The sequence below is a fragment of the Altererythrobacter epoxidivorans genome, from assembly GCF_001281485.1.
Lineage (GTDB): Bacteria > Pseudomonadota > Alphaproteobacteria > Sphingomonadales > Sphingomonadaceae > Erythrobacter > Erythrobacter epoxidivorans.
This window is the reverse complement of sequence record NZ_CP012669.1, coordinates 2,361,515-2,418,922: the sequence shown is the minus strand read 5'-3', so window position 1 is coordinate 2,418,922 and position 57,408 is coordinate 2,361,515. Positions and strand designations below refer to the sequence as shown.

The following is a 57,408-nucleotide window of genomic DNA, read 5'->3' as shown; positions in this document are numbered from 1 at the left end:
GGGCAATGCCGCGACCGCCAATTACAAGGCGACGAGCAGCGGCGTGACCGAGCATGCGGAGGCAGTGCGGATCGTCTACGACCCCATGGTCGTGCGCTATGACGAATTGCTGCGCATCTTCTTCTCGGTCGTGGCCGACCCGACGCTCCGCAACCGGCAAGGCCCAGACGTGGGCGCGCAATACCGTGCTGCGCTGGTGCCGATGAACGCGGAACAGCGCGCGGTCGCTACAGCCTACCTCAAGCAGATGCAGGTTTCCGGCGTGTGGGACAAACCCATCGTCACCGGGATAGAGAAGTACCGCAAATTCTATCCGGCAGAGCGGTATCACCAGGACTTCATGGCGAAGAACCCGCGCCACGGATACATCCTGCGCTGGGACGCGCCGAAGGTCGTCGGGCTGAAGAAGCTCTACCCCGACAATTACCGCGCCACCTACCTGCGCGACGCGAAGTAACGCGCGAGTAGCGTATCTTGCGCAGTCGGCCTATATGGTGCCGATGGCCCACGCACACGCAGTCACGCACGACCACGCCCACCACGAACATTCCGGCCGCAAGCTGATCGACGCCGCACGCGAATCGCTGGTCAAATCCGGCGAACAATGGACCGCGATGCGCGAATCCGTCTTTGCCGAGCTGGCCAAGCACGATCGCCCGACCTCCGCCTATGACATTGCCGACAATTTGTCGCGCAGCCGGGGCAAGCGGGTCGCGCCCAACAGCGTCTACCGCATCCTCGACCTGTTCGTGGCGAACAACCTCGCCCTGCGCGTCGAAAGCGCCAACGCCTATCTCGCCAACACTCATCCGGGCTGCGAGCACGATTGCATCTTCCTGGTTTGCGACGAATGTGGCGAGGCGACCCATATCGACGATGACGAGGTCAGCCGCACGGTGCGCGGCATCGCCCAGCAGCACGGTTTCAAGCCGGAACGCCCGGTGATCGAGATCCGCGGCCTGTGCAAGGCATGCGCGGGTTGATGTCAGCGCCAGACCGTGCATTTCTGTCGGTGAAGCGTTCATCGACAGTTACAGATTTCGTGTGTAGAGCCTTTTTCCCATGAGTAATCCTCCCCTTACACCCATGCTCGACAAGGTGGTGACACCCGACGACCTGCGCAAACTCGAAAAGAGCGATCTGCGCCAGCTGTCGGACGAACTTCGCGCCGAAATGATCGACGCGGTCAGCACCTCGGGCGGGCATCTCGGTTCCGGCCTCGGCGTCGTCGAACTGACGGTCGCGATCCACTATGTCTTCAACACGCCGCAGGACAAGCTGGTGTGGGACGTCGGGCACCAGTGCTATCCGCACAAGATCATCACCGGGCGCCGCGACCGCATCCGCACCCTGCGCCAGGGCGGCGGCCTGTCGGGCTTCACCAAGCGCAGCGAGAGCGAATACGATCCCTTCGGTGCCGCGCACAGCTCGACCTCGATCAGCGCCGCGCTCGGCTTTGCCATGGCCAACAAGATGCAGGACCGTCCGGGTCGCGGCATCGCCGTGATCGGCGACGGCGCGATGAGCGCCGGCATGGCCTACGAGGCGATGAACAATGCCGAACAGGCGGGTAATCGCCTGGTCGTGATCCTCAACGACAACGACATGTCGATCGCGCCCCCGGTGGGCGGCCTGTCGGCCTATCTCGCGCGCATGGTGTCGAGCAGCGAATACCTCGGCCTGAGGTCGATGGCGTCCAAGATCGCCAAAAAGCTCGGCCGCCGCGTATGGGGCGGGCTGGAAAAGGCGGAGGAATACGCCCGCGGCATGGCGACCGGCGGCACGCTGTTCGAAGAGCTGGGCTTCTATTACGTCGGCCCGATCGACGGCCACAATCTCGACCACCTGATCCCGGTGCTGGAAAACGTCCGCGACAGCGAACAGGGCCCGGTCCTGATCCATGTCGTAACGCAGAAGGGCAAGGGCTATGCCCCGGCCGAAAACAGTGCCGACAAGTATCACGGCGTCGCCAAGTTCGACGTCATCACCGGCGAACAGAAGAAATCGTCGGGCGGCCCGCCCGCCTACCAGAACGTCTTCGGCGAAACGCTGGCGAAACTGGCCGACAGCGATCCGCGCATCTGCGCCATCACCGCCGCCATGCCGAGCGGTACTGGCGTCGACAAGTTTGCCAAGGCGCATCCGGATCGCAGTTTCGACGTCGGCATTGCCGAACAGCACGGCGTTACTTTTGCCGCCGGCCTGGCAGCAGAGGGCATGCGTCCCTTCGCCGCGATCTATTCGACTTTCCTCCAGCGCGCCTATGACCAGGTGGTGCACGACGTGGCGATCCAGAACCTGCCCGTCCGCTTCGCCATCGACCGCGCCGGTCTGGTGGGCGCCGACGGCTGCACCCATGCAGGGTCTTTCGACATCACCTATCTCGCCACCCTGCCCAACATGGTCGTGATGGCCGCCGCCGACGAGGCGGAGCTGGCGCATATGACCTACACCGCGGCAGAGTATGACGATGGCCCCATCGCCTTCCGCTATCCGCGCGGCAGCGGCGTCGGCGTCGCAATTCCGGAAAAGCTGGAGAAGCTCGAGATCGGCAAAGGCCGCGTGATCCGTGAAGGCACGAAGGTCGCCATCCTGTCGCTCGGTACGCGGCTTGAAGAAGCGAAGAAGGCTGCCGACCAGCTGGAGGCCAAGGGGCTTTCGACCACGGTCGCCGACATGCGCTTTGCCAAGCCGCTCGACACCGAACTGATCGAGAAACTGATGCGCAGCCACGAAGTGGTGGTGACGGTCGAGGAAGGCGCCGTTGGCGGCCTCGGCGCGCATGTGCTGACCTTTGCCAGCGATACCGGCCTGACCGATGCCGGGCTGAAAGTGCGCACCATGCGCCTGCCCGATATCTACCAGGACCAGGACGATCCGATGAAGCAGTATGACGAGGCGGGCCTCAACGCGCCGCATATCGTCGATACGGTGCTCAAGGCATTGCGGCACAATTCGGCAGGCGTCGAAGAGGCGCGGGCCTAAGTTGCTTTCGACACTGCGAGCAGCAGCGTACGGCACAGTCGTTTTTGGCCTGAGTGCTTGCGGTTCGATAGTGGATCGCGGCCCCGAAATTGGCGCACCTATTTCCTCGCAAGATTTGATTGTTGTAGGGCGTCTCGCGCATCAATCCGCCGAACCGCCTGATTTAGACTCTGGCGACCTGCTAGGCCACGGCTGGTTCTTCGCCGACTTCATCATCAGAAAAATCGAAGTTGGGGACATCCCCAAAGGGACGGTTCGGGTTCGATACTTCGGGCACACCTATTTGCGTGACGACGTGAACTTCCGGTTTCATCTCCGTCCGACCGGCGAGGGTGACTATTTCGTCTGTCGTCCACTGGACAGTGCCGGCTACGATTGCGATTGAAGATTCTCCTCAACCGACTGGGAGCCTAGATTTGAACCTCCTCCAGATCGACACTGCCGAACACGTCACAACGCTGACGCTCAACCGACCCGACACGATGAATCCCCTGGGGGCCAAGGGTGACGGCGATGCCTTTGCGGCGGCGTGCGATGCGATCAACGCAGACATGGATGTACGCTGCGTGATCCTGACCGGGGCGGGGCGGGCCTTCAGCGCAGGCGGCGATATCAAGGCAATGAAGGAGCGGACCGGCACCTTCGGCGGGACCGCGCCCGAAATCTCCGATGGATACCGCAACAACATCCACAAGGTGCTGCGCGCGCTCTATGGCCTGCGCGTGCCGCTGATCGCGGCGGTCAACGGGCCGGCGATCGGGCTGGGCTGCGACCTAGCCTGCCTTGCCGACATGCGCATCGCCAGCGAGAAAGCCAAGTTCGGCGTCACCTTCCTCAAGCTCGGTATCATTCCCGGCGACGGCGGCACATGGATCCTGCCGCGCATCATCGGCGAGGCGCGCGCTGCAGAGCTGTTCTACACCGGCGACGTGATCGACGCCGCGACCGCGCAGGACTGGGGGCTCGTCAGCCGGGTCGTCGATGGCGACGCGCTGATGGCGGAGGCTCAGGCGCTCGCCACCAAGATCGCCGCCATGCCGCCGCATGCACTTCGCCACGCGAAGAACCTGATGCGGCAGGGACGCTCCATGTCCTATGACGGCGCGCTCGAACTGGCTGCGAATACGCAGGCGCTGATGCACCTGACCAACGACCACATGGAAGGGATCGATGCGCTGCTCGAAAAGCGCGCACCGCAGTTCAGGGGCGAATAGGACGTTCTTGTCGCCCTACCGCTAAGCTGCTTGAGGGCGGGTCTGTCCTACAGCGCGGCGTCGGGCTAGATTGGCTGCCGCTCTTTCAAACCGTCGGGATCCGCGGAAAGCAGGCGTTTTTGGCCGCATGGACTGTGTTCCATGTGTTCCATCGCGTAGGATTTGGTTACCCTACCGCGTCGCTACCTTAGGGCGGTCAGACCCCGACCCAGCGCCAGATGCCTGCCGGAATGCCGCCTGCATGGATGTGGCCATAGGTGAAGCCGAGCCACAGCACCGTTCCGGCAATCCACCAGATCGCGCCGACGCCAAACAGCTTGCCCCAGCGCGGCCAGTAGCTGGTCTTCGCCTCCCACTGTCCCCACGCCTCGCCCATCAGGACCTCTTTCTTGCGGTCCTGCATATGCGCACCGACTAGCGCGAGAAAGCCCATCGCAATCGCGGTGATCATGGTGCGCCAGCTCCAGAACAGGACGATGTGCGACAGCGCCCACAGGCCGAACGCCCACATCATGGGGTGCCGTGTGACCTTGAATACGCCGTTCGGTTCCTTCGACGCCAGCTTCTCGGCCCCCGGGGCGGGGAGCGCCGGATTGCCCGCGAAAGAGCCTGCAAACAGCACCATCGCCGGAAGCATGATCACCGTGGCGACGATCCAGCCGATCTCGCCGCTGCCCGGCAGGTCGAACGATGGCGTCGCCGTGAACGCGAAATAGACCCAGGCCAGCGTCGCGAAGCTGACGAGCGAATAGACGGCCGGAAACAGCTTCTCGCCGAAAATGCGCACCATTGTCGCCCGCAGGGGATGCGACATGACGAAATGCATGCCGACAAAGGTCACATTCGCCGCGACCAGTTCAACCAGTGTATCGTCCATCACTATCCTCCCTCAGCAAAGAAGAGAGCACAGCACGCCGCGATTTGCACGACAAATGGAGGCGGTTACCAGTCGTAAGCCTTGGGCAGGTCGCTCTCGTCGAGATCGCGGTAACGCTCGCGCAGGCGCGTCTGGTGGTTGTCGAGCGGTTGCCTGACCCCGTCGATATAGACCTGCACCGGCGCGCTCGACACTTCCAGCGGATCGCCGTCCCAGATCACCAGGTCGCCCACCGCACCGGGGCGCAGCACGCCCGCATCATTCAGGCCGATGATCTCTGCCGGTTTCGACGTGATCGCCGCCAGCGCCTCTCCCCAGCTCAGGCCGGCGGCACCGGGTATCTTCTGCAGGCCCACCAGATTGCCGGCGAACTGCGCGAGATAGCGCGGTTGTTCCATCGCATCGGCGTTGATCGCCAGCTTGACGCCTGCCGCAGCCATGCGCCCGATATTGCTCTGCGTTGCGGCCAGCTGGTCGAAACTCGACGGCAGATCGACTAGGGCATTGGCGATCACGGGGATGCCCGATGCGGCGATCTCGCGCGCTACCAGCCAGCCTTCGTTCGCGCCGAGGAGCACGATGTCGAGCTTCGGAAACTCGCGCTTCAGCGCGATGACTTCGCGGATGTCGGATGCGCGATCGGCCGCCACCAGCAGTTTCTGCCTGCCGCTGATGACCTTGCCCAGCGCCTCGGCATCGGCCCGCGTCAGCAGGGCATCGGCACCGTCCCAGCGGCCATTGGCATAGGCCTGCGCCTCGATCATGGCATTGCGCAGAGCGACATGGGTCGCCGTACGGCTGCCGCCCGAAATCTGCGCGCCCGCTTCACCGAGGACGACCTTCTGGAACGCGCGGGGGACGCGCACCGCGTCCGTATCTGCACCAAGGTCGATGATCGCGCCCTGCCCTGCGAAGATCGCACCGGCGGAACCGCCCTGGACGAGCGCGCGGGTGATGCCGCCCGCCCGGCTGATCGCGATGTGCTGCGACGACGGGTTGATCGCCGGCGTCACGTCGAGCGCGGCGTTGAACGGCGATTTACCGGCAGAGGTGTCGTTGCTCTCGGTCACTGCGCCGACGTCCCACAGGCCGAGCGAGGTGACTGCCGCGACGAGACCGGGCGTGACCCATGTATCAGGCGGTGCCTGGACTAGCTGCATCGGGACTGCCGGCATCTGGTCGGCCGGTCCGGCGTAAACAACCTTGCCCGAACGGATGACGACCGCGCCGTTGGCGATCGGTTCCGATCCGTCACCCTTGGCAACGGTGACACCGCTGATCGCGACGTCCTGCGCGGCGAGCGGCGTTGCAGCGAGCGCCAGTGCGCTGGCGGCGAGTGTCAGGAGGCGCTTCATTTCACGTCTCCTTCACCGGGCTGGCCGAGCTCGAAATCGCTCACCGGACGGCGCTTCCGATCCATCGCATCGAACAGTAGCGCGCCGTCGACCCAGACTTTCTCCGGCCGCGAATAGACCGACAACGGATCGCCGTTCCACAGCACGACGTCGGCCATCTTGCCGGGTTCGAGGCTGCCGGTCATCGCTTCGATGCCCATTGCCTTTGCAGGGTTGTAGGTGATCCAGGAGATCACCTCGGCATCGGGAATGTCGATGCCCATGCGGCGACCCGAGGCCTGGGCCTTCGCCGCTTCCTGGTTGAGACGCTGGATCCCGTTCGCATCATCCGAATGGATGACGACGCAGGCGCCCGCGTTGTGGATCAGGGCCGCATTTTCGGGAATGCCGTCGTAAGCTTCCATCTTGAAGCCGTACCAGTCGGCCCAGACTGCGCTGCAAACGTCGTTTTCGCGCAGCAGGTCGCCGATCTTGTAGCTTTCGACAGCATGGTGGAAGGCGGTGACCTTGTAGCCCATTTCCTTGGCCATATCGATCACCAGCGCCATCTCGTCGGCGCGGTAGCAGTGGTTGTGAACAAGGATTTCGCCGTCGAGCACGCCTTTCAGCGTCTCCTTGCCGAGGTCGCGCTTCTTGCCGTCATAGCTCTTTGCGTCGAGCCAGGTCTGGCGATTGACCGCAAAGTTGCCCATGCGGGTCGAAGGCTGGCGCCCCTTGCCACCGTAAACCCGCTTGGGATTTTCGCCGCATGCCATCTTGAAACCGTAGGGGGCGCCCGGGAACTTCATCCCCTGCACCGTGCGGCTGGGCACGTTCTTGAGCGTCGCCGAACGACCGCCCATCAGGTTTGCCGAACCGGGGAGCACCTGCAGCGCGGTCACACCGCCATTGGCGAGTGCGCGGGTAAATCCTGGGTCCTGCGGCCAGACCGAATGTTCGGCCCAGACGTCGGGTGTCGTCGGGCTGGTCGCTTCGTTGCCGTCGGAATGTGCGGCCACGCCGGGCGATGGGTAATCGCCGAGGTGCGAGTGAATATCGATGATGCCCGGCGTGACCACCTTTCCTGTGCCATCGACGACGCGTTCGACATCGGGCGGCATGGAGGTCGGACCGCCTACCTCGACGATCTTGCCGTCCTTCATGTGGACCCAGCCATTGTCCCAGCCGCCGCCACGTCCGTCATAGACGGTCACGGGAATGATCAGGGTCTCGACCGAGGGATAGGGCTTGTAGGTCGATGGGAAAGGCGCCGCAGTGTCTGTCGCTGCCGTCGAAGCGCTGGCAACCGTGTCGCCCGAAGCGCTGCTGTCGGTCGCGCAACCTGCCAGCACGAATGCCGCCCCTGCCGCCAGGGTTATACTCTTCAATGCCCCCATCGAATCCATCCGTTCCTTCGTTTGTGCAAAAGAAAAGGGCGCGAGGATCGATCCCCGCGCCCCTTCGTGATCGGGCTTAACCCTTGGTCGCCGGGTGGACGCCTGCGCCCTGTGCTTCCCCGGGCCCTTCGGTCTGGCCGAGCAGGTCGTCGCCGACGCTGTCGTCCTTGAGCGTGTCGAGGTGCATCCACTTCTTTACCAGCGGGCTCAGTGCCAGCACGACCGCGCCGACGCCGATCGCGACCCAGCCGATCTGGTTGTAGATGTCGAGCACCGCGCCCTTGGTCATCTCGCCGCTTTCGCCGCCGGTTGCTTCACCGATCTTGCCGGCGACGAAGTTGCCGACTGCCGACATGTAGAACCATGCGCCCATGATGAGCGAGGCCATGAAACCCGGTGCCAGGCGGTTCATCGCCGAAAGGCCGACCGGGCTGAGGCAGAGCTCGCCAGTGGTGTGCAGCAGGTAGATCAGGAATACGAACAGGACCGGCGTTGCCACTTCCGGACCGACCGAATTGGCGCCCCATACGAAGATGAGGAAGCCGAGGCCGACCTGGAACAGCGCCAGTGCGAACTTGGCAGGCGCGGAAGGCTCCAGCCCCTTGCGGCCCAGATAGGCCCAGACCGCCGCGAAGACCGGTGCGAACAGGATGATGTAGATCGAGTTGATCGACTGGAACACCGATGCCGGGACGTCGCCGATGGAGACGTAACGGTCGGTGTAGAGGTTGAGGCTGCCGCCTGCCTGCTCGAACAGGCCCCAGAACAGCGGGTTCAGGGCGACGAGGAACAGGATTGCGAAGATGCGCTCGCGCGGCTCCTTGGGCAGCTTGAATGCCTGGAACAGCACGTAACCCAGCAATGCAAGGCCCGAGACGATCAGCAGCGACTGGATGACGTCGACATACTGGACCAGTGCCCACATGACCGCGACCGATGCCACGCCTGCGCCATAAACTGCCAGTTCCTTCGAACGGGCGAGCGGTGCGGGCGGTTCGCCTGCGCCGAGCAGGACCTTCTTGCCGAGCACGAAAACCACGAGGCCGGCGAGCATGCCGATGCCGGCGAGGCCGAAGCCGTAGGCCCAGCCCAGCGTCTGGCCGAGATAACCGGCGAGGATCACGCCGAATGCGGCACCTGCGTTAATGCCCATGTAGAAGATGGTATAGGCACCGTCGCGGCGCAGGTCGGTCAGGCTGTAGAGCTGACCCACCATCACCGAGATGTTCGCCTTCAGGAAGCCGGAGCCGACGATGATCAGCGCGAGCGCGAACCAGAAGACGTTGATCGTCGGGTCGCTCTGCCCGCCGACACCTTCGACGGCCATGAAGCCGTGGCCGAGCGCCAGCAGGATGCCGCCGAACAGCACGGCCTTGCGCTGGCCGAGGTAACGGTCGGCCGCCCATCCGCCGAGGACCGGCGTGATGTAAACAAGGCTGGTGTAGGCGCCGTAGATCAGCGTCGACTGCCCGTCGCTGAAAAGCCAGTGCTGGGTCAGGTAGAAAATCAGCAGTGCGCGCATGCCGTAATATGAGAAACGCTCCCACATTTCGGCGAAGAAGAGCATGTAGAGGCCCTTGGGGTGGCCTGCGAACTCAGGTTCCTTCTGGACGGCGATCTTGGCGCCGGTTGCGAGGAACAGTCCGAGGACGACAACCGCGATGGCGGCGATCCAATCCCCTTCGTTCCACAAAGCCATATCTTTCATGCAATGCTATCCCGTTGTTCTGGCCGGTTTACGGCGTTCAAGCGGCGCAACCTAACGTCTGTTTCGCCTGTGTGAAGCCTTAGTTTCAGGCGTAACCGTTCTGGGGGACGGCTAACGGGAACTTGACGCGCACTGGTGTATTATGGCACTGATGCACCTTGGCGGGGGCCAGACACTAGGGACAGACATGAGCAGACCGGTATACCTGAAATTGCGCGACCAGATCGCAGCCTCGATCATCGAAGGCGTCTATCCCGAAGGGGCAATGCTGCCTTCTGTCCGCGCGCTGGCCGCCGAACAGGGTGCCAATCCACTGACTGTCGCCAAAGCTTACCAGCAATTTCAAAACGATGGCCTGGTAGAGGTGCAGCGCGGAGTCGGCATGTATGTCGTCAAAGGAGCTGCCGAACGCCTGCGGGCGCGCGAACGTGAGCAATTTCTAATGGAAGAATGGCCGGAAATTGCGGAACGGATGCAGCGGCTGGGCATCGATCCAGCCGATCTCCTTGAAAACGCTGGCTAATAGCCGACTGACAGCCTCATAATTAAAGTTGCGTTTTTTCCGCTCGCGCAGTTGCGAAGAGCGGTCGGCTCTGGCACCATGCATTCACGCGTTTAGGCCGACCATCGGGATCTGGCGGCTTGATAAACATGCGCAAATCTTGGTGTGGCGATCGCAATTGGGTCTTTGCGGTCGGGAGAGTGTCATGATCAGATCCGAATTGCTGCAAGCGCTGCACAAGGATAATCCCGAACTTCGTTCCGAAGAGATCGAGCAGGTTGTCGATATTTTCTTCGAGGAAATATCGCAGCGGCTGGAAGAGGGCGGCCGTGTCGAGCTGCGCGGCTTCGGCGCGTTTTCGACCCGCGAGCGTGAAGCGCGCACGGGCCGCAACCCGCGGACCGGCGAAACTGTCGAAGTGCCTTCGAAGCGGGTGCCCTATTTCAAGGCCGGCAAGGAAATGCGTCATCGTCTCAACAACGACTGATTGCGCCTTCCCGAACCGACTTCTTTCATTGCCGAGATTGCCCCGCCCGTAGCGCGCAGCTATTGGCGCTATCGCGTGTGCGGGTGTGGCGGAATGGTAGACGCCGGGGACTTAAAATCCCCTGTCCTTTGGGCGTGTGGGTTCGAGTCCCACCACCCGCACCACGCTAATAACGGTTCTGGCTTCGCCATTAGGCCCGTTTTAACCCTTAGCCCCTTAGTGAACTCGACTTAAGCAAAGCCAGCTTAGGGCAATTCGGGTCGGCTGATTGTGGCCGCGCTAACGGGGACCAGCGCGAATGGATTTTACGGCTTCCAGGCCTGTCGAGGCTGAAGAGGACGACAACGTAGCCGCCGAAGAGCGCGGCGCACCGCGCTATACGCTGTTGATCCGGGCCGCGAAGCTGGTGTGCCCGCAGGGCGAATTCATCTGCGTCATCCGCGACGTTTCTTCGACCGGGGCGAGCCTGCGCCTGTTCCACGACATGCCCGATGGCGAAGAGGTCGTGCTCGAACTGCAGTGCGGTCAGACCTATGCGATGAAGCAGGTCTGGTCGCGCGTTCGCGAGGCGGGCTTCGAATTTACCGAGACTGTCGATGTCGAGAAGCTGGTTTCGGAAGTCGGCCAGTTTCCTAAGCGCCCGATCAGGCTGTCGATCGAATTTCCCGTTACCTTGACCGCAGGCCTCACGCGCCAGGTCGGGACGGTATCGAATATCTCGCAACAGGGCGCCCGGGTTACCTGCGATGGCCTGTTTTCCATCGACCAGACCGTAAGGCTCGGCGGTGACAAGCTTCCGGAAGTGCGCGCCAAGGTACGCTGGCGCGGGATGGGCGAATACGGACTGGTGTTCGACGATACCTTTACCCTCGCGGACCTCGCACGCCTGGCAGCCCGCCTGCAAAGGCCGGAGCTCCTCGCTGAGAAACCCGAGGCGCGCCAGGGCTGAAGCGCGTGATTTTACGCGATTCATTGCAGTTGTTTACGCTTCGCTAACCAATTTCCTTCACTCCCCGAAAGGTAAATCCAGACGGGGGGCCGAATGGCACAGGGTTCGAGCGACAATCAGGGTATCATCGACGTCGACGTGGCGATCATCGGGGCCGGTCCGGCAGGGCTGACCGCGGGCTATCTGCTGACGAAGCAGGGCAAGTCGGTCGCGATTATCGAGAAGGATGCGACCTATGTCGGCGGCATCAGCCGCACGGTCGAACACGAAGGCTATCGCTTCGATATCGGCGGACACCGCTTCTTTTCGAAATCGCAAGCCGTCGTCGACCTGTGGAACGAGATCCTGCCCGACGACTTCATCCAGCGCCCGCGCATGAGCCGCATCTACTACGAGGGCAAGTTCTACAGCTATCCGCTGCGCGCCTTCGAAGCCCTGTGGAACCTCGGCATCCTGCGCTCGACCGTCTGCATGGCGAGCTACCTCCAGTACAAGCTGTTCCCGAAGAAAGACGTGAAAAGCTTCGAGGACTGGACCACCAACCAGTTCGGCCACAAGCTCTATTCGATCTTCTTCAAGACCTATACCGAGAAGGTGTGGGGCATGCCTTGCAACGAGATGAGCGCCGACTGGGCCGCCCAGCGCATCAAGGGTCTTTCGCTCTGGGGTGCGGTGGTCGATGGCCTGAAGCGCAGCCTCGGCCTCAACAAGAAGCCCAACGACGGGCAGGCGGTGAAGACACTGCTCGAAACCTTCCGCTACCCGCGCCTTGGCCCGGGCATGATGTGGGAAGCTGCGCGCGACAAGATCCTTGCCAGCGGCAAAGGGCAGGTCCTGATGGGTCACGGCCTCAAGCAGCTCGCCAGCGATGGCCAGGGCGGTTGGCGCATGAGCGCGAGCGGTCCGGATGGCGATGTGGTGATCAGCGCGCGCCACGCGATCAGCTCTGCGCCGATGCGCGAACTGTCGAAGCGGCTGCATCCGCTGCCCGAAAGCACGCTGCAGGCCAATGAACTCAAATATCGCGACTTCCTGACCGTCGCCCTGATGGTCGAAGGCGAAGACCTGTTCCCCGACAACTGGATCTATATCCACGACAGCAAGGTGAAGGTCGGCCGCGTCCAGAACTTCCGCAGCTGGTCGCCGGAGATGATCCCTGACGAGGATATGGCCTGCGTCGGCCTCGAATATTTCTGTTTCGAAGGCGATGGCCTGTGGTCGATGGCGGATGACGATCTCGTCAGCCTTGCCACCGGCGAGATGGAAATCCTCGGCCTTGTGGACCGCAAGAAAGTGAAGTCGGGCGCCGTCGTGCGGCAGGAAAAGGCCTATCCGGTCTATGACGAAGATTATGCCGCCAATGTCGATGCCATGCGCCGCGAGCTTGAAGCCAAGCATCCGTCGCTGCACCTCGTCGGCCGCAACGGCATGCACCGCTACAACAATCAGGATCACGCGATGATGACGGCCATGCTGACGGTCGAGAACATCCTTGCCGAAGAGCGGATCTACGACACCTGGTGCGTCAACGAGGACGCAGAATATCACGAAGCGGGCGACGAAGGCGCAGAAGCGAGCCTGCCGCAGCGCGAAAGCGCTGTTCCGGCCGCCGAAGAGCCCCGTGCACTGACTCAGGATCAGAAAGCGGCGCTCGAATCCGTTCGGGAAGTGCCGGAACGTGTCAGGCGCTCGGCCTGAGCGGACGAGCATTGGTAAGCATGTCCTTAACCCGGATATGCGAATGAAGGGACAGACCGCATGCGGTCCTTTGCCCGATTGGGTTTTGGGGGAATTGACGTGATCCAGATCTTGGCACGGCTGCGCGACATACGCTTCCTGCGCTATGTTCTGGCGAGCGTCGGCGCACTGGCGGTCGACGTCGGTATGTTCCTGGCGCTGATGGCCGTGGGGATCGCTGCCGCGCCTGCTTCTGCCGCTGGCTATTCGCTCGGTATCGTGACGCACTGGCTCCTTTCAAGTCGCACCGTCTTCCAGGACACGGTTGCCGCACGCGGGCAGGGGCGTAACCGCCAGAAAGCCATGTTCGTGCTTTCGGCGCTGGTCGGCCTAGGCCTGACGACGGCTATTGTGGCCGCCGGCGTTGCACTGGGCGTGGATGCGCGGCTGGCGAAGCTTGTCGCCATTGCCGCCAGCTTCATGGCGACGTGGTTGCTGCGCAGCCGCCTCATCTTCCGGACACAAGAGAGCGCCTGAGCCGTGCTGGTCGAACGCCGCCGTTCCGCATTCACCGGCGAATTGCTGGTCCGCGTGGCGCTGGCGTGGCTTGCGGTTTCCGCCCTCCTCCTGCTCACCAATCTCGGCAACATCAGGGGGCTTCGCTTCCCCGATCCCGACGATGTCATGCGGCTGGTCCAAGTGCGCGACCTCCTCGGCGGGCAGGCATGGTTCGATGTCGCGCAGCACCGTGTCGACGCCGTGAATGGCGGCGTAGGGATGCACTGGTCGCGGCTCGTGGACATTCCGATCGCGCTAGTGATCGCCGTACTGACGCCATTTCTCGGCGCGGCAGATGCCGAGATCGCAGCATTGGTAGCGGTTCCCCTGATTACTCTCGGCACAGCCATGCTGCTCGCCGGACGCATAGCTTGGCGCCTGCTCGGCGCGGAAGAAACGACCATGACCGCGGTGGTCATGGCGCTGTCGGTGCCGTTGTTGTTCCAGATGTCGCCGCTGCGGATCGACCATCATGGCTGGCAGATCGTGCTGGCGCTTTCCGCGATGAACGGCCTGATGGCCCGCGAAGCGCGGACCGGCGGCTGGATTGCAGGCCTGTCCATTGCGGCCTGGCTGTCGATTTCTATCGAGGGATTGCCCGTCGCCGCTGCGATCTGCGGTGTCGCTGCTCTGCGCTGGCTGCGCAATCGCAACGACCGCAAATGGCTCATCCACACGATGCAGGCGTTGGCGACAGGGTCGATCCTCTTCTTCGCCCTTACCCGGGGAATCGGCGATCTTGCCACCTATTGCGACGCGATAGGTCCGGTGCACATCGCCATGTTCTGCTGGGGCGCACTCGTGCTGAGCGCGGTCTCGGCTGCCGAACCCATGCCAAAGGCCGGACTGCTTGCAGGTTTCGCGATTGCAGGTGGTGGAGCCGTCGGATTCTATATTCTTTCCGTCCCGCAATGCGCAGCAGGCGGCGGATTTGCGGAACTCGACCCGATTCTTCGCGAATACTGGCACTCGCAGATCGCCGAAGGAATGCCGCTGTGGCGCCAGGATCTCGACACCGCGCTCCAGATCATCGCGCTGCCCCTGCTGGGGCTGTTCGCATCGACGCGGCTGGCGCTGCGCTCGCATGACTGGCTCCGCCGTTGGTGGACCGAATATTCGCTGATCCTCGCGGCCGCCATACTGGTCGCGGTCATGGTCGCCCGCGCAGGCGCGCTCGCTGCGACGCTGGCTGCCGTGCCGCTGGGCTGGCAGCTGCGCGACTGGCTGCGCACGATCCGCGGCATGCGGCGACCGGGAATGCGCGTACTCGCGCTCGCCGGTGTCGCCTGTGCCCTCCTTCCCGCGCTTCCCATCATGTTGATGACGATTGCCATGCCGGTGAGTGCGTCCAACGCACCCGTCACCGGCCAGCCCGCGGTTTCCCAATTGTCCCGCTCATCCCAATGCGACGTCGCGGCGGCGCGACCGGCGCTCGCGTCACTGGAGCGCGGCGAGATCTACGCGCCGCTCGATATCGGTCCGCAATTGCTGCTGTGGAGCGGACATGACGTCATCGCGACAGGCCATCATCGCGGCCAGAAGGGCATGAAGTTCGTGATCGAGACAGCGCTTGGTTCCAGCGAAGCGGCAAAGGCTGCCCTGGCCGCACGTGGTACCCGTTATGTCGCGCTCTGTCCCGGTCTGCTCGAGGCCGGTCTCTATGCTGCGAAGGCCCCGCAAGGGTTCGCAGCACGGCTGGTCAGCGATGATGTCCCCGAATGGCTGGAGCCTGTCGCGGTGGAAGATGCTTCCGGCCTCAAACTCTATCGGATCGCCGCGCGCTGATCAGCCCGGCTTGAAATCCATCGCCAGGCCGTTGATGCAATGGCGCTGGCCCGTGGGTTTCGGCCCATCCTTGAAAATGTGACCCAGGTGCCCGCCGCAATCGGCGCAATGCACTTCGGTACGAGGATATCCGATCTTGTAGTCGGTCGACGTCCCGACAGCGCCCTTGTCGATGGCAGCCCAGAAACTCGGCCAGCCCGTGCCGCTGTCATATTTGGTGCGCGAGGAATAGAGCGCGTTGCCGCAACCGGCACAGACGAATGTGCCCTTGCGCTTCTCGTCGTTGAGCGGCGAGGAGTACGGCTTCTCCGTCGAAGCTTCACGCAGAATGCGAAACTCGCCAGCGGTCAGGCGCTTGCGCCATTCGGCCTCGCTGAAAGAAACCGGAAAATCTTTCGCCTCGGCACGGCCTGAGCCGCAAGCGGTCAGGGCAACAAAGCTCGCCGACGCGCCGATCCAGTTCAGCACTCCGCGGCGATTGGTCTGGTGGTCGGTCATGGATCGTCCTTTCATGAGGCGGCACCGTGCCGCCTCATGCCTGAACCTACGCTTGAAACCGGCATGTGTGCCGCAAGGTCACTTCAGAAGCTGGTGATCTCGACCTCGAGCTTGCGGAATCCGTGCACGAAGTTCGCCTTCACCCGTTCGACATCGCCGGCGAGGTGCACGCGCATCCGGCGCTTGTGCATTTCTTCCAGCAGGACGCGAAGCTGAAGTTCGGCAAGACGCGCGCCAACGCAGCGGTGGATGCCATAGCCGAAGGCGATGTGGCGGCGGGCATTCTCGCGCGTGAGGTCGAGCTTGTCGGGGTTCTCGAACACTTCCTCGTCGCGATTGGCCGAAAGATACCACAGCACGACCTTGTCGCCGGCCTTGATCGTCTGGCCAAAGACCTCGGTATCCTCGACACAGGTGCGGCGCATATGCGCGAGCGGGGTCTGCATGCGCAGCATTTCCTGCACGGCATTGGGAATGACCGAAGGGTCCTGTTCGAACAGCTTGCGCTGGTCCGGGTTCTTGTCGAGCTGGTAGACGAAGCCGCTCATCGAATTGCGGGTGGTGTCGTTGCCGCCGACGATCAGCAGGATCAGGTTACCCATGAATTCCTGCGGGCTCATCTGGTTCATCGCTTCGGAGTGGATCATCATGCTGATGAGATCGTCGCCCGGCTCCTTGTCGTGCGTACGCTCGATCCACAGCGACTGGAAATAGGCGGCCATTTCCTGGAGGATGCCCCAGCGCATGTCGTCGAGCTCGCGCACGGTGGCGAGTTCCGTATCGCCCGACCAGTCGGACCAGTAGGTCAGCAGCCGGCGGTCTTCCCACGGGAAGCCGAAGAGGATTGCGAGCATGCCCGTGGTCAGTTCGATCGAGACCTTGTCGACCCAGTCGAATACCTCGCCGCGTGGAAGCGTATCCAGCAGTTCGCCGGTGCGCTGGCGGATCTCGCCTTCCATTTCGGCCATGCCGCTGGGTGTGAACTTGGGCGCAACGGTGCGGCGCTGGCCGGTGTGCTGCGGCCGGTCCATCGCGATGAACATGGGCAGCTCGCGGCGCTCCTCGAGGCCGCGCTCGGCGAGCTGTTCGTCGGTGAGGCGCTCAAGAATGGTGATCCCGCCGTGTTCCCAGCTCGACGAGAAGATGTCTGGCAAAGCCTCGATATGCTGGATGGCCTTGTGGCCGACCACAGCCCAATAGGGGCCGAACGGGCTTTCTGGAATGTAATGCAGCGGCCCTGCGGCGCGCATTTCACGGAAAATCGGATGCCAGGTGTTCTCTGCGTAGATATCGCTACGGCTGACGTCCCACTTGTGCGGATGGTCGAGCTTGTCCTCTGGGTGTTCCTCTAGATGCTGCTGCAGCGCCTTGTAGGCGGTTGGCTCGGTGCGGCATTTCGGTCTTTCCGGGGCGACAGTCGCCATTCCTCTCTCCTAATCCAAAGAACGACTCTGGCGGTCGCTTGTTCGTGCATTGGTATCCTGCGCTTACTGACAGCTATGTCAATAGACAGTTTTTTATCGCTACCTATTCGGCCGGCTGGATCGCAGCGCTCGCGCCGCTCCGGCGAAACCATCGGCGGCGCGATTTGTCGCGTCCGGCGCCGCCCGATTTCATGACGCGGCGGCGGAACAGCGTCGATCCGCCCTTGATGATCAGGCCAACCGCCACTGCCTGCCACAGGAGCACGACGGCGTGCAGCCAAAGTTCCTCCTGCAAGGCGGCGCGCGCCAGCATTGCAAAGGGCGATGACAGCGGAAATGCGATAGCGGCAATCTCGAGCGCGGAGCCGGGCTGCGTGATCGTATAGGCGGCGAGGAAGAACACCATCAGCTGCATCATCGTGACCGGCATGGACAACGTCTGAACCTCGCGCACGGTCGATGCCATTGCTCCGATGGTGAGGAAGAGCGCGCCAAGGAGCAGATAGGCCATGGCGAAATAGACGATACCCAGCGTCATGAATACGGGCCAGCCAACCGCTGGGGCCGGCAGCGTCGCCGGGTCGAAACCGGTGACCTGGGTGATCGCGTCTCCTGCGATTGTCCACATCCCGAACGCGAGCAGTCCCCATACGCTGATGCCGACGATTGACACGGCGAGCATGGCGAACAGCTTGCCTAGGAACACCGCGTCCATCGGAATCGCGGCGGCGAGGATTTCGATGATCTTGTTGGCCTTTTCTTCGACGAGGTTGGACAGCACCATGCCGGCCAGCAGCATGGTGAGCAGGAAAAGCATCATCTGCGCGGCCTGCGCGGTTCGGATGCGATTGCCGCGCTCCGCCGCTGCGCTCGATACGATCACTTCGCGCTTTATCTCGGGGAACCGCGTCGGGGCCGCGCGTTCTGCAGCGGCAGCGATCAGGCTGATCGGGCCTTCCCACCGCGCGATTTGGCTTTCTGGCCCGGTGACGACGGGCGCGCCAAGCGTTCCGCTGATCAGGACGGCATAGCCGCGCCGTTTCTCCTGCAAGAAAGCGGCCCGATCGAAATCGGGGGCTGCGGCCTCTTCGGATACCGAAACAAGGTCGGGCAAGCCGCGAAGCTGGTCCGACAGTTCCTCTTTCGCTGCGATCATTGCATCGGCATCCGCTGCCGACATGGCGACGGCGATTTCATGCGACACCGCCTCGCGTTGCACCTGGCTACCGACACCGCCGGCAAGACCGCCGACGAGGACCGGGAACAAGGGCCCCAGGAGGAAGAAGAAAAACGCCCTGCTGAACAGCACCGCCACGAAGTCCCGGCGCGCCACGACCCAAGCGGCCTGCAGGGTGGAAAGACGCGATTTGTCAGCCTTGCCGGTCATGCTCATCGGTCCATCTCCGCCTGTCCGTCCGCATCGAGCGCACGCGCCGCAGCTTCACCGGCGATATGAACGAAAGCATCATGCAGGCCAGCTCTTTCGATGGAGAGCGACAGGATACCGGCATTCCCTTCGATCAATTGCCGCAGCAGCGGCTCGATGCCTGTTTCTGGCAGCGAGAAGTAGAAAAAGTCGCCTTCTCGCCGCGCGTCGTCGGGTAGTGCGGCGGTCCATGCCCCTTCGCGTGCCCGCGTCTCGAGCCGGACCTGTGCCGGAATGCGATCGCGCGCAGCTTCGACCGAACCTGCGTAAGGGACCTTCCCCCCGGCGATGATGGCGACCCCTTCGCACAACCGCTCGGCATGATGGATGACGTGGGTCGAGAAGATAACCGTCGTGCCATCATCGGCGAGCTGGCGGATCATCCGTTCGAGCTTGCCCTGGTTGATTGCATCGAGGCCGCTGAAAGGTTCGTCGAGCACCACGAGGCGGGGCCGGTGAACCAGCGTGCCGAGCAGCTGGACGGTCTGCGCCATGCCCTTCGACAGCTGGCGAATGGTGCGGTCTGCAGCATGCGACAGGCCGTGATGTTCGAGCAGTTCGAGGCCGCGCTTGCGCCCTTCTGGCAGAGGCAGTCCGCGCAGTGCGCCCATGAAAGCGATCGCTTCGATTGCCTTCATGGCGGGATAAAGCCCGCGCTCTTCGGGAAGGTAGCCGATCAGGCGGGCGATATCGTGAGGGCGATCGTGACCGAACACGCGCCGCACGCCTTCGTCCGGGTCGATAATGCCAAGTAGCATGCGCAGCGTGGTCGTCTTACCCGCGCCATTGGGGCCAAGGATGCCGTAGATGGCACCTTCCGGAACCTCGATGTCGACGCCGTCGACCGCAAGGGTCCCGTCGAACCGCTTGATCAGGCCATGGGCCTCGATTGCCAGCGGCTTGCCGCCCTTCTGCGCGAGATTGCCCGCTTCGATGTGATCGCCTACCGCCATATCCATTCCGCCCAATTAACTTTGAGGGCTAAACGGGAGCAACCCCAAGCGTGGTTAACACCGCGACAAAATTATCCCTCGCAGGCCGGATCGAGGAAGAGGCGAGGCGCCTGGGCTTCGTTTCTTTCGGCGTGACGTCCGCCAGCGAAGATCCCGTGCGCTCGCAGCGGCTCGAGGAGTGGTTGGACGAAGGTCGCCACGCCAGCATGGAATGGATGGAGAACCGCAAGGATCAGCGCGCCTCCCCGCAAACGCTCTGGCCTGATGCGCGCAGCGTAATAGCGCTCGGCATGAGCTACGCCCCTGCGCAGGATCCGCTAGCCCTGGCAGACGCGGCCGACCGCGCTCGGATCTCGGTCTATGCGCAAGGCAAGGACTATCACGACACGGTGAAGAAGCGGCTCAAGGCGCTCGCTCGCTGGATGGTTGCGGAGTGGCCCGAAAGCGAGCTCAAGGTTTTCGTCGACACGGCGCCTGTTATGGAAAAACCGCTGGGCGAGGCGTCAGGGCTCGGCTGGCAGGGAAAACATACCAACCTGGTCAGCCGCGAACATGGCAGTTGGCTGTTCCTCGGCGCGATCTACACCACACTGGACCTCGAACCGGCGCGGCCGCATCGCGACCTGTGCGGCAGCTGCGATGCCTGCCAGCGCGCCTGCCCGACCGATGCCTTCCCCCGGCCCTACCAGCTCGATGCGAGGCGCTGCATTTCCTACCTCACGATCGAGCACAAGGGGCCAGTGCCGGAGGAATTTCGCGCGGGTCTGGGCAACCGCATCTATGGCTGCGACGATTGCCTTGCGGTCTGCCCGTGGAACAAGTTTGCCGAAACTGCGCATCGCCACCGTGACTTCATCCCACGCGCCGAATTGACCGCCCCGCGCCTTGCGGAATTGCTTGCGCTAGACGATGCCGGCTTTCGCCAGTTCTTTTCCGGTTCGCCGATAAAGCGGATCGGGCGTGACAGGTTCGTGCGCAATTGCCTTTATGCAGCCGGGAACAGCGGCGATGTCAGGCTACTCGATCAGGTCGATTTGCTGAGAGCCGATCCCGACCCTGTCGTTGCCGATGCGGCAGCGTGGGCGGCAGATCGCCTCAGGACTTCTTGAATTCGGCGTTGTTCTCGCCGAGCATCGGCACATGGCCAAGCGGCGCCGGCTTCCAGCCGCTGAAACTCGAAGGTTCGCGGGTCTGATATAGCCCGCCCTCGCTCGGGTGCTCCGATCTTTCGAAGAACCCCACCTCGCGCAAATGCGGATCGTCGATGACGTCTTCGAGGTCAGTCACCGCCATGCACGGAACCTGGTGCGGGCGCAGGATTTCGAGCCATTCGGCCGTCGTCTTCGCAGGCGTCAGTTCAGCCATCCGGCGATAGAGTTCGGCCGTGGCGGGAATGATCCCCTGCACATCCTTGAACCGCTCTTCGTTCGCGAGCTCTTCATCCCCCAGCAGCCGGACGACCTGCGGGAACTGCGCGAGCGTATAAGGCACGATGCTGATCCATCCGTCGCTGGTCGGGAATGGCTGCCGGTCGGGGTCGATCTGGCGGGCGTAGGCGGCGGTGTTGTTGGGAGGATCGAACGTCTTTCCGTCGAGATGCTCCTTGAGCATGAAGCTGGCAAAGGCCTCCAGCATCGGCACCTCGACGAACTGCCCTTCGCCGGTGCGCAGCCGGTGGATGATCGCCGCCTGGGTCGCATAGGCGGCGTGCAGGCCCGCGACCTTGTCCGCAATCAGCGACGGAAGGTAACGCGGGCGTTCATTGCCATCGACACGCGAGAGCAGCGTAGTGGTGCCGGTCGCTGCCTGGATCACGTCGTCATAAGCCTGGAGCCCGGCATAGGGACCGCCCGATCCGAAACCGACGCAGTGGACGTAGATGATGTTCGGGTTGAGCGTGCGGACAGCCTCGTATCCCAGGCCCAGCCTGTCGATGGCAGCTTCTCGCACGTTGTGGATGAAGACGTCCGCATCGCGCAGCAGGTCGCGCATCACCGCCAGATCGCCTTCATCCTTCAGGTCGAGCCTGAGCGATTTCTTGCCGCGATTGAGGGCGATGAAACCGGGTCCCATGCCAAGCGTATTCGCCGCCTTCGCGCCGTAGCGATAGGCATCCCCGGTCGGACCTTCGACCTTGATCACTTCGGCGCCGAAATCGGCAAGGATCTGCGTAGCGTAGGGGCCGAAGACGACCGATGTGAGGTCGATAACCTTGAGCCCTTCGAGCATGGGCTTGCCGTCTCCTCCCCCGATCACAGGCGCTCCTTACAAAAGTTCTTTCAAGGGAATATCGGGATTGGCGAGCGTTTCCCGATCGACCACGCCGACACCGTTTTCGAGCAGCTTGCGGCCCTGGACGTAATCCTTCACCGAATTGACGCAGTCGAAGGCGATCGGTCGTCCTTCCTTCAGATAAACGACCGTGAACTTCCGTTCGGCAGGATCGCCCCGCAGGACCGCGTCGTCGTAATCGAGGTTGAGCCCCGCCGTCTGCAGCTTGAGATCGTACTGGTTCGACCAGAACCACGGCAGCGCGTGATATGGCTGCTTGTCCCCCATGATCGCGCGGGCAACCGTGTTGGCCATGTCGTTGGCGTTCTGGACCGATTCCAGACGGATGACGGCCTGGTCGGCAAAGGGATTGGCGTGCGCAGCGCAGTCGCCGATGGCGTAGATGTCGTCGAGGGTAGTGCGGCAATAGACATCCACATCGACGCCGTTCGATCCTGCCGCCCCTGCTGCAATCAGCGGCGCCACCGAAGGAACGATCCCGATCCCGACGATGACCATGTCGCAAGGGACCACTTCCCCGCCAGCCACGCGGACACCCGTGACCTGGCCGTCGGATCCCTCGATGGCTTCCACCGTGGTCTCGAGCCGCAGGTCGACGCCCTGGCGCCGGTGTTCTTCCTGATAGAATGTGGAAAGGTCTTCGCCTGCAACGCGCGCAAGAACGCGCGGGAGCGCTTCGAGCAGGACGACGTCGCAGCCGAGCTTGCGAAGGACAGCAGCCGCTTCGAGCCCGATATAGCCGCCGCCGATGACGACGGCGCGATTTGCACCATTTTCCAGCTGGGCCATCACGGCATCGACGTCGCTCTTGTCGCGCACGCAATGAACGCCCTTGAGATTCGCCCCGGCGCAAGAAAGCCGGCGCGGGTCGCCGCCGCCACTCCAGATCAGCTTGCGGTATCCGACCCGGTCGCCGCCCGACAGCACGACCTCGTGCGCCATCCAGTCCACTTCGGTCACGGCTTCGCCCTGGCGGAACTCGACGTTCTTTTCGGTCCAGAACTTTTCCGGACGGATCATGATCCGCTCGAACGGCTTGTCGCCGGCGAGATATTCCTTCGACAGCGGCGGGCGTTCGTAGGGAAGCTCACGGTCGCGACCGATCATGAGGATCGAATCCTCGTGCCCCTGTTGCCGCAGCGCAATCGCTGCCTGCGCCCCGCCGTGGCCCGTACCCACGATGACGACATCTGCCTGTTTCATGCCGCGTGGGTTGCCGCAAAACGCGGCGAGGTCAAGCTTTCAGGCGCCCGACCTCAGCGTTCCAGCAAGTTGCGCGCCTGGCTTGCAATCTGTGCCAGCATGGCCGGTGCGACCGGGGTGTGGGCCTGCGCGCGCGCGATCATCGAACGGAATTGGCGTACGGCAACCGCGTTGGCTTCGGCCCAGTTGCAGACGGCATTTTCCGGGTCTTCCCGGCTTTCCTTGCGCCTGAGCAGGCGGCGCAGGAATTCGAGCCGCATGTGCTGGAAATCCCTGGCGAGGCCGTCGATCAGCAGACGTTCCCAGACGTCCGAGGGGTTCATCAGCGCGGCAGTTCCCTGCGCCCAGTCGAGGCCCAGCTTGTCGCCGATATTCGTGAACGCGCGTGTCAGTTCCAGTGGGTCCATGCCGCTTTCGCGTGCAAGGCTGGCGATACCGACCGAACCGTCCAGATCGAACAGGTGGACGACCCTTGCAGCAAGCTTGTCGTTCGCGCCGGCGTCCACGAAGCCGTCCTTCAGATTGGCCGACTGCTTGCGCGACTGTCCTGCCAGCAGTTCGGGGACCGCATCGGAAAGTTTCGCGACCGTCTTGCCAAGTTCCTCGACCAGTTCGGACGGCCGGACATTGCCTGCCGACGATCGCAGGATATCCGACATCAGGTTGCCGACTGCGGCGGACACACGGTCGAACAGGAGGATCCTGGCGGTTTCCGGCATGTCTGCGGTTTCGAGCTGGCTCCACAGCGATTCGAGATCGAACAGGCGATCAGCGGAGACGAATGCGGCAGCGACCTGGGCCAGTTCGACGCCTTCTTCCTCGACCAGTTCGAAGGGATGGATGATGCCCAGCCGGTTGACGATGCGGTTGGCCAGCTCGGTCGCGATCAGTTCGCGGCGCAGGCGATGCTCGCGAATCTGCGGCGCGAATTTCTTCTGCATCGGCTCGGGGAAGGCTTCGATGAGAACCTTCTCCATCAGCGGATCTTCCGGCAGCGCGCAGTTCTCGATTGCATCCTGCAGCACCAGCTTGGTCGAAGACAGCAGCACGGCGAGTTCGGGGCGTGTCAGCCCTCGGCCATCGCCGACCCGGCGCATCAACGTTTCGTGATCGGCGAGGCCTTCGGTCCGCCGGTCGAGCGCGTTCATTTCCTCGAGCCGCTCGATCAGGCGCAGCTGCGATGCCAGCGCATCGGGGCCGCCAGCCTCTGCAATCGAGAGGGCGAGTGCCTGCAGCCGGTTGTCCTCGAGCACGATGTCGGCGACTTCGTCGGTCATGCTTTCGAGCAGCGTATTGCGGCTCTTTTCGGATATCTTTCCGGCGCGCCGCGCAGCAGCCAGCGCAATCTTGATGTTGACCTCGTTGTCCGAGCAATCGACGCCAGCCGAATTGTCGATGAAGTCGGTGTTGATGCGTCCGCCCTTCAGCGAGAAAGCAATGCGCCCGGCCTGCGTCACGCCGAGGTTGGCACCTTCGCCGATAACCTTTGCGCGCAATTCGCTCGCATTCACGCGGAGCGGATCATTGGCAGGGTCGCCGACCTGGACGTTATTCTCGCTCTCGTCCTTGATGTAGGTGCCGATGCCGCCGAACCAGATCAGGTCGACGGGGCTGCGCAGGATCGCAGAAATCAGCGCATCGGGTTCGATCGTCTTGGCTTCGATGCCAAGAGCGTCCTGCATCTGCTTTGTCAGCTTGATCTGCTTTGCATCGCGCGGGAACACGCCGCCACCCTTGCTGATCAGCGAAGCGTCATAGTCTTCCCAGCTCGACCGCGGCAGGTCGTAAAGGCGCTTACGCTCCTTCCAGCTTGCCGCCGGGTCGGGATTGGGATCGATGAAGATGTGGCGGTGGTCGAAGGCTGCGACCAGCTTGATCGCCTTGGACAGCAGCATGCCATTGCCGAACACGTCGCCCGACATGTCGCCGCAACCGACCACGCGAACAGTATCCTTCTGGACGTCGATTCCCATTTCGAGGAAGTGCCGCTGGACCGATACCCACGCACCCCGGGCAGTGATGCCCATCGCCTTGTGGTCGTAGCCATTGGAGCCGCCGCTGGCGAAGGCATCGTCGAGCCAGAAGTCCCGGCTTTCGGCGATGGCGTTGGCCACGTCGGAAAAGCGCGCAGTGCCCTTGTCGGCGGCGACCACGAAATACGGGTCTTCGCCATCATGCGTCACCACGTATTCGGGGTGGACGACTTCACCTTCCACGATGTTGTCGGTGACCGACAAGAGCGAACGGATGAAGATCTCGTAGCTCGCCTGTCCTTCGGCGGCCCAGCCATCGCGGTCGCGCGCCGGGTTGGGCAGCAGCTTGGGATAGAAACCGCCCTTGGCCCCGGTCGGGACGATGACGGCGTTCTTCACGCGCTGCGCCTTCATCAGGCCGAGGATTTCGGTGCGGAAGTCGTCGCGCCTGTCCGACCAGCGAAGGCCGCCGCGTGCAACCGGACCGGCACGCAGATGGATGCCTTCGACCCTGCGGGAATAGACGAATATCTCGCGCCATGGGATCGGTTTCGGAAGGATCGGGATGCGACTGGAATCGATCTTGAACGCCAGCGCTTCCTCGGCTGCCGGGGCAAAGGCATTGGTGCGCAGGATGGCGCCCACCACCGATTGATACAGACGCAGCAGCCTGTCGTCGTTGATTGCCTGCACCTTGGCGAGGCCCTTGCGAACGGCATCGCGTGCCGCCTTGGCGGCGTCGGTGCGGTCTCCGCCAAAGGAAGGATCGTGCTTGGCGTAGAAGAGATCGATAAGCGGGCGGGTCACCTGCGGCGCTGCGCTCAGCGCGTCGACGACCGTATAGATGGTGAAACTCATCCCGGCTTGGCGCAGATAGCGATAGAACGCGCGCATCCAGTTGGCTTCGCCTGCGCTCAGGCCTGCACCGACGACGAGGCGGTTGAAGGCATCGCTTTCGGCCTGGCCGTTGAGAACTGCCGAAAGCGCGGTCTCGATTTCTCCGGAACGTTCCAGCAGCGCGCTCGCGCTGTCACCTTCCGCGAGTGCAACGACGAAGTCGTGGATCGTGCCCATTGCCCCGCCATCAAGGGGCGTCGGGATTTCGGACATGACCCGGAACCCGAAGTTTTCAAGCGCCGGTACGGCATCCGACAAAGGCAGTGAACCTTCGTGCTGGTAAATCTTGAGGCGCAGCTGGTCGGGCTTGTCGCCTTCGAGGTGGTAGAGCCGCGCATCGCGTTCGATCCCGCTTTCGGCACCGAGCGACCGCAGGCGCTGGATGTCGACGGCTGCTTCCGCAGCGCCGTAATCGGAACGATATCCCTGAGGGAAAGAAGGGGCATAGCGGGCGGCGATCGCTGCGGCGCGCGCCGGGTCCTCGTGTTCGGCAAGGTGGCGTTCGACCGCTTCGCCCCAACCGCGCAGCAGGTCCTGCAGCTGCGTTTCAAGAGCGATCTCGTCGGGCAAGGCTTGCGCTTCGCGGATGTCCAGGACGAAGCGAAGGAGGGCGAGATTGCCGCCTTCGACCTCGAGGCTCCAGTCGAGCAGTTCGCATCCATGTGATGCAGTCAGCACGTCCCTGATCTGGTGACGCAGCTGCGTCGAGACCATGTCACGCGGCAACCACACGAAGGCGAACAGGTGGCGGGCGAGAGGCGCTTCGATCAGTGCGAGGCGAGGGCGCGGCCGATCGGTCAGGCTCATCATGGCGGTTGCTACGCGCTCGATGTCCTCGGGCGCGAAACCGATCAGCAGGTCGTGCGGCAGGGCCGTCAATGCATGGACGAGCGATTTGCCATCGTGGCTCGACGGGTCGAAGCCCAGTTTTTCAGCGAGCCTGCCCAATGCGGTGCGCAGGCGAGGCACCTTGTGCGGCGGGGTAGCGAGAGCCGCGCTGGTCCAGACGCCCGCATGGATCGAGAGCGCTTCGACCTTGCCATCCTTCGCGCCGTCTTTCCGGACGGGAATGATGAACAGGTCGAGCGGCACGCGGCGATGAACGTTGGAAACCCGGTTGGCCTTCACGATCAGGAGGTCGTGACGTTCTCCGCGCACGCCGCGCTGGTCAAACCAGTTGAACGCGCGGTCATAGGAACTGTCAGCCAGCAATTTCTTGGCGCTCTTGCGAGCAATGCCCAGAAGGTCGGAATGGCTGCCGTCGCGGTGGCGGGTAATATGGCCAAGCTGGGTCAGCATTCCCGAATTGAGCCATTCGAGAAGCTGGACGTTTTCTTCCTTCCGCAGCAGCGCCATGTCCTCGGCCATCTGCTTCTGCAGGCGGGGCCAGTCGCGCACCGCAGCGCGCACATCGCCAAGGGTCTGGCGCAAGGACTGCTCCAGGAGGCGGCGCTGGCGTGCATCGACGCGCTCGGTCTCGATGTAGATCATCGATTCGCGGCTGTCGCCGTCGGCCGTCTTTTCATTGAGCGACGTCAGCCGGCCCTTGTCGTCACGCCGGACGGGAACGATGGGGTGCAGCAGGAGGTCGATGGCAAGGCCTTGTGCGGCAATCGTCGCAGCGAGCGAGTCGACCAGGAACGGCATGTCATCATTGACGACGGCGATCCGGACCACGCGCCGATCTTCGCCGACGCTGGTGACGGCCATCGCCGAACGCTCCGGCTCGCGTTCCATTGCGGTATCGAGCAAGAATGCCGCCGCGTCTTCGAGGGCCTTTCCGCCGAGCGGGGTGTCGCCCGGAAGGATCGATTTGCGCATCAGTTGCGCCAATTGCTTCAGCATCTGTTCCTGCGATGTCTGCTTGGACTTCGAAACCATCGTCCTGCTCCATTCCGCGTGCGTAATATTATTGTTCTCTTACGCAGCAAGGTTTCGTCGATAGGACTGCGCTGCGCGCTCCGCAAGCGCCGATTTTCACCCTTGCCGCCCGCATCGCGCGGCGTCTCTCTATAACATGACAATGGCAGCGGCTGGCCAAACCCTTCCGGTCATACTGCTGCCATGTCGTCCCTTGGGACTCGTGACCCTGCCCGTCCGGGTTCGGTCGTTCAACCGGCGATCGCCTGCATCGTCAGTTCGAGCGATCGGACCCGGGCATCGGGATCGAAGGTCGCGCCGGAACACATGATCTCGTCTGCGCCGGTCCTTTCAACAAAAGCGGAAATGGCATTGCGAACTGTCTCAGGCGAACCGACCGCAGCAGCCTGGCCGATATGTTCGAGCATGGCTCTCGCTTGAACCGGTAAGCTGTCGGTATAGGCCGGGATCGGCGGCGGCAGCTTGCCCGGTTGCCCGGTGCGCAACCTGACGAAGCTCTGTTGCTGGCTGGAAGCGAGCAGGCGCGCGTCCTCGTCGGTATCTGCCGCAAACACGTTCATGGCGACCATGACATGCGGGCGGTCGAGGTCTTCCGACGGTTCGAAATCCCTCCTGTAGATTTCGAGCGCCTGATCGAGATGATCGGGCGCAAAATGCGCGGCAAAGGCATAGGGCATGCCGAGCTTTGCCGCGAGCTGAGCACCAAAGAGGCTCGACCCCAGCATCCAGAATTCGACCTCTGCCCCGAAACCGGGTGTCGCCTTGATCGGCAGGGACGGATCGCCACGCATGAGCGCGCGCAGTTCGACCACGTCCTGCGGGAAATATTCGGATGCCTGGTGCAGGTTCTTGCGCAGCGCGCGCTGCAATTCCGGCCCGGCGCCCGGAGCCCGGCCAAGGCCGAGATCGACGCGGCCCGGGAAAAGCGCGTCGAGCGTTCCGAACTGTTCGGCAATCTGGAACGGCGTGTGATTGGGCAGCATGATCCCGCCCGATCCAATCCGGATCCTCGAGGTAGCATTGCCGATATGCGCCAGCACGACCGAGGTCGCGCCACCTGCGATACCTTCCATCGCGTGATGCTCGGCAACCCAGAAACGCTTGTAGCCGAAGCGGTCCGCCGACTGCGCAAGATCGGTCGCGGCAGCGAGAGCCTGTGGCACCGACCCACCTTCGCGCACGGGCACGAGGTCGAGAACGGAAAGCTCGGGCTTTTTGGTCAAGGGGCTTCGGGTCCTTCTTCGAGTTGGGCGAGATATTCTCGTGCGCGGCCTGCTTCGACCGAATCGGGGGCCAGCGCGATGACCGAATTCCAGCTTTTCCGCGCCGCTTCCTCGCGGCCGGAAAGTATAGCGATCACGCCCCCTTCCAATGCGATTGCCGGGTCGGTCGGGGCGAGCGTAGCTGCTGCCTCTATTTCCGTCTGGGCCGGGTCGAGTTCGCCCAAGCGGCGTAGAAGCGTAGCCAGCAGCAAGCGAATCTCCGGATCGTCAGGCCGCGCGTCGCGTGCCGCGATCAGCTGGGCACCGGCCTCCTCCAACCTGTCCAGTGCGACGAGCGCCCGGCCACGATCAAGCGCGACGAAGGCGATGAGTTCTTGCGAGGCAGACGCCTCGGCATCTTTGCCAGCCCTGTCCAGCAGGGCGATAGCCGCAGCCGCGTCGCCTCCGCCCAAGGCGGAATTGGCTGCCATCGCGCCGAACCGCGCGCGCATCGCGTGCTCGCTTGCTGGCGTCTCGTCACGCGCAGCGACGAATGCCGTCTGTGCGTCGCTCCATAATTCCAGCCTTGTCGATGCGAGGCCGAGGCAGTGATTGGCGAGCACGCGATCGGTGCCCGATGTCTGCGTACGGCGGATCTGAGCGCGGCTGTGAGCCCGCGCAGGATCTTCGTCGATGATCAAAAGGCATTCGGTCAGCCATGGCGAAAGATCGATGTCCGCAGCGGGAGTCACCGAACGAGCCGGCCGGTTCGCCAGTTCGTCGGGCACCCCTGGAATGGCGCCTGCAGATGGATCGGGGCCAACCTGCATCAACAGCGGGAGCGCGAGCGATAGGAGGTTTATCGACATAGGTATTCCGGTCTTTCCTGCCTTCAGGCGATCGTCTCTATCAGGCGCAGCAACAGGGCGATGTCCTGGTGCCGCGAAAGGCGATGGTCGCCATCCTTGACGAGGGTCACCTGTACATCGTCCGAACGCAAGGCCTCTGCCAGCTGCAGGCTGACTTGCCATGGGACATCGGCGTCTTTTTGTCCGTGCAGGAGGCGGACCGGTGCGTCGATCGCAATGGTCGACGTAAGCCGCCGATTGGCCTGCCCGTCCGCGAAAAAGCCCGGATGCATGGGCGTTGGTTCGGGGCCATAGGGGTTTTCGTCGTAAACCGTTTTTCCGGCAACAAGCGCCGCCTTGTCCGCTTCAGACCTGCCCCAGTCGGTGAAATCGGGCGCCGATGCAATACCGACCAGCCCGGCGAGCCTGAGCCCCAGCGTTTCGGCGACGAGGAGGTTGAGCCAACCCCCCATGGAAGATCCGACGATGATGACGGGAACGGTGACGAATTGGTCGATCAGCGCGATCGCCTCTTCGCGCCAGCGGCTGAGCGTGCCGTCTGCAAAATCGCCATCGCTTTCACCGCAGCCGGAATAATCGAGGAGCAGGCAGGAACGGCCGTTCGCCTGGGCCCAATCCATCAGTGCGGTCGCCTTGCCGCCCGCCATGTCCGACATGTAACCGGGCAGGAAGACGATCGCCGGACCTTCGCCGCTCGCATACCGATAGGCGATCCGGCGCCCGTCTGGCATTGTGTGGAAACTGTGATCCTGCATTCCCGCTACATGCGGTCTCGCGCAGGGCGGGGCAAGGGGTGCGGACGCAGGTCGGGGTTTATCCGCTTGTCATTTTGCTTGCACAAGAGCAGCTTATTCGGCGTCCTATGATCAAGAACGACCCGCCGCAGACGCACGCTCGCCCATCCCTTCCTCTCAGCCGCAGGGGCTTGTTCCAGCTCGGCGCGGCCAGCGCGGCCCTGGCTGCGGCGCCCCAGGCAGCGCGCGGTTTCGGAAGCGGCTTCACGCATGGTGTGGCAAGCGGGGAGCCCGGCCCGGACAAGGTCATGCTCTGGACCCGCTATGTTACAGAGGAAGATACGGCGCTGCTCTGGCAGGTCAGCGAGAACGAGGATTTTTCCGAAATCGTTGCCGAAGGTAGCGCGCTGGCGAAGGCGGAAAACGACTGGTGTGCCAAAAGCTGGGCCGACGGCCTGCGAGGCGGTCGCTGGTATTACTACCGCTTCACCGCACCAGACGGGGGTCTGTCAGAGATCGGGCGGACGAGGACCTTGCCCGAAGGTGACGTTGCCAGTTTCCGCATGGCGGTTTTCTCGTGCTCCAACTTTGGCTTCGGCTATTTCAACGCTTATGCCCATGCGGCACTGGCGAACGATGTAGAGCTGGCTTTGCACCTCGGCGACTACATCTACGAATACAATCGCGGCAATTATCCTTCGCCGCAGCAGGCGCACCCCGACCGGATGTTGTTCCCGGAAAACGAGATTGTGACGTTGGCTGATTACCGAGTGCGTTATGCGACCTACCGGGCCGATCCAGACCTGCGACGCATCCACCAGGTGCTGCCTATGATAAGCATCTGGGACGACCACGAAGTCGCCAACGACAGCTGGAAAGGCGGGGCACAGAACCACCAGAGCGAGACAGAAGGCGACTACGAGTTACGCAAGCGGACCGCGCTGAAGGTCTATCGCGAATGGATGCCGGTTTCGGATGAGCCCTACACTTCCTACGAGATCGGAGACCTAGCGACTCTGTTCCGGCTGGAGACCCGGCTCGAAGGACGCGAAGAACAATTCAGCCTCGCAGACGTGCTGGAAGGCGCGACATCGCCTGAGGAGGCAAAGTCCGCTCTGGTCAAATTCCGCGACAACACGTGGTCCGACCCCGATCGCCAGATGCTTGGCGCCGAACAGGAGGCATGGCTGGGCGATGCACTCAAGGCGTCGAAATCTTCGGGCAGGAACTGGCAGGTGCTCGTCCAGCAAGTGCTGATGGGTAGCGTGAAAAGCCCGCCCGGCCTGTTGCAGGCGATGGGAGAAGACACGCCCGACTACATCCGCAAGAGACTGACCGCCTCGGCCATGGCCAGCGCCGCAGGGCTGCCTGCGAGCATGGATTCCTGGGACGGTTATCCCGGCGCGCGCAAGCGAGTGTTCGATCTGGCGCGGCAGGCGGATGCGGACCTGCTTGTCCTTGCCGGGGATTCGCACAATGCCTGGGCCTTCGATCTCGACCTCGATGGTGCTGCGGTCGGCGTCGAATTCGGCGTTCAGTCGGTATCTTCTCCCGGCCTCGAAACCTCATTGCCGACGATCCCGCCAGCGAGTTTTGCTGCCGCTGCAGTTTCTGCCAATCCGCAGCTGAAGTGGGTGGATACCAGCCAGCGGGGATATTTGCGGCTGGAGCTGACCGCCGAAAAGGCGGTCACCGAATTCCGCTTCAGCGAAAGCGTGAAGAGCCGCTCGGCGAAGCTTGCAGGGACCAAGGTGATCGAGGTCCCTGCAGGCAGCCGCCGGATGAGGGCCTGAGGGTCATTCGGGCCGGGCCAGCAGCTTGGCGAGTTCGGCCTGGAAAGCATCGGGCCGGTCGAGCATGATGAAGTGCCCGGTCCTGTCGACCGGCACGAGCCGGGCCGTTTCAAGCGCGGAGTAATCGGTGGTGTAGCGCTCTGTTGCAAGTTCAGGCTGCTGGTGCGCCATGTAGAGCACGGTGACCGGCGGAGAGATCCTGGCGATGTCGCTGCGCATGTCGGTCAGGAAATCTTCGTATAGCGCCTGGGCAACCACCAGCGGTTCGGCCTGCATCGACCACTGCGTGATCTGCTTCGACGCTGCGGGATCGAGTGCCATGCCGTTTGCCGGAGTGTTGCTGGTGCTCGTCTCGCGAGCGGCACGAATGATATCGGCCTGGCGGATCATCATGTCGCGCATCTGCGCAGCGCGAGGCGTCGAGGATTCGACTGTCGCTGCCCCATCGAAGACGGTGCCGAAAAATGGCAGGGCATCGACGACCATGACCTGATGGGTGAGATCAGGGCGGGTGAGAGCGAATTTCATCGCTAGTAGCCCGCCGAAGCTGTGACCGACCATGGCGTCGGCGACGATTCCGCGCTGCTCCAGATCTTTCGCAAGGTCTGAAAGGATGCCGTCCATGACGCCGGGCTGTTCATTTGCGGTCCCGCGCTCACCGTCGAAACCGCGCACCTCGACGACCAGCACGCGGTTGTCCTTGCCGAACCGGGCCACCGTTTCGTCCCACACCTCTGCCGGGGTGGACATGCCCGGGATCAGGACGATTACCGGGCCTGTCTCGCCCGTCATTTCCGTGCGGATATGGCCGTATTCGGCAGGTTCCGCCGCGAAGGCAGGGCGGATGCCCAGCGCGACATGGATGGCAACGATTGCAGTAAGCACGATCGCGAGGCGGCGAAGGGCAATTTGCAGGTAATCGGTCTTGGTCATCGGATTGATCCCTGAAGGCGGACTATTCAGTCACGCTGGAAGATGTCTTCGATCGCGAGTTCGAAAATATCGGCGATCTTGAAGGCGAGGGGCAGAGACGGGTCGTAGCGGCCCTTCTCGATGGCGTTGACGCTCTGCCGGCTGACTTCCAGTCGTTCGGCGAGGTCCTGCTGGCTCCAGTCGCGTTCGGCGCGGAGCACCTTGAGGCGGTTCTTCATCAGTCGCCCCCTTTTCCATCGCGGATGACCATCCAGCATTGGGAAATCCCCATGCCGATCGCCCAGATCGGGAAGCACCACCACGCATCGAGGTGCGGCACGACTCCGAAGGTTTCGAGGAAGCCCCAGAACGTTCCCGTCACCAGTACGACGCCCAGACCGAAGAGCGAGGCCATGATCGCGCGGTGGCGCAGGAACTCGTCATCCTCTTCGACGATGTACCGGGCCATCGACCAGATCATTCCGAAGATCGGGATGACGGGGAGGAGGGCGATCAGGAAGCTTTCGCCCTGGCTGAGTTCGACCCGGTCATTGATGTAAACGGCGATACCCAATCCGGCCATGTAGCCGAATGTCGCGAGCATGAAGCGACGGGTGTAGCGGGTGATCGCCGGGCTGAGATGGCCGGTCGATTTCTGTTTCGCCATGCTCGCACGGGTCAACGGGATGATCTGCAGCATCGCTGCCGACATCAGGATGAAGCCGGTGGTCGAATTGATCGCATCGCTGATCCTCAAGGCAGAGATGATGCCGAAGCTGATGAACATCATCGTGCCCCAGAACGCCGGACGCTGCCGCAGCGGAAGTTTCGCGGCCCCGGTCATGCGCTTTCTCCCTTTACAGGATTGCAGGCGCAGCTGCGACGCAGCCAGACAGTGGGAAAGAGGGCGAGGAGCAGAAACGGAGAGAACTGCGCCACCTCTTCGGGCACGATTTCGAATACTGCCAGCAAGGCGATCGCGATCATGGCGAAGGCGAACAGCAGCGGGGCACGGTATTGTTTCATGACAAGTGTCCTTTTCTTGATGTAAAGGGTGTTTGTCATGATTCGCGGGCATTGTCAAGCATGCTTTCCATAATGAGCAGCACACTTTCCAGCACGGGCGGGACCATCCGTGGGTAATGACATCGCAACACGCGCTCGCTATATGGGCTGCATGGCCAGCAAGCTGACTACCACCACGACCACTACCACCTCGGGTTTCCGGGGGCGGATGGTCGCGCGCTAAGCGTCAGCCACCGGCCCCCGGGACCCAGGACGGTTTCGGGAGGCGCCGGTGTCAGCTTCCCGAAATGCCCGATTGATCGACACCGCTCTTCCGGTGCGCGCCCGCATGTGCAAAAGGCGCCCGCACAGATGTGAAAGATGGATTGATGACGGAACTGCTCAAGATCAGCCTGCCCGACGGTTCGGTACGCGAAATGGAACAGGGTTCGACGCCGGCCGATGTCGCTGCCGCGATTGGCCCCGGCCTTGCCAAGGCTGCGATTGCCGCGCGCGTCGACGGCGAACTGCGCGATATCAACCGCCCCTTCGACGGGGATGCAGAGCTGGCGCTGGTCACATCGCGTGACGAGGAAGACGCGCTCGAACTTGCCCGACACGACTACGCGCACGTCCTGGCAGAGGCAGTGCAGGCGCTGTGGCCGGGCACGCAGATCACTTTCGGCCCGGCGACCGACGACGGTTTCTATTATGACGTGAAGGCCCCGGAGAGCCGCGACCCGTTCAGCATGGACGACCTGCCCGCGATCGAGGAAAAGATGCGCGAGATCATTCGCGCCGACAAGCCGCTGACGCGCGAGGTCTGGTCACGCCAGCAGCTGATCGACAAGTGGGAAGCAGAAGGCGAGGTCTTCAAGGCCGAATGGGCGAGGGAACTGCCCGAAGGCGAGGAGCTGACGGTCTATCGTTCCGGCGAGGACTGGCTCGACATGTGCCGCGGCCCGCACCTCGCTTCTACCGGCAAGCTCGATCCCGACGCCTTCAAGCTGATGCGTGTCGCAGGGGCCTATTGGCGCGGCGACCAGAAGAACGCGCAGCTGACGCGCATCTATGGCACCGGCTGGCTCAACAAGAAGCAGCTCAATGCGCATCTGATGCGGCTGGAAGAAGCGGCCAAGCGCGACCACCGCAAGCTGGGCCGCGAGATGGACCTGTTCCACCTGCAGGAAGAAGCACATGGCAGCGTTTTCTGGCATCCCAACGGCTACAAGATCTGGCGCGAGCTGGAAGCCTACATGCGCCGCAAGATGGATGCGGCCGGCTATCAGGAAATCAAGACGCCGCAGCTGATGGACGTTCGCCAGTGGGAACAGTCCGGCCACTGGGGCAAGTATGCCGAGAATATGTTCGCGGTCCCCGACATCGTTCCTGATGTCGATGCCGAAGAAGGCGCTGCAGCCCCGAAGGTGGCGGCCGATGCCGACTGGATGGCGATCAAGCCGATGAACTGCCCGGCCCACGTGCTGGTCTTCAAGCAGGGCATCACTTCCTACCGCGACCTGCCGATAAGGCTGGGCGAAATGGGCTGCTGCCACCGCAACGAACCGCATGGCGCGCTCCACGGGCTGATGCGCGTGCGCCAGTTCACGCAGGACGACGCGCATATCTTCTGCACAGAGGCCCAGGTGGTCGAGGAAGTGCGCAAGTTCTGCGCGCTCGCCGACGAGGTCTATTCCGACTTCGGTTTCGACTATCACGTGAAACTCGCGCTGCGCCCGGAGAAGCGTTTCGGCAGCGAAGCCGACTGGGACAAGGCGGAGCAGGAACTGCGCGACGCCGTGGCCGAAGCAGGCATGGCTAACGAGGATTACGGTTGGGAAGAACTGCCCGGCGAAGGCGCCTTCTACGCGCCCAAGCTCGAATGGCACCTTACCGATGCCATCGGCCGCACCTGGCAGGTCGGCACGATCCAGGGCGACCGTGTGCTGCCCGACCGTCTCGATGCGACCTATGTCGGCGAGGACGGCGACAAGCATCGCCCCGTCATGCTGCATCGCGCGATCTTCGGTTCCTACGAGCGCTTCATCGGCATCCTGATCGAACACTTCGCCGGTCGCCTCCCGGTGTGGCTTGCACCGGTGCAGGCTGTGGTCGCGCCGATCGTCTCGGACTGCGATCCCTATGCCAGGGAAGTCGCCGCCAAGCTCGAAGCAGCCGGGATCCGCGTCGATACCGACCTGCGCAACGAGAAAATCAACTACAAGGTGCGCGAACATTCGCTGGCGAAAGTCCCGCACCTGTTCGTGGTCGGCAAGCGCGAGGCTGAGGAAGGCACCGTTGCCGTCCGCACGCTGGGCGAACAGCACCAGAGGGTGATGCCGCTCGACGAAGCTATTGCCATGCTCGTGGACGCAGCCACCCCGCCGGACCTTCGCGGCAAGTAACCGGTGCCCGGCATCGAGCAGGTTGCGCTCGCCGTCCTGGCGACGCTGGCTGCGGCCTATGTCCGCGGGCTCGCCGGGTTCGGTATGGCCATCCTGCTGGTGCCGGTGCTTGCGCTGGCCATAGAGCCTGCGGAATCGGTCTTCATTGCCAACATCCTCGGCCTGCTTATCGGGCTGACCGAGGTTCGGCGGCTGCTGCGCGAATCCGAAAGTTCGGCGCGGCTGATCGCGCTTGCGGCGCTGCTCGCGACCCCGTTCGGTTTTCTCGTGCTGGCATCGACGCCGCCCGATATCGCACGGTTCGTCATTGCGCTTGTGGCACTCGGCGCTTTTGCCGCCATTTTCCTGCCGCGCCGCCCGGCGGACATGCCCGGCCCGTTGCATACAGGGGCGACGGGCGTGGCAGCGGGCCTCCTGACAGGATTTGCCGGCATGCCGGGGCCGCCGGTCGTACCCTATTACCTCGGGCGCGATATTCCCAAGCCGGTCGCGCGTGCATCGATGATGCTGGTCTTCGTCGCCGCATCGCTTGCCGGGGTAACTTCAGGCACTCTCTTGGGAGTGGGCAGCTGGCACATTGCCGGTTTCGGCGTCGCCCTGTTCCCCGTGGTCCTGCTAGGCAACTGGCTCGGCAACAGGAGCTTCGGCAAGGTCGGTGACCGTGCCTGGCGAATCTTTACAGGAGTCGTGCTGGGAGCTGCTGCGGCAGCAGCGCTTATCCGGCTGGTCTAAGCGGGAAGTCCTGCGTCAGAAAGGGAGCGCGCGGTCGGCGGCGATGAGTGCCACGGCGCAAGATGCGACCAGCGAAAAGCGGATCACCTCTGCCTTGGCCTCTGCGACTTTTTCGGACCACCGGACCGCGCGCGTAAGAGTAATGACGTTGGACATGGGGCCATTGTCGCCCCCAAACCCTAACGACGGGTTAAATCCTGCTTAGGTCCGGCATTTGCTGGCTGGCACAATGGAAGCCTCCGCCACCTGCCAGCACGGCATCTCCCGGCAGGCCAATCGTTGCGCGATCAGGGAACAGCGCGCCGATTGCGGCGACGCCGTCTGCATCATGCGGCGATCCGAAGGTCGGCACGACGACCAGGTCGGTCGTGATGGCGAAGTTCGCATAGCTAGCCGGCTCGACGAAATCGCCGCGGCTGATCAGGCCCGGCGAAGGAATCTCGTGCAGCTTCAGCCCTGCATCTAGGATCCGCGCCCTTGCATCGGCGTAGATCTGCGCATTGGGATCGTTCGACCCTGTCGCACGGGGCAGGACAACCTCGCCCGGCGCAACGAAGCGCGCCAGATTGTCGACATGCCCGTCGGTGTGATCGTTGATTAGCCCGTCTCCCAGCCAGACGACTTTACCGAACCCGAGGTCGCGTACGAGCCGCTCCTCGATGTCTTCGCGCGACAAATGCGGATTGCGATTGGGATTGAGCAGGCACTGCTCGGTCGTCAGCACAATACCCGTGCCGTCGCCGTCGATGGCGCCGCCTTCGAGGATCCAGTCGCTCTGCTCAACAGGCAGCCCTGCATCGCGCGCGATTTCCGCCCCGATCGTCTGGTCGCCGGGCATCAGGTATTTCTCGCCCCAGCCGTTGAACCTGCATCGCAACGCAGTTCCGTCGGAGCGCACAAGGGGACCGGTATCGCGCAGCCAGACATCGCCATATTCGCGCCGCTCGAGCTGCACCGCGCCCGATACGAGCGACCTTGCGCGCGCCTCGTTGGCCGCGTCGCGAACCAGCAGGCGCACTTCCTGCCCGCTTTCGGCGACCGCATTGGCGAAGGCAGCAATCTGTTCCTGCGCAGCGCCGAGGTAGCCGGGCCATTCGTCGGCGAGGTGCGGGAAACCGATCCACAGCCATTTCTGCGGCGCCCATTCGGGCGGCATGATTCGCGAATTCATCGAAGTCGTATTCCCTTGAAGCTCAACAACCGCCGTCGCCGCTCGCGCAGCTTTCCTCGCGGATGCTGCGGAATTCGTCACCGAATTTCCACATCGGCCAATCGCCGCTTTCACCCATCATGCGGCCGATGCGATAGAACAGCTGCAGGTTGCTCATCACTCCCGTCCAGTCCCAGTTCTCGTCGAACTCGTCCTTGGGGCTGTGATAGCGGTTGGCGCGGTATTCGGCCTGCACCGCCATGCCCGCTTCCTTGCCGCCAGCGACGAGATCCTGTCCGTCCTTGAGGTAAATCATAGGCACGCCGCGCTTGGCGAAGGCGAAGTGGTCCGAACGGTAGTAATAGCCTGCCTGCGGACTGGGATCGTCCGTCGCGGTCCGGCCCTCGTCCTTCAATGCCTTGTCGAGGAACAGGTCGAGCTCCGACTTGCCGCCACCAATCACGGTTGCATCCTTCGCTTCACCCATGACGAGGAAGGCATCCATGTTCAGCCCGCCCACCGTCTGGTTGAGCGGGAAGACCGGATTGGCGGCATAATAGTCTGCGCCGAGCAGGCCCTGCTCCTCTGCCGTCACGGCGAGGAAAACGAGAGTGCGGGCCGTCGGCCCTTTCTTTGCATGGGCTTCTGCCAGCGCGACAAGTGCTGCCGTGCCCGTCGCATTGTCGACCGCGCCATTGCAGATGTCGTCCCCGTCGTCGGCGGGCTTGCAGCGGCCCAGGTGGTCCCAGTGCGCCGTGTGGATCACATATTCATCGGGGCGCTCGCTGCCGGGCAGCATGCCGATGACATTGTGCGAGGTGTAGCTGCGAACCGAATTGCTGAAACCGGTGGACGCTTTCAGCCCCAGAGGCACGGCGCGAAAACCCTTGGTACGCGCAAGAGCGCTCAATTCGTCGAGATCATTTCCCGATGCGGCCAGGATCTCGCGTGCGACCTCTTTCTGGATCCACCCGTTTACATTCGTCTGCTCAGGGGCATCCTTGCCGCGCTTGGCATAGGCCTGCGGCCCCGACCAGCTGCTCTCGACAACGTTCCAGCCATAGCTTGCAGGTTCGGTATCGTGGACGATCAGGGCAGCGGCGGCGCCCTGCCTTGCAGCTTCTTCGTATTTGTAGGTCCAGCGACCGTAATAGGTCATCGCGCGCCCGTTGAAATCGCCTTCCAGGCTGTCGCTCGCATAGTCCGGATCATTGACCAGGATGACGACGGTTTTGCCCTTCACGTCGACATCGGCATAGTCGTTCCAGCCGCGTTCCGGCGCGTTCACGCCATAACCGACGAACACCATCTCGCTGTCGGATAGAACGGTATTTGCATCCTCGCGATAGGTCACGCCGACCCAGTCCTTGCCATATTCAAAGGACATGTCGGTGCCCTCGCCCGACACGGTCAGCGGCTTGAAATCGGACCCCGTAACCTCGACCAGCGGGACTTCCTGGACCCAGCTGCCGTTATTTCCCGGCGTCAGCCCGGCTGCCTCGAAGCGTTCGGTCAGATAGGCGACCGTCTTTTCCTCGCCCAAAGTGCCTGGCATGCGGCCTTCGAATTCGTCGAGCGAAAGGGTTCGCGTGACATCCTTCATCGTGTCTTCGGACAAATCGCCCCGCTGTACATCCGGGAGGTCGAACATCGCTTCGCGGTGCGTCGGCGTGCACGAAATCAGCATCAGCGATGCTGCTGCGGCCAGGGCGGTCCGGATCATGCGCAAAAATCCTCCTAATTCTCTTTTCGGCCCCTCCTTTGCAGACTGCCATTGGCTCGGCAAGCGGAGTGGCGGCTGCCGCTTGCGCCCGTCGCTGCGACGCGGCAGGGAGGGCCAATGGCGGACACATGGCAGGATGCGCTGGTAAGAGCACGGGCAGAAGCGCCCTTCCTTGCATTGGCGCTCGATCGCCAGCCCGATCTTGCGGGCCTACTTGCAGGCGGAGAAATCGAGGCGGCGCTCGAATGGGCCGCTTCTGCGGGGGACGGCGCTGCATCCCTGGGTGTCGCCCTTCGCAAGGAGCGGCTGGCCTATGCCACTGCCCTCGCTATCGGAGACCTCGCCGGTGCCCTGCCGGTGGGTCGGGTCATGGCCGAATTGTCGAGCCTTGCCGACCGCGCGCTCGATCGTGCCATTACAGAAGCGATTTCCAGAAGGGTCGAGGATGCCGAACCGCGCGGCATGATCGCGCTGGCGCTGGGCAAACACGGGGCTCGCGAACTCAACTATTCTTCCGACATCGATCCTATCCTGCTCTACGATGCCGAAACGCTGCCCCGGCGAGAGCGCGATGACCCGGGCGAAGCGGCACAGCGCTATGCCCGCGAGGTCGTCAGGCTGCTGAGCGAGAACACCGAAGACGGATACGTTTTCCGGGTCGATCTGCGATTGCGCCCGGCTTCGGAAGTCAGCCCGCTGGCGATCTCGTGCAATGCCGCGCTGACACACTACGAAAGTTCTGCGCTGGCATGGGAGAGAGCCGCCTTCATACGCGCGCGCGCAGCCGCGGGCGATATTGATGCAGGCGAACGCTTCCTTGCCGCGATTAAGCCGTTCGTCTGGCGCAGCAGCCTCGACTATGGTGCCGTCGAAGAGATACGCCAGCTGACCCGCCGGATACGATCGAATTACAAGGGGCCGGTCGACGTCGGACCCGGCTTCAACCTGAAGCACGGACGCGGCGGTATTCGAGAAATTGAGTTCTTCGCCCAGACTCATCAGCTGATCCACGGCGGACGCGATCCCTCTCTCCGCCTGCGCGGGACGCGAGAGGCGCTCGATGCGCTTGCTGCGGCCGGTAGGATTGCCGGGGACGAAGCCCGGATCCTCGGCGAAAGCTACGACAGATTGCGGGTCATCGAACATCGCATTCAGATGGTGAACGACCGGCAGACCCATGCCCTTCCAGCTGGAGACGCGCTCGACTGCGTCGCCCGGCTCGACGGGCTGCGCGACGGTGCAGAGCTGGTCGCGGAGCTGACCGAACTGACCGACCGGGTTGCCGCGCTCTATGACACACTGATTCCGGAAGAGGCTGGTTCGGCTGCCATTTCAAGCGGTGACACCGAGCTGTCGCAATGGCTGGCCGAATTGAAGTTTTCCGATCCCGAACGCCTGGCGGAACGGATTGGGGGATGGCGCGACGGGCGATACCGGACGTTGCGCTCTCCGGCAGCGCTCAAGGCTTTCGACGCGATGCTCCCTGCCTTGTTGCAGGCGTTGGCAGGCGCCGACGAGCCGGACCGCGCGCTGCTGAGATGGGAAAATATCCTCGCCAATGCGTCCTCGGTCATCAACCTGTTCCGCTTGATCGAAGCGCGTCCGGCCCTGCTCGAACAACTGGTCGATATTCTCACGCTCGCACCGACGCTGGCGGAGGAGCTGGGACGCCGGCCCGAACTGCTCGACACGCTGATCGACCAGAGCGCGCTCGACCTGCCGGGTTCGGTAGAGGATCTTGCTGCCCGCATGACCAGCGGCGATGCCAGCGATTACGAGCGCCAGCTCGACCGCATCCGCGTGGTCACCGGGGAAGTGCGCTTCGCCATCGGGCTGCAATTGATCGGCGCGGTGCATGATCCGCTCGATATCGCCACTGCCTTGTCGCGCACTGCAGAAGCGGCGTTGAAGGTTGCCCACGACGCCGCGACCGAAGAATTCGCTGCGCAGCACGGGCGAATTGCAGATAGCGAGCTTGTCGTTCTGGGGCTCGGGCGATTCGGTGGCGGGGCGCTGACCCATGCCTCCGACCTCGACATCATCTATATCTTCACCGGCGACACTGGGGTCGAATCCGACGGTCGACGCCCCCTTGCAGGAACACTGTATTACAACCGGCTGGCTCAGCGGGTCAGTGCGGCGCTCTCGGTTCCGACTGCACATGGCGCGCTCTACGAAATCGATACGCGGCTGCGACCGCAGGGAACGCAGGGGCCGTTGGCTGCGACGATCGACAGTTTCGAGAAATACCAGCGCGAAGCAGCCTGGACGTGGGAGCACATGGCTCTGACGCGCGCCCGTGTGCTGGTCGGCAGCGATGCCGCGCGCGAGCATCTCGACGCGATCATCAGGCAGGTTCTCGAACAGGAGCGCGATCCGGCCGTGCTACGCAAAGATGTCCTGACGATGCGCGGCGAGATGGCGCAGCACAAGGCGGCGAAAGGTCCGCTGGACGTGAAGCTGATGCGGGGCGGTCTCGTCGATCTCGAGTTCCTGATCCATTTTCTCCAGTTGCGCGACCGCATCGCGCTTTCGCCCGACCTTTCCGAAGCGCTTCGCATGCTCGTGGATCAAGGGCACCTGCCCGAAACACTGGTCATGCATCACGATTTCATGACCCGCTTGCTGGTTGCCGGACGATTGCTGGCACCGGACCTGCAGCAGCCGTCGCCAGCTGCAGCAAAGGCGCTGGCGGAAGCGTGCAGGTGTGAGGACTACGCCGCGCTCTTGCAAAGCTTTGCCGATGCACGGCATGGGGTCGCGGCAGCCTGGGCCGATACATTCGGCGAGAAACTGGAGATTGAGACATGAGCAAGCCGGCCGTGGGCGACATGATGCCCGACATCGCAATGGAAACCCCCGATGGCGGCACGGTGAAACCTTCCGACTTCAAGGGCCGCAAGCTAGTCGTGTTCTTCTATCCCAAGGATAACACCCCGGGCTGCACCACCGAGGCGAAGGATTTTTCCGCTCTCAAGCCGCAGTTCGACAAGGCGGGTGTCGCCCTCCTCGGCGTGAGCAAGGATTCGCCCAAGAAGCACCAGAACTTCATCGCCAAGCATGATCTGACCGTCGATCTTGCAACCGATGCCGAAGAGGGCGGCCTGTCCGATGTGCTTGGCGCCTGGACCGAAAAGAAAATGTACGGGAAAACCTTCCTCGGCATGGTGCGGTCCACCTATCTGGTCGGTCCCGATGGGAAGATCGCCAGGATCTGGCCCAAGGTGAAAGTCGCAGGTCACGCAGAGGAAGTGCTCGCAGCCGCGGCAGCCGACTGAGCGATCCCATGCAATCCGTCGCCCATGCGATCCGCGAGGCATTGCTGACGCCAGATCCCCGCGCGAAGTGTTTTGCGGCGCGCGATGTCGCGCGGCGGTGGCGGCTCGGCAAGCTGGAGTGGTGCTTTGACGTCACCATGCCGGACCGGCCAGCGTGGCCTGACAAGCCAGAACTACTTGCGCCGAATCGCATGCCGAGGCGCGGCAAGGGCGGTTCGGAGCGCGGCCGGATCGCCTTGTGGCACGCACTTGCGCATATCGAATTCGTCGCGATCGACCTCGCGCTGGATATGGCGGGCCGGTTTGGCGGGCAGATGGATCGCAGCTTCGTCGATGACTTCCTGTCGGTTGCAGCTGACGAGGCCATGCATTTCGCCCTGCTCGACCGGAAGCTGCGCGCGCTCGGCAGTCATTATGGCGCTCTGCCGGCGCATGCCGGGTTGTGGGAAGCTGCGGAGGACACAAGCGCTGACGTCGCGGCCAGGCTCGCGATCGTGCCGATGGTGCTGGAGGCACGCGGACTTGACGTCACTCCGTCGACGCTCGTGCGTGTGCGCTCGCAGGGCGATGAGAACGGCGCGAAAATCCTCGAACGAATCCTTGACGATGAAATCCGTCACGTTGCGATCGGTACCAAGCACTTTGTCGCCCTCGCGAAAGCGCGCAACGAATCCCCCGAAAAAGCTTGGCAAAATCTGGTGGAACGGCACTTCAGGGGCGTTCTGAAGGCGCCATTCAACGACTCGGCGCGTCTTGCAGCCGGTTTATCGCGGGACTTCTACGGCGCTATTGCTTCGTAAAGATTTGGCCGGATAACTCACAAACACACGAAGCGGGGATCAGTTCCCTGACTTTTTGGGATCGGCCGGACCAGCGATGGAACGGTATAAAACTAGAGATAAAGCGGCGCCACGAGTGTCGCAAAAGGACGGGTCATTGTTCGGATCGCAACTCATGCGCCAGGTCGCTAAGTCGTCTGCCATTGTCGTGGCAGCACTGGCCAGCATCGCAGCCACCCCCGCACTTGCCAATTCCGCAGCCGCAGCTGCCGACGTTACCGAGCCGGTACGCGAGGCGCAGGCTTCGTCGAACGCCGCTGGCGACGTTCGTTTCCAGCAGCTTTTCGCAAGCTGGGAAGCACTGGACGAAGCAGGCCCTACCGGCGCCACCGCGACGTCGTCCATTTCCATTCCTTCGCGCATGCCGCTCGACGGTTCGCGGATGACCAGCAACTACGGGATGCGTGACCACCCGGTTCTCGGTGGCCGTCGCAGCCACAAGGGTGTCGATCTCGCTGCGCCGACCGGCACTCCGGTCTTTGCCACCGCAGACGGCATGATCGGCCGGGCCGAATGGTTCTCCAGCTATGGCCTGTATGTCCAGATCGAACATGGCGCCGATCTCGAAACGCGTTACGCCCACATGTCGCGCCTGGCGGTTGCCGCTGGCGAGCGCGTGAAGAAGGGCGACATCATCGGTTACGTCGGTTCGACCGGCCGTTCGACCGGTCCGCACCTCCACTACGAAGTTCGCATCGACGGCCAGGCCGTGAACCCGATTCCCTACATGGTCGAATCGGAAGCACAGCAGGCTTTCGCTCTTGCAATGGGTGAAGGCGGCCAGGGCGGGGAATAACCTCCCGGGGCAAGGTTTCCCGCCTGGAAGCGGGTTCGGACAGAGGAGAGGATGTCCGAGTATAGGCGGCGGGGTTTCCCGCCGCCTTTTTTCTTGTTCTCGTCTCAATCATAGGTAGGTTTCTCTACAAAACCGGTTGTCGCGAAGAACACCGAGGGAGAGAAAACCGAAATGCACCCAATCCAGCACGCGAAGACCCGCCCGGATCACCCTGCCGTCATCATGGCGGGCAGCGGGGAGACCATTACTTTCGGCGAAATGGACACAGCGGCGAACCGTTTTGCCCAGCTGCTTCGCTCGCGCGGTCTGGGACATGGCGATGCATTTGCTGTCCTGCTCGAGAACAGGATCGAATATTATACCCTGATCTGGGGCTCGCAGCGCGCTGGCACCCTGTTGGTACCAGTTTCGACGCGGCTCACTGCACCTGAGATTTCGTACATCCTCAAGGACAGCGGCGCCAAGCTGCTGATCACATCGCGCTATTTCGACGATGTCCTCCCCGGTATCCGCAAGGAATGTCCCGACCTGCCCGTCCTGCTGATGGGCGGAGAGAGCGAGGAGGATTTCGCCGCTGCGCTGGACGCCCAGCCTGCCGAGCCGATCTCGGACCAGCTGGTGGGCGGCGTAATGCTCTATTCCTCTGGAACGACCGGCAGGCCCAAGGGGATCATGCCCAAGCCGCCTGAGGACCCTGATCCGCAGGCCGGCAATCCGCTGATGGCGGTGGCGACCATGGGTGCGGGCATGCCCAGCGACGGTAGCATGGTCTATCTTTCGCCTGCTCCGCTCTATCACGCAGCGCCGATCGGCTGGAGTTCGACCGTCCACAGGCTCGGCGGGACAGTCGTGATGATGGAAAAGTTCGATCCCGAAACGGCCCTCGCGGCGATCGAGAAATACAAGGTGACCGACAGCCAGTGGGTGCCGACGCACTTTGTCCGCTTCCTCAAGCTCCCGCCGGAATTGCGCGATAAATACGACTTGTCGAGCCATAAGCGCGCCCTTCACGCCGCTGCTCCCTGCCCTGTCCCGATCAAGCAGGCGATGATCGAATGGTGGGGGCCGATCGTGAACGAATACTATGCCGGCTCTGAGAGTATCGGCATGACGATGATCCATGCGCCCGACTGGCTGACACACCCGGGCAGCGTCGGCCGCGCGATCCACGGTAAGGTGCACGTCTGCCGGCCCGACGGCTCGGAACTGGGGCCGGGCGAGGACGGGTTGATCTATTTCGAGAACGACATCCTGCCGAGCTATCATAACGACGACGCCAAGACCGAAGAGGCGATGAACGTCCGCGGCTGGATGACGCTGGGCGATATCGGCCACCTCGACGAGGACGGCTTCCTCTATCTGACGGACCGCAAGAGCCACATGATCATTTCGGGCGGGGTCAATATTTACCCGCAGGAAATCGAAAACCTGCTGGTGAGCCACGACAAGGTCATGGATGCCGCTGTTATCGGGGCGCCCGATTCCGATCTTGGAGAAAAAGTCGTCGCGGTGGTCCAGCCGATGGATATGGCCGACGCAGGCGAAGCGCTGGAACAGGAATTGCGAGACTATCTCGCGCCGCAGCTGGCGCGGATCAAGATGCCCAAGCTATTTGATTTCAGACCCGACCTTCCGCGCGAGGCCAATGGCAAGCTCTACAAGCGCGAGCTTCGCGACGAGTACGAAGCCAAGGCGAAGGAGGCTGCCCAATGAGCGGCGAGGCCATTCTTCCGCCCGACGTCGCCCGCGAAGTCATCGATCCGCACGCTTATGCCGAATGGAACGGCCTCCTCGATACATTCGACAGATTGCGCCAGGAATCGCCGGTTGCGCTGGTGAAACCCGAGGATGGCGAACTGTTCGATCCGTTTTGGCTGGTGACGCGCTATGACGATGTCATGCGCCTGTCGAAGGACAACAAGACCTTCCTCAACAACCCGCGCCCTGTCGTTTTCAGCTTTCGCCAGGCGATAGAGTTTTCGCGGCAGGCCACCGGTTCCGACATGCTGGTCGATTCACTGGTGGTGTTCGATGCCCCGATCCATCCCAAGTACCGGCGCCTGACGCAAGACTGGTTCATGCCGCGCAATCTTGCGAAGATGGAAGCGGAAATCCGCAACATCGCCGAAGCGACGGTCGACCGGCTCGTTGCAGCAGGGTCGGAAGCAGACTTCGTCAAACTCGTTTCGGGACCATATCCGCTCCATGTCGTAATGCAGATCCTCGGCGTTCCCGAAGAGGACGAGCCACGCATGCAGATGCTGACGCAGCAGCTGTTCGGCGGTCAGGATGCCGACCTGTCCGGCACCGGCATGGAAAACATGTCGCCCGAACAGGTCGTCCAGCTTGTTGCAGGTGCTGTGAAAACCTTCGAAGGGTATTTTGCGGAACTGGCGGCGCAGCGCCGCGCGAATCCGACCGACGATGTTGCCAGCGTGATCGCGAATGCGACGGTCGATGGCGAGCCGCTGCCCGAAAGGGACATGGCCGGATATTACATCATCGTCGCTACCGCCGGCCACGATACCACCTCTGCATCGACCGCCGGTGCGATGATGGCGCTGGCGCAGGATCCCGAGCAATGGGCGCGGGTCCGTGCCGATCGCTCGCTTCTTCCCGGTATCGTCGAAGAGGCGATACGCTGGACCACTCCCGTCCAGCATTTCATGCGTACCGCCGCGGAAGACGTCGAAGTGGGCGGACAGCAGGTGAAGAAGGGCGACTGGCTGATGCTCAACTATGTCTCGGCAAACCACGATCCTTCGCAGTTCGACGATCCGCGCCGGTTCGATGCCGCGCGTTCGCCGAACCGGCACCTCGCTTTCGGCGCAGGCGCACACCAATGCCTGGGCCTCCATCTGGCGCGCATGGAAATGAAAATCCTGTTCGAGACGCTGCTCGACCGGATCGAGACCATTGAACTGGCAGGAGAGCCGAAGCGCGCGACCTCGACTTTCGTTGGCGGACTGAAGACGTTGCCGGTCCGCTTCAAGGCGGCGTGACTGCGGCCAAGCTGGGGGTAGAAGCGACGGGCGGCTAGCCGAGCAGGCGGCGCGCCATGGCCTTCACTTCTTCGCCCATGTCGTCGCGCTCCATCGCCAGCGCCAGCGTGGCTTCGACGAAGCCCAGCTTGCTGCCGCAATCGTAACGACGCCCGTCGAATGTGACGGCGTGGAACGGCTGGTTGCCGATCATCCTGGCCATTGCATCGGTGAGCTGGATCTCGCCGCCGGCGCCCTTTTCCTGGTTCTCGAGCGTACGCATCACTTCGGGTTGTAGGATATACCGGCCCGAAATGATCTTGTTCGAAGGCGCTTCGGCAACCGGTGGTTTTTCGACCAGCCCGCGGACTTCGGTCAGATTGCCATTCGCCGCGCCAGGATCGATGACGCCATAACTCGATACGTCTTCCCGCGGCACTTCGAGCACGCTGATCAGGTTGCCACCGACTTCGTTATAGGCTTCGACCATCTGCTTCATGCAGCCGGTGCCGCCTTTCTTCCCGATCATCAGTTCGTCGGGCAGGAAGATGGCGAAGGGTTCGTCGCCGACGATGGCCCGGGCGCACCAAATTGCATGACCCAGTCCCATCGGAACCTGCTGGCGTACCGTAATGATCTCTCCGGGCGTGAAACGCGTGGGCTCGAGGATGTCGAGGCTCTTCCCGCGCTCGCTCATCGTTGTTTCGAGCTCGTAGGCGACATCGAAATGCTCGACGATCGCGGTCTTGCCGCGCCCGGTGACGAAGATCATCTGCTCGATCCCGGCCTCGCGAGCCTCATCCACGGCGTACTGGATCAGCGGTCGATCCACGATCGGCAGCAATTCCTTGGGGATCGCCTTTGTCGCGGGGAGGAAGCGCGTGCCCAGACCCGCAACGGGGAACACGGCTTTCTTGATCGGTTTGCGAGATGTCATGCGGTCTCGGTTAATGTGCGACGGGTGCGAGCGTCAACAGAGTAACCGCTCGCGACCCATGCGCGACAGTTGCCTGACACTGCAAATGGGCTAAGGGCAATGCATGGACAAACTCGTAATTCGCGGTGGCAACCGGCTCGTTGGAACAATCCCGATTTCCGGTGCGAAGAATGCCGCGCTCACGCTGATCCCCTGCGCCTTGCTGACCGACGAACCGGTCACCCTGCGCAACCTTCCACGCCTCGCCGATATCGACGGGTTCCAGCACCTGATGACGCAGTTCGGCGTTTCGGTCGCCATCCAAGGGGGAAGGCCGGAAGATTTCGGGCGTGTCGTAACCTACGAGGCGACCCGTCTCACCTCGACGGTCGCGCCCTATGACCTCGTGCGCAAGATGCGCGCGTCCATCCTCGTGCTCGGGCCAATGCTGGCGCGGGCCGGCGAAGCGACAGTGTCGATGCCAGGTGGCTGCGCCATCGGCAACAGGCCGATCGACCTCCACCTGAAAGCTCTCGAAGCGTTCGGTGCCGAAATCGAACTCGCGCAAGGCTACGTGAAGGCAGTTGCGCCCGGTGGGCGCTTGCCGGGCGGTGAATTCGACTTTCCGGTCGTATCGGTCGGCGCAACGGAAAACGCGCTGATGGCCGCCGTTCTAGCCAAGGGCACCAGCAAGCTGTTCAACGCTGCGCGAGAACCGGAAATCGTCGACCTGTGCAATCTGCTCGTGGCGATGGGTGCGGAGATCGAAGGCATCGGCACTTCCGATCTTGTCATTCACGGGGTCGACCGGCTGCATGGCGCAACCTACCGCGTCATGTCGGATCGTATCGAAGCGGGTTCCTATGCCTGTGCGGCAGCGATCACCGGCGGCGACGTGCGGCTGGAAGGTGCCTCTGCCCATGACATGGCATCGACCATCCATGCCTTGCGCAACATCGGGATCGAGATCGACGAGGACAAGAACGGCATCAACGTTCGTGCGCCCGGTCCGCTCAAGGCGACCAATCTGACAACTGCGCCCTATCCCGGCCTTGCCACCGATATGCAGGCGCAATTGATGGCCCTGCTGTGCAAGGCAGAAGGCACCAGCGTCCTGAAAGAGACGATCTTCGAGAACCGCTACATGCACGTGCCCGAACTCAACCGGATGGGCGCGAATATCGAGACAGAGGGGCGCACGGCCATCGTGAAGGGGACCGACGTGCTCACCGGCGCCGAAGTCATGGCAACCGACCTTCGTGCATCGATGAGCCTGGTCATTGCAGGACTGGCGGCAGAGGGCGAAACCACCGTTCGCCGCCTCTATCATCTCGACCGCGGTTACGAGCGCCTCGAAGAAAAGCTCCAGCTGGTCGGCGCGGATATCGAACGGGTCGGCGACGACTGACAGTCGCCCCTTGGACCTTTCTTGCCCGGTGAACGTTGAACCGGGTGAGAAAGGAGTTTTTTCCAATGCTTATCAAACTCGCAGCACTCGGCGCGCTCGGCTATGTTGGCTACCGCGCGTACGAAAAATCGAAACTGGACAAGAACGGCGTGGCATTCGCGGCTGACGAGCCCAGCGGCACCGTCCGAAATGCCGGTGCGGAATCGACCGGTACGCTTGGCGATACCATGAGCAAGACCGACGAAGCTCTCGACGAGACCTTCCCGGCCAGTGATGCCACCGCCAAATATTGAGCCTAGATCCTATCCGGGCTCTTCAGGCTGAAGCGACAAGGGCGATCCCGTCATGCGGGGTCGCCCTTTTCCGTGGAACCGAGCATTCGAGCGACCAGCCAGATGCGGATTGCACCTGCAAGGCTTGGCGGGGTGTGGCTCGCGATGCGCTCTTCGTCGATCCGTCCCACAAGGGCATTGATCGGCACACCCTCTGTTTCTGCAGCCACGCGCAAGAGGTCCCAGAAAACAGGCTCGAGACTGATCGAGGTCTTGTGACCTGCGATCTCTACCGATCGTTTGACTGGGGGGTGATAGGGGGAAGTCATGGCGGCACGGTTTAATGCGATGCCGCCACGCCCTCAATACATGTGCTGGCCGCCGTTGATCGACATCGTCGAGCCGGTGATGAATCCGGCGTCTTCAGAGCAGAGGAAACTCACGCCGCGGGCGATTTCGTCTGCATGGCCCAGACGTCCGACTGGAATTTTCGCCACGATCTTTTCGAGTACGGCATCCGGCACTGCTGCAACCATATCGGTGTCGATATAGCCCGGTGCGATGGCATTGCAGGTTACGCCGAACTTTGCGCCTTCCTGTGCCAGTGCTTTCGTGAACCCGTGAATGCCCGATTTTGCCGCGGCATAGTTCACTTGCCCATATTGGCCGGCCTGGCCGTTGATAGAGCCGATATTGACGATTCTGCCCCAGCCGCGTTCGCGCATGCCCGGGAAACAGGCCTTCGCCATGTTGAAGCAGCCGCCAAGGTTGATGCGCATCACCTCGTTCCAGTCGTCGAAGGTCATGCGGTGCAAGGTGCCATCACGGGTGATCCCGGCATTGTTGACGACCACGTCGATCGGGCCGACCTCTTCTTCGATCTGGCGGCAACCGGCCAGAACGGCCTCATGATCGCCGACGTCAAACTTGTAGCTGGGGATGCCGGTGTCGGCCTTGAGCTGTTCTGCGGCAGCATCGTTGCCGGCGTAATTCGCAACCACCGTAAAGCCATCCGCTTTCAGCCGTTCGCAAATCGCACGACCAATACCGCGGCTACCACCCGTCACAACTGCAACATGCGCCATCAACCATCTCCCATCGCCAATATTTGGCGGAAGACTAGCGAGCGGTTTGTGACATGGGAATGAAAAACCCCGCAGAAGCGGGGCAGGGCATACGAATTAACTAGGCGCTATTCGATGCGATCTTCGTTTTTAGAAGCGGAACTGCGTTCCGACGTATACTGCCTGATTGTCCTGCACCGCATCCGTCAGCGGAGCGATACGGTCGCGTTCCTGCGACAGGCGAACACCTGCTGTCACGTCGAGATTGCGCAGCAAACGGTACGAACCGCCAAGATCGACGACCTGCGATCCAGCACCTTCGATCGTGCCAGCCGAACTTCCTGCACGCCCCTTCTCGTCAAGCGAGATGCGCGGCTGGAGCCGGCCCGGCTTGCCAGAAGCGGTCGCGCCAGCTGGTTCGAATTTCGCGAGATCGGGCACTTCGAACTTCTGGACCGAGTTCGGCAATGCGACCGGGCGAGCGAAGCTCTGGTAACCACGGGCTACGCCAAGGTTGTAGCGGGTCGATGCGAGGCTGGAGATGCCTTCGCCCGAACCGGCCTGACCCTGGATCGACTGACGCACGTTGATCGCGCGAGCGACCCCGTCGACGCGAACGGCCACGGTGACTGAGCGGTCACGCTTCGTACCGGTACCAGCAGGCGTGAAACGCATCGTGTCGGCGGCAGCACGTGCAGCAACCCGACGCGCAAGCTGCGGATCAACCGATGCCGGGGTGAAGATACCGAACTCGCGCTCGACCTTTTCAGGAGCGGCTTGCGAGAAAGCCTGATAGGCAAGGCCTGCAGACGGGACAGCGAAAGCAATGCTCGCACCGGCCAGCAACAAGGGCAGCTTCACTGCCTTTCCTGCCTTTTTGCCATTGCGTGCCATAACACTTGCCAATCCCATCTTGCGGAAAACCGCAATTTCCTCGCAGAAACTGTCTGAACCGGTCCTGACCGAAATGCGGTCGGGAGGCAGCGGTTCCGAGTCCCTGATGTTGTGACAGTAGAATCGAATCCGCTGAATGCGCAATGTTTTCTCGACTCCAGTTCATCACGGGACGGAATCTGTTGCAGACTCTCAACAGGTGCCGATCCGGCGCACGGGATTCCGCCATTTTCCTTGTGTTCAGCGTGTGGAAAGTCGGGCGCGGCTCTGGTGCCCTTGCCCGATTCCAAATCGGTGGACGCATTCGCGCTATACTCACCTGCGCGCCGGTCATGCCTTGCTGCAAGCGGATAGGTGGTTATAGAGCGCAAACAGACGTACAGTTTGAGGAATGAAGCTGATTATGAGCGCCGTGACTTTTTCGACCCTTCGCCCGGCTCGCATTGTGTTCGCCTGTGCCGCACTTGCATCGCTGGCTGCATGCGGTGGCCGCGAGCGCCCGCAGGCCGATCTCGCTGCGTCGCAGATCACCACGATCGGGGTCAATTCATACCTCTGGCGCGCTGCGCTCGAAACGGTCAGCTTTGCGCCGCTGATCCAGGCCGATGCCAACGGCGGCGTGATCATCACCGACTGGTATGCGAACCCGACCAACCCCGGCGAGCGCGTGAAGCTGACTGTCACCATCCTCGATCAGGACCTTCGCGCCGATGCCGTTCGCGTCGCTGCGAGTCGCCAGGTCGCCCAGGGCGGCGGCTGGGTCGATGCCCCGGTTCAGGCTGCTACCGTGCAGAAGCTGGAAGACATCATCCTGACCAAGGCACGCGACCTGCGCCGCAAGGCAGTAGCCAGCTAATCCAACTTTCCCTAACGGGGACCACATGACCGATACGCGTTTCGATCCGTCCACGGCTGACGGCCGCTGGCAGCATGCCTGGGAAGAAGCGGGCACATTCCGGGCGGACAGCAATTCCGCCAAGCCCAAGAGCTACGTGCTCGAGATGTTCCCCTATCCCAGCGGACGGATCCACATCGGCCACGTACGCAATTACACGATGGGCGACGTGCTGGCGCGCTACAAGAAGGCGACCGGGCACGAGGTACTGCACCCGATGGGCTGGGACGCCTTCGGCATGCCCGCGGAAAACGCGGCGATGGAGAAGGGCGTGCACCCGGGCGGCTGGACCCGCGACAATATCGAACACATGAAGGCGCAGCTGAAGCGCCTCGGCTTCGCGCTCGACTGGAGCCGCGAGCTGGCCACCTGCGAGCCCGAATATTACGGCCACGAGCAGGCGCTGTTCATCGACCTCTATGAAGCGGGCCTCGTCTACCGCAAGGAATCAGAGGTGAACTGGGATCCGGTCGACATGACCGTGCTCGCCAACGAACAGGTCATCGACGGCAAGGGCTGGCGTTCCGGCGCGGAAGTCGAGAAGCGCAAGCTCAACCAGTGGTTCCTCAAGATCACCGATTTTGCCGAGGAACTGCTCGACGGATTGGACAGCCTCGAGAACTGGCCTGACAAGGTCAAACTGATGCAGGAAAACTGGATCGGCAAGTCCAAGGGCCTCGAATTCAGCTTCGACCTCTCCAACGGGGTCAGCTTGCCGGTCTATACCACGCGCCCGGACACGATCTTCGGGGCGAGCTTCGTCGCGGTCGCCGCCGACCATCCGGTCGCGCAGGCACTCGATAGCGACGAGGCGCACGAGTTCATTTCGCTGTGCAAGAAGGGCGGCACGACCGCCGCCGAACTCGAAACCGCCGAGAAGCTGGGTTTCGACACCGGCATTACGGCCAGGCATCCCTTCACCGGGGCGGAACTGCCGGTGTTCATCGCGAACTTCGTGCTGATGGGATACGGTACTGGCGCGATCATGGCCGTCCCCGGTCACGACCAGCGCGACTTCGATTTCGCCACCAAGTACGGCCTGCCTATTCCGCGCGTCGTTGCGCCCAGTGTCGAGGAGGCCGGAAAGCCTTTCGATGGCGAAGCAGAGGCCGGTGAGGGTGTTCTCGTCAATTCGGACTTCCTCGACGGGATGGAGGTCGAAGATGCCAAGCGCGAAATCATTCGCCGCATCGAGGCGCAGGGTCGCGGGCAGGGCAAGACCGTGTGGCGCCTGCGCGACTGGGGCGTATCGCGCCAGCGTTACTGGGGCACACCCATCCCTTTCATCCATTGCGACACCTGCGGCGTGGTCCCTGCGCCCAAGGAAAGCCTGCCGATCACGCTGCCCGAGGATGTCGATTTCCAGACACCGGGCAACCCGCTGCTGCGCCACCCGACGTGGAAGCATGTCGATTGCCCCAAGTGCGGCGGCAAGGCCGAGCGGGAGACCGATACGCTCGATACTTTCGTGGATTCGAGCTGGTACTTCCTGCGCTTTGCAAGCCAGCCTGATGACAGGCCCTTCGATCCCGAAGAAGTCGCCAAGTGGATGCCGGTCGAGCAATATATCGGCGGGATCGAACATGCGATCCTTCACCTGCTCTATGCCCGCTTCTGGACGCGTGCGCTCGCGCATATGGGCCAGATCGACGTGAAGGAGCCCTTCGCCTCGCTGTTCACGCAAGGCATGGTGACGCATGAGACCTACAGCCGGAAGGACGGCGGCAAGACCGTCTATTACGCGCCCGACGAAATCAGCCGCGAGGCCGAGCGGGCGTTGCTGAAAGCTGATGGCGGCGAGGTCGAAATCGGCCGCGTCATCAAGATGTCGAAGTCGAAGAAGAACGTCGTCGATCCCGACACGATCATCGACACCTACGGTGCAGACGCTGTGCGCTGGTTCATGCTGTCCGACAGCCCGCCCGAACGCGACCTGCCGTGGTCCGAAGCCGGGATCGAAGGGTGCAGCCGTTTCGTCCATCGTCTGTGGCGCCTGTTCGGCTCTTACGATGCGATGGCAGAGGGCGAGGACAAGGCGCTGCTGCGCAAGACCCACCAGACTATCGCCGCCGTGGCCGAAGACATCGAAGCGCTCGGCTTCAACAAGGCTGTTGCGCGCATCTATGAACTGACCGGAGCAGTGGAAAAGGCTGCACCGTCTGCCAGCCGAAGCCAGGCAATTCGCAGCCTCGTCCAGATGGTCGCACCGATGATGCCACACCTTGCGGAAGAGGCTTGGGCAGGTCTCGGAGAGAGCGGCTTGGTCGCCGACGCTGCATGGCCCGAAGTCGATCCGGCACTCCTGGTCGAAGACGAGGTCACCATCGCCGTCCAGCACAAGGGCAAGCTCCGCGACACGCTGACCGCGCCCAAGGGGGCCTCGAAAGAAGATCTCGAGGCGATGGCGCTCGCCTCGGAAAAGGTCCAGCGCTCGCTCGACGGTGCAGAAATCCGCAAGGTTATTGTGGTGCCAGACAGATTGGTGAATATCGTCACCTGATGCGCCGCGCACTCGCCCTTTTGATACCCCTGGCCCTTGCCGCTTGCGGCCTGCAGCCGATGTACGGGGGCGGCACGGGCGCTACCGTTGCGCGCGACCTTGCTGCCGTCGAAGTACCGGCAATTCCGGGGCGCGATGGCTGGCTGGTACGCAACGCGCTGGTCGACAGGCTTTCTGTCGCCGGAGAGGCAAGCCCGCGATACAGGCTAGAAGTCAGGCTCGACGACTCGCTCGAGGGGCTGGGTGTCCTAAACGACGACACCATCAGCCGTGAAAGGCGGATCCTGCGATCCCGTTATCAGCTGATCGATATCGCAAGCGGCGAAATCCTGCTTGATGCAACCGCGGGCAGCGATGCCGGTGTCGATGTCGTGTCGAGCGAATATGCGACGATCGCAGCGGAACAGACCGCGCTTGAAAACCTCGCTCGGGACGTGGCGGACCGAATGGTGCGCCGTATTGCACTGCGGCTTCGCGAAGTGGAGGCGGCCACAACCGCTGCAGACTCGCAGTGAAGGCGACCCAGCGCGATTTTGCGCAAACGGCCGAGCGTGCGGCACAGCAGTGTTCGGTTTTCTTTTTCTGCGGACCTGATGAAGCCGGAGCCTCGGCTGCCGCAAGCAGGATAATCTCGCTGCTCGACGATCCGGGCGAACGGGTCGAAATGTCCGGTGCCGATCTTCGCCGCGACCCCGTAATCCTTGGCGATGAAGCGCGCTCTACTTCGCTGTTCGGTGAATCAAGGCACATCTATGTGCGGGCCAATGGCGACGAAGCGCTCGATGCCATCGGGAACCACCTGCTCGGGCACGGGGATGCATGCCCGGTTATCGTGGTCGCTACCGGCGCTACGGATAAATCGCGCACGGCAAAGCTGCTGGAAAAGCGCAAGGACGCTCTGGTGGCAATGTTCTGGCCGCCCGATCTTTCGTCCGTCGCAGCTTCCGTCAGGCAGATGGCAGACGCTGCTGGTCTCAGGCTCAACGGGGACCTCGCCGAACGGATTGCACGCGGTGCTGG

52 protein-coding genes and 1 tRNA gene (2 of these 53 only partly in view) are annotated in these 57,408 nt (G+C 62.7%); 28 read left to right on the top strand and 25 right to left on the bottom strand.

The features are described 5' to 3' along the window. The 5 genes from msrA to AMC99_RS11885 all read left to right on the top strand — a co-directional run. Positions 1–457, top strand: partial view of a peptide-methionine (S)-S-oxide reductase MsrA gene (gene msrA, locus AMC99_RS11905; protein ID WP_061926819.1) — the 3' portion only. 227 nt of this gene lie to the left of the window's left edge; only the last 457 of its 684 coding nucleotides appear in the window; the start codon falls outside the window, past its left edge; its stop codon occupies positions 455–457. Positions 458–500: 43 nt separating this feature from the next. Next, on the top strand, positions 501–983 hold the full coding sequence (locus AMC99_RS11900; RefSeq protein ID WP_061927999.1) for a Fur family transcriptional regulator: 483 nt from the start codon (positions 501–503) through the stop codon (positions 981–983). A gap of 79 nt (positions 984–1,062) precedes the next feature. After that, positions 1,063–2,985: a 1-deoxy-D-xylulose-5-phosphate synthase gene (gene dxs, locus AMC99_RS11895; RefSeq protein ID WP_061926817.1), complete on the top strand. Its 1,923-nt coding sequence runs from the start codon at positions 1,063–1,065 to the stop codon at positions 2,983–2,985. 1 nt (position 2,986) lies between these two features. Continuing rightward, positions 2,987–3,370, top strand: coding sequence for a hypothetical protein (locus tag AMC99_RS11890; protein WP_157058323.1), 384 nt, complete (start codon positions 2,987–2,989; stop codon positions 3,368–3,370). Between the two features lie 31 nt (positions 3,371–3,401). Beyond that, positions 3,402–4,199 (top strand): crotonase/enoyl-CoA hydratase family protein, encoded by a 798-nt coding sequence (locus AMC99_RS11885; protein ID WP_061926813.1) that lies wholly within the window; start codon positions 3,402–3,404, stop codon positions 4,197–4,199. Between the two features lie 196 nt (positions 4,200–4,395). On the opposite strand, the gene AMC99_RS11880 is transcribed toward AMC99_RS11885, so the two are convergent. The 4 genes from AMC99_RS11880 to AMC99_RS11865 form a co-directional block, all read right to left on the bottom strand. Beyond that, positions 4,396–5,076, bottom strand: a complete 681-nt coding sequence (locus tag AMC99_RS11880; RefSeq protein WP_061926811.1) for an NnrU family protein — start codon at positions 5,074–5,076, stop codon at positions 4,396–4,398. Between the two features lie 65 nt (positions 5,077–5,141). After that, entirely contained in the window at positions 5,142–6,431 is a 1,290-nt protein-coding gene (locus AMC99_RS11875) for an amidohydrolase family protein (protein WP_061926809.1), read from the bottom strand. Beyond that, positions 6,428–7,807: an amidohydrolase gene (locus AMC99_RS11870; protein ID WP_061927997.1), complete on the bottom strand. Its 1,380-nt coding sequence runs from the start codon at positions 7,805–7,807 to the stop codon at positions 6,428–6,430. The genes AMC99_RS11875 and AMC99_RS11870 overlap by 4 nt, the downstream gene beginning before the upstream one ends. Positions 7,808–7,883: 76 nt before the next feature. Further along, positions 7,884–9,515, bottom strand: coding sequence for a peptide MFS transporter (locus AMC99_RS11865; RefSeq protein ID WP_061926807.1), 1,632 nt, complete (start codon positions 9,513–9,515; stop codon positions 7,884–7,886). Between the two features lie 187 nt (positions 9,516–9,702). On the opposite strand from AMC99_RS11865, the gene AMC99_RS11860 reads away from it, so the two are divergent. The 7 genes from AMC99_RS11860 to AMC99_RS11830 all read left to right on the top strand — a co-directional run bounded on the left by AMC99_RS11860 (position 9,703) and on the right by AMC99_RS11830 (position 15,473). Then, positions 9,703–10,038: a GntR family transcriptional regulator gene (locus AMC99_RS11860; protein WP_157058321.1), complete on the top strand. Its 336-nt coding sequence runs from the start codon at positions 9,703–9,705 to the stop codon at positions 10,036–10,038. A 184-nt stretch (positions 10,039–10,222) separates the two neighbouring features. Further along, entirely contained in the window at positions 10,223–10,504 is a 282-nt protein-coding gene (locus AMC99_RS11855; protein WP_061926803.1) for an integration host factor subunit beta, read from the top strand. A 79-nt stretch (positions 10,505–10,583) separates the two neighbouring features. Next, positions 10,584–10,668: transfer RNA gene (locus AMC99_RS11850), tRNA-Leu, on the top strand. A 134-nt stretch (positions 10,669–10,802) separates the two neighbouring features. Then, positions 10,803–11,453 carry a PilZ domain-containing protein gene (locus AMC99_RS11845; RefSeq protein ID WP_061926801.1) on the top strand — a complete coding sequence of 217 codons (651 nt, stop codon included), beginning with the start codon at positions 10,803–10,805 and terminating at the stop codon, positions 11,451–11,453. Between the two features lie 93 nt (positions 11,454–11,546). Further along, positions 11,547–13,151: an NAD(P)/FAD-dependent oxidoreductase gene (locus AMC99_RS11840; RefSeq protein WP_061926799.1), complete on the top strand. Its 1,605-nt coding sequence runs from the start codon at positions 11,547–11,549 to the stop codon at positions 13,149–13,151. A gap of 99 nt (positions 13,152–13,250) precedes the next feature. Next, the gene (locus tag AMC99_RS11835; RefSeq protein WP_232301409.1) at positions 13,251–13,667 is read left to right on the top strand and encodes a GtrA family protein; all 417 of its coding nucleotides are present in this window, start codon (positions 13,251–13,253) and stop codon (positions 13,665–13,667) included. 3 nt (positions 13,668–13,670) lie between these two features. After that, positions 13,671–15,473 carry a hypothetical protein gene (locus AMC99_RS11830; protein WP_061926795.1) on the top strand — a complete coding sequence of 601 codons (1,803 nt, stop codon included), beginning with the start codon at positions 13,671–13,673 and terminating at the stop codon, positions 15,471–15,473. On the opposite strand, the gene msrB is transcribed toward AMC99_RS11830, so the two are convergent. The 4 genes from msrB to AMC99_RS11810 all read right to left on the bottom strand — a co-directional run bounded on the left by msrB (position 15,474) and on the right by AMC99_RS11810 (position 19,780). Further along, positions 15,474–15,971, bottom strand: a complete 498-nt coding sequence (gene msrB / locus AMC99_RS11825) for a peptide-methionine (R)-S-oxide reductase MsrB (protein ID WP_061926793.1) — start codon at positions 15,969–15,971, stop codon at positions 15,474–15,476. It lies immediately after the preceding gene. 83 nt (positions 15,972–16,054) lie between these two features. Then, entirely contained in the window at positions 16,055–17,395 is a 1,341-nt protein-coding gene (locus AMC99_RS11820) for a cytochrome P450 (RefSeq protein WP_061926791.1), read from the bottom strand. A 103-nt stretch (positions 17,396–17,498) separates the two neighbouring features. Continuing rightward, on the bottom strand, positions 17,499–18,782 hold the full coding sequence (locus AMC99_RS11815) for an ABC transporter permease (protein ID WP_061927995.1): 1,284 nt from the start codon (positions 18,780–18,782) through the stop codon (positions 17,499–17,501). Between the two features lie 2 nt (positions 18,783–18,784). Further along, positions 18,785–19,780 carry an ABC transporter ATP-binding protein gene (locus tag AMC99_RS11810; protein WP_061926789.1) on the bottom strand — a complete coding sequence of 332 codons (996 nt, stop codon included), beginning with the start codon at positions 19,778–19,780 and terminating at the stop codon, positions 18,785–18,787. A 44-nt stretch (positions 19,781–19,824) separates the two neighbouring features. Between AMC99_RS11810 and queG the strand changes: the two genes are divergently transcribed. Beyond that, positions 19,825–20,883 carry a tRNA epoxyqueuosine(34) reductase QueG gene (queG, locus tag AMC99_RS11805; RefSeq protein ID WP_061926787.1) on the top strand — a complete coding sequence of 353 codons (1,059 nt, stop codon included), beginning with the start codon at positions 19,825–19,827 and terminating at the stop codon, positions 20,881–20,883. On the opposite strand, the gene AMC99_RS11800 is transcribed toward queG, so the two are convergent. From AMC99_RS11800 to AMC99_RS11775, 6 genes are all read right to left on the bottom strand, one after another. Beyond that, the gene (locus tag AMC99_RS11800; RefSeq protein ID WP_061926785.1) at positions 20,870–22,030 is read right to left on the bottom strand and encodes a CaiB/BaiF CoA transferase family protein; all 1,161 of its coding nucleotides are present in this window, start codon (positions 22,028–22,030) and stop codon (positions 20,870–20,872) included. The two genes, queG and AMC99_RS11800, sit on opposite strands and share 14 nt — an antisense overlap. A 9-nt stretch (positions 22,031–22,039) precedes the next feature. Beyond that, entirely contained in the window at positions 22,040–23,269 is a 1,230-nt protein-coding gene (locus tag AMC99_RS11795) for an NAD(P)/FAD-dependent oxidoreductase (protein WP_061926783.1), read from the bottom strand. A 53-nt stretch (positions 23,270–23,322) separates the two neighbouring features. After that, complete coding sequence (locus AMC99_RS11790; protein ID WP_157058319.1) at positions 23,323–28,020, bottom strand: NAD-glutamate dehydrogenase; 4,698 nt, start codon at positions 28,018–28,020, stop codon at positions 23,323–23,325. Between the two features lie 230 nt (positions 28,021–28,250). Then, a complete protein-coding gene (locus AMC99_RS11785; RefSeq protein WP_061926779.1) occupies positions 28,251–29,243 on the bottom strand; it encodes an LLM class flavin-dependent oxidoreductase in 993 nt (330 codons plus the stop codon). Continuing rightward, positions 29,240–30,091: a tetratricopeptide repeat protein gene (locus AMC99_RS11780; protein ID WP_157058318.1), complete on the bottom strand. Its 852-nt coding sequence runs from the start codon at positions 30,089–30,091 to the stop codon at positions 29,240–29,242. Before AMC99_RS11780 ends, AMC99_RS11785 begins: the two co-directional genes overlap by 4 nt. A 23-nt stretch (positions 30,092–30,114) precedes the next feature. Further along, positions 30,115–30,846, bottom strand: a complete 732-nt coding sequence (locus AMC99_RS11775) for an alpha/beta hydrolase (protein ID WP_061926777.1) — start codon at positions 30,844–30,846, stop codon at positions 30,115–30,117. A 107-nt stretch (positions 30,847–30,953) separates the two neighbouring features. Between AMC99_RS11775 and AMC99_RS11770 the strand changes: the two genes are divergently transcribed. Then, a complete protein-coding gene (locus AMC99_RS11770; protein ID WP_061927991.1) occupies positions 30,954–32,618 on the top strand; it encodes an alkaline phosphatase D family protein in 1,665 nt (554 codons plus the stop codon). Positions 32,619–32,621: 3 nt separating this feature from the next. Here AMC99_RS11770 and AMC99_RS11765 read toward each other — a convergent pair whose 3' ends face one another. The 4 genes from AMC99_RS11765 to AMC99_RS11750 are packed head-to-tail and all read right to left on the bottom strand — an operon-like array spanning position 32,622 to position 34,595. Beyond that, positions 32,622–33,551, bottom strand: coding sequence for an alpha/beta fold hydrolase (locus AMC99_RS11765; protein ID WP_061926775.1), 930 nt, complete (start codon positions 33,549–33,551; stop codon positions 32,622–32,624). A 26-nt stretch (positions 33,552–33,577) separates the two neighbouring features. Continuing rightward, on the bottom strand, positions 33,578–33,769 hold the full coding sequence (locus AMC99_RS11760) for a helix-turn-helix transcriptional regulator (RefSeq protein WP_061926773.1): 192 nt from the start codon (positions 33,767–33,769) through the stop codon (positions 33,578–33,580). Continuing rightward, positions 33,769–34,374: a hypothetical protein gene (locus AMC99_RS11755; protein WP_061926771.1), complete on the bottom strand. Its 606-nt coding sequence runs from the start codon at positions 34,372–34,374 to the stop codon at positions 33,769–33,771. Before AMC99_RS11755 ends, AMC99_RS11760 begins: the two co-directional genes overlap by 1 nt. Further along, complete coding sequence (locus AMC99_RS11750) at positions 34,371–34,595, bottom strand: hypothetical protein (protein WP_061926769.1); 225 nt, start codon at positions 34,593–34,595, stop codon at positions 34,371–34,373. Before AMC99_RS11750 ends, AMC99_RS11755 begins: the two co-directional genes overlap by 4 nt. A 329-nt stretch (positions 34,596–34,924) precedes the next feature. Here AMC99_RS11750 and thrS point away from each other — a divergent pair, with 329 nt between their 5' ends. Continuing rightward, positions 34,925–36,940: a threonine--tRNA ligase gene (gene thrS, locus AMC99_RS11745; RefSeq protein ID WP_061926767.1), complete on the top strand. Its 2,016-nt coding sequence runs from the start codon at positions 34,925–34,927 to the stop codon at positions 36,938–36,940. Positions 36,941–36,943: 3 nt separating this feature from the next. Next, the gene (locus tag AMC99_RS11740; protein WP_061926765.1) at positions 36,944–37,672 is read left to right on the top strand and encodes a sulfite exporter TauE/SafE family protein; all 729 of its coding nucleotides are present in this window, start codon (positions 36,944–36,946) and stop codon (positions 37,670–37,672) included. Positions 37,673–37,687: 15 nt separating this feature from the next. On the opposite strand, the gene AMC99_RS14025 is transcribed toward AMC99_RS11740, so the two are convergent. The 3 genes from AMC99_RS14025 to AMC99_RS11730 are packed head-to-tail and all read right to left on the bottom strand — an operon-like array spanning position 37,688 to position 40,545. Beyond that, the gene (locus tag AMC99_RS14025; RefSeq protein ID WP_157058317.1) at positions 37,688–37,828 is read right to left on the bottom strand and encodes a hypothetical protein; all 141 of its coding nucleotides are present in this window, start codon (positions 37,826–37,828) and stop codon (positions 37,688–37,690) included. 34 nt (positions 37,829–37,862) lie between these two features. Next, positions 37,863–38,843 carry an agmatine deiminase family protein gene (locus tag AMC99_RS11735; RefSeq protein WP_061926763.1) on the bottom strand — a complete coding sequence of 327 codons (981 nt, stop codon included), beginning with the start codon at positions 38,841–38,843 and terminating at the stop codon, positions 37,863–37,865. A gap of 22 nt (positions 38,844–38,865) precedes the next feature. Beyond that, positions 38,866–40,545: a M28 family metallopeptidase gene (locus AMC99_RS11730; RefSeq protein WP_083440162.1), complete on the bottom strand. Its 1,680-nt coding sequence runs from the start codon at positions 40,543–40,545 to the stop codon at positions 38,866–38,868. Between the two features lie 117 nt (positions 40,546–40,662). Between AMC99_RS11730 and glnE the strand changes: the two genes are divergently transcribed. The 6 genes from glnE (at position 40,663) to AMC99_RS11700 (ending at position 48,460) form a co-directional block, all read left to right on the top strand. Beyond that, on the top strand, positions 40,663–43,356 hold the full coding sequence (glnE, locus tag AMC99_RS11725) for a bifunctional [glutamate--ammonia ligase]-adenylyl-L-tyrosine phosphorylase/[glutamate--ammonia-ligase] adenylyltransferase (protein ID WP_061926761.1): 2,694 nt from the start codon (positions 40,663–40,665) through the stop codon (positions 43,354–43,356). Then, a complete protein-coding gene (locus tag AMC99_RS11720; protein WP_061926759.1) occupies positions 43,353–43,823 on the top strand; it encodes a peroxiredoxin in 471 nt (156 codons plus the stop codon). Before glnE ends, AMC99_RS11720 begins: the two co-directional genes overlap by 4 nt. A gap of 8 nt (positions 43,824–43,831) precedes the next feature. After that, positions 43,832–44,623 (top strand): ferritin-like domain-containing protein, encoded by a 792-nt coding sequence (locus AMC99_RS11715; protein ID WP_061926757.1) that lies wholly within the window; start codon positions 43,832–43,834, stop codon positions 44,621–44,623. Between the two features lie 154 nt (positions 44,624–44,777). Then, positions 44,778–45,458, top strand: coding sequence for a M23 family metallopeptidase (locus AMC99_RS11710; RefSeq protein WP_061926755.1), 681 nt, complete (start codon positions 44,778–44,780; stop codon positions 45,456–45,458). Between the two features lie 171 nt (positions 45,459–45,629). Beyond that, entirely contained in the window at positions 45,630–47,171 is a 1,542-nt protein-coding gene (locus AMC99_RS11705; protein ID WP_061926753.1) for an acyl-CoA synthetase, read from the top strand. Beyond that, entirely contained in the window at positions 47,168–48,460 is a 1,293-nt protein-coding gene (locus tag AMC99_RS11700; protein ID WP_061926751.1) for a cytochrome P450, read from the top strand. Before AMC99_RS11705 ends, AMC99_RS11700 begins: the two co-directional genes overlap by 4 nt. Before the next feature lie 34 nt (positions 48,461–48,494). Here AMC99_RS11700 and galU read toward each other — a convergent pair whose 3' ends face one another. Next, entirely contained in the window at positions 48,495–49,376 is an 882-nt protein-coding gene (gene galU, locus AMC99_RS11695; RefSeq protein WP_061926749.1) for a UTP--glucose-1-phosphate uridylyltransferase GalU, read from the bottom strand. 103 nt (positions 49,377–49,479) lie between these two features. Between galU and murA the strand changes: the two genes are divergently transcribed. Together murA and AMC99_RS11685 are read left to right on the top strand one after the other, a co-directional pair. Next, positions 49,480–50,763: a UDP-N-acetylglucosamine 1-carboxyvinyltransferase gene (murA, locus tag AMC99_RS11690; protein WP_061926747.1), complete on the top strand. Its 1,284-nt coding sequence runs from the start codon at positions 49,480–49,482 to the stop codon at positions 50,761–50,763. A 65-nt stretch (positions 50,764–50,828) separates the two neighbouring features. Next, entirely contained in the window at positions 50,829–51,056 is a 228-nt protein-coding gene (locus AMC99_RS11685) for a hypothetical protein (RefSeq protein ID WP_061926745.1), read from the top strand. A gap of 50 nt (positions 51,057–51,106) precedes the next feature. Here the strand turns inward: AMC99_RS11685 and AMC99_RS11680 are convergent, their stop codons facing one another. The 3 genes from AMC99_RS11680 to AMC99_RS11670 all read right to left on the bottom strand — a co-directional run bounded on the left by AMC99_RS11680 (position 51,107) and on the right by AMC99_RS11670 (position 52,993). After that, on the bottom strand, positions 51,107–51,364 hold the full coding sequence (locus tag AMC99_RS11680; protein ID WP_061926743.1) for a ribbon-helix-helix domain-containing protein: 258 nt from the start codon (positions 51,362–51,364) through the stop codon (positions 51,107–51,109). 33 nt (positions 51,365–51,397) lie between these two features. Continuing rightward, a complete protein-coding gene (phbB, locus tag AMC99_RS11675; RefSeq protein WP_061926741.1) occupies positions 51,398–52,120 on the bottom strand; it encodes an acetoacetyl-CoA reductase in 723 nt (240 codons plus the stop codon). Positions 52,121–52,249: 129 nt separating this feature from the next. Next, complete coding sequence (locus AMC99_RS11670) at positions 52,250–52,993, bottom strand: hypothetical protein (protein ID WP_061927987.1); 744 nt, start codon at positions 52,991–52,993, stop codon at positions 52,250–52,252. Positions 52,994–53,396: 403 nt separating this feature from the next. Between AMC99_RS11670 and AMC99_RS11665 the strand changes: the two genes are divergently transcribed. The 4 genes in view from AMC99_RS11665 to holA are tightly spaced (at most 25 nt apart) and all read left to right on the top strand, a layout consistent with a single transcriptional unit that may run on beyond the window. Continuing rightward, positions 53,397–53,849, top strand: coding sequence for a DUF3576 domain-containing protein (locus AMC99_RS11665; RefSeq protein WP_061927985.1), 453 nt, complete (start codon positions 53,397–53,399; stop codon positions 53,847–53,849). A gap of 25 nt (positions 53,850–53,874) precedes the next feature. Further along, the gene (gene leuS, locus AMC99_RS11660) at positions 53,875–56,388 is read left to right on the top strand and encodes a leucine--tRNA ligase (protein ID WP_061926739.1); all 2,514 of its coding nucleotides are present in this window, start codon (positions 53,875–53,877) and stop codon (positions 56,386–56,388) included. Next, positions 56,388–56,903: an LPS assembly lipoprotein LptE gene (lptE, locus tag AMC99_RS11655; RefSeq protein WP_061926737.1), complete on the top strand. Its 516-nt coding sequence runs from the start codon at positions 56,388–56,390 to the stop codon at positions 56,901–56,903. The genes leuS and lptE overlap by 1 nt, the downstream gene beginning before the upstream one ends. Continuing rightward, positions 56,900–57,408, top strand: the beginning of a protein-coding gene (holA, locus tag AMC99_RS11650) for a DNA polymerase III subunit delta (protein ID WP_061926735.1). Its footprint extends 520 nt past the window's final position; 509 of the gene's 1,029 nt are visible here — the first part of the coding sequence; its start codon is at positions 56,900–56,902; its stop codon lies off the right edge, out of view. The genes lptE and holA overlap by 4 nt, the downstream gene beginning before the upstream one ends.

Bases quoted from the DNA above. Each gene is read 5' to 3' on its own strand.
- AMC99_RS11680 (WP_061926743.1), bottom strand. From the start codon at position 51,364: ATGACTTCCCCCTATCACCCCCCAGTCAAACGATCGGTAGAGATCGCA.
- AMC99_RS11870 (WP_061927997.1), bottom strand. From the start codon at position 7,807: ATGGGGGCATTGAAGAGTATAACCCTGGCGGCAGGGGCGGCATTCGTG.
- AMC99_RS11865 (WP_061926807.1), bottom strand. From the start codon at position 9,515: ATGAAAGATATGGCTTTGTGGAACGAAGGGGATTGGATCGCCGCCATC.
- leuS (WP_061926739.1), top strand. From the start codon at position 53,875: ATGACCGATACGCGTTTCGATCCGTCCACGGCTGACGGCCGCTGGCAG.
- AMC99_RS11700 (WP_061926751.1), top strand. From the start codon at position 47,168: ATGAGCGGCGAGGCCATTCTTCCGCCCGACGTCGCCCGCGAAGTCATC.
- AMC99_RS11840 (WP_061926799.1), top strand. From the start codon at position 11,547: ATGGCACAGGGTTCGAGCGACAATCAGGGTATCATCGACGTCGACGTG.
- AMC99_RS11735 (WP_061926763.1), bottom strand. From the start codon at position 38,843: ATGAATTCGCGAATCATGCCGCCCGAATGGGCGCCGCAGAAATGGCTG.
- dxs (WP_061926817.1), top strand. From the start codon at position 1,063: ATGAGTAATCCTCCCCTTACACCCATGCTCGACAAGGTGGTGACACCC.
- AMC99_RS11780 (WP_157058318.1), bottom strand. From the start codon at position 30,091: ATGTCGATAAACCTCCTATCGCTCGCGCTCCCGCTGTTGATGCAGGTT.
- AMC99_RS11900 (WP_061927999.1), top strand. From the start codon at position 501: ATGGCCCACGCACACGCAGTCACGCACGACCACGCCCACCACGAACAT.
- AMC99_RS11730 (WP_083440162.1), bottom strand. From the start codon at position 40,545: ATGATCCGGACCGCCCTGGCCGCAGCAGCATCGCTGATGCTGATTTCG.
- AMC99_RS11755 (WP_061926771.1), bottom strand. From the start codon at position 34,374: ATGACCGGGGCCGCGAAACTTCCGCTGCGGCAGCGTCCGGCGTTCTGG.
- AMC99_RS11775 (WP_061926777.1), bottom strand. From the start codon at position 30,846: ATGCAGGATCACAGTTTCCACACAATGCCAGACGGGCGCCGGATCGCC.
- AMC99_RS11765 (WP_061926775.1), bottom strand. From the start codon at position 33,551: ATGACCAAGACCGATTACCTGCAAATTGCCCTTCGCCGCCTCGCGATC.
- AMC99_RS14025 (WP_157058317.1), bottom strand. From the start codon at position 37,828: ATGTCCAACGTCATTACTCTTACGCGCGCGGTCCGGTGGTCCGAAAAA.
- AMC99_RS11670 (WP_061927987.1), bottom strand. From the start codon at position 52,993: ATGGCACGCAATGGCAAAAAGGCAGGAAAGGCAGTGAAGCTGCCCTTG.
- AMC99_RS11815 (WP_061927995.1), bottom strand. From the start codon at position 18,782: ATGACCGGCAAGGCTGACAAATCGCGTCTTTCCACCCTGCAGGCCGCT.
- AMC99_RS11705 (WP_061926753.1), top strand. From the start codon at position 45,630: ATGCACCCAATCCAGCACGCGAAGACCCGCCCGGATCACCCTGCCGTC.
- AMC99_RS11750 (WP_061926769.1), bottom strand. From the start codon at position 34,595: ATGACAAACACCCTTTACATCAAGAAAAGGACACTTGTCATGAAACAA.
- AMC99_RS11710 (WP_061926755.1), top strand. From the start codon at position 44,778: ATGCGCCAGGTCGCTAAGTCGTCTGCCATTGTCGTGGCAGCACTGGCC.
- AMC99_RS11820 (WP_061926791.1), bottom strand. From the start codon at position 17,395: ATGGCGACTGTCGCCCCGGAAAGACCGAAATGCCGCACCGAGCCAACC.
- AMC99_RS11795 (WP_061926783.1), bottom strand. From the start codon at position 23,269: ATGAAACAGGCAGATGTCGTCATCGTGGGTACGGGCCACGGCGGGGCG.
- AMC99_RS11845 (WP_061926801.1), top strand. From the start codon at position 10,803: ATGGATTTTACGGCTTCCAGGCCTGTCGAGGCTGAAGAGGACGACAAC.
- AMC99_RS11770 (WP_061927991.1), top strand. From the start codon at position 30,954: ATGATCAAGAACGACCCGCCGCAGACGCACGCTCGCCCATCCCTTCCT.
- AMC99_RS11665 (WP_061927985.1), top strand. From the start codon at position 53,397: ATGAGCGCCGTGACTTTTTCGACCCTTCGCCCGGCTCGCATTGTGTTC.
- lptE (WP_061926737.1), top strand. From the start codon at position 56,388: ATGCGCCGCGCACTCGCCCTTTTGATACCCCTGGCCCTTGCCGCTTGC.
- AMC99_RS11880 (WP_061926811.1), bottom strand. From the start codon at position 5,076: ATGGACGATACACTGGTTGAACTGGTCGCGGCGAATGTGACCTTTGTC.
- phbB (WP_061926741.1), bottom strand. From the start codon at position 52,120: ATGGCGCATGTTGCAGTTGTGACGGGTGGTAGCCGCGGTATTGGTCGT.
- thrS (WP_061926767.1), top strand. From the start codon at position 34,925: ATGACGGAACTGCTCAAGATCAGCCTGCCCGACGGTTCGGTACGCGAA.
- murA (WP_061926747.1), top strand. From the start codon at position 49,480: ATGGACAAACTCGTAATTCGCGGTGGCAACCGGCTCGTTGGAACAATC.
- galU (WP_061926749.1), bottom strand. From the start codon at position 49,376: ATGACATCTCGCAAACCGATCAAGAAAGCCGTGTTCCCCGTTGCGGGT.
- glnE (WP_061926761.1), top strand. From the start codon at position 40,663: ATGGCGGACACATGGCAGGATGCGCTGGTAAGAGCACGGGCAGAAGCG.
- AMC99_RS11875 (WP_061926809.1), bottom strand. From the start codon at position 6,431: ATGAAGCGCCTCCTGACACTCGCCGCCAGCGCACTGGCGCTCGCTGCA.
- msrB (WP_061926793.1), bottom strand. From the start codon at position 15,971: ATGACCGACCACCAGACCAATCGCCGCGGAGTGCTGAACTGGATCGGC.
- AMC99_RS11855 (WP_061926803.1), top strand. From the start codon at position 10,223: ATGATCAGATCCGAATTGCTGCAAGCGCTGCACAAGGATAATCCCGAA.
- AMC99_RS11810 (WP_061926789.1), bottom strand. From the start codon at position 19,780: ATGGATATGGCGGTAGGCGATCACATCGAAGCGGGCAATCTCGCGCAG.
- AMC99_RS11790 (WP_157058319.1), bottom strand. From the start codon at position 28,020: ATGGTTTCGAAGTCCAAGCAGACATCGCAGGAACAGATGCTGAAGCAA.
- AMC99_RS11760 (WP_061926773.1), bottom strand. From the start codon at position 33,769: ATGAAGAACCGCCTCAAGGTGCTCCGCGCCGAACGCGACTGGAGCCAG.
- AMC99_RS11860 (WP_157058321.1), top strand. From the start codon at position 9,703: ATGAGCAGACCGGTATACCTGAAATTGCGCGACCAGATCGCAGCCTCG.
- AMC99_RS11720 (WP_061926759.1), top strand. From the start codon at position 43,353: ATGAGCAAGCCGGCCGTGGGCGACATGATGCCCGACATCGCAATGGAA.
- AMC99_RS11715 (WP_061926757.1), top strand. From the start codon at position 43,832: ATGCAATCCGTCGCCCATGCGATCCGCGAGGCATTGCTGACGCCAGAT.
- AMC99_RS11685 (WP_061926745.1), top strand. From the start codon at position 50,829: ATGCTTATCAAACTCGCAGCACTCGGCGCGCTCGGCTATGTTGGCTAC.